This window comes from Halococcus thailandensis JCM 13552, assembly GCF_000336715.1.
Lineage (GTDB): Archaea > Halobacteriota > Halobacteria > Halobacteriales > Halococcaceae > Halococcus > Halococcus thailandensis.
In genome coordinates this window covers 161,299-215,058 of the sequence record NZ_AOMF01000171.1, presented here as the reverse complement: position 1 = coordinate 215,058, position 53,760 = coordinate 161,299, and the positions used below count along the sequence as shown (strand labels likewise).

The window sequence follows — 53,760 nt, the reverse complement described above, 5'->3', positions numbered from 1 at the left end:
AAGACGGCGGCGAAGACGACGAACAGCGCGACCGCGATGAGCCCGGGGAGGAGATGGCTGCCGAGCCGCAGGCGCGGACGGGTAGTCACGACACTGCCTCCTTCGGATCGTCAACCCGTGTCAGCATGACGGCGAAGGTGATGAGGATGAGCACCCCGCCGACGTAGACGAGTATCTGCATCGCGGCGAGGAACTCGGCGCTCATCATCACGTAGTGGATGGCGACGCTCAACAGCGTCACCCCGAGCATGAGCGCTGAGTGCCAGACGTCCTCCATCAGGACGACGCCGAAAGCACCCGCGATGGTGACGAGCGCGAACAGCGCAAACGCGGCCGTCTCGTACGGTAATGCTGCCATTGTGCCACCTCATATGGGATAGTGTTTGAAGGTTTCGAGACCCGCCCGTTAGCGGACGACGCCCGTACCGGCTGCAGCCGCTGGCTCCGGACCAAACAGGCCCAAACGCTCGGCAACGAACATGATCGTTACTCGGACGCCGATCGATCGCGAATCCGAACGCTCTCGGCGTGGGCCTCAAGCCCCTCGGCCTCGGCGAGCGTCGTCACCGTGTCGCCGAGCGCGTCGAGCGCGTCCGACGAGAGTCGCTGGACCGTCGTCGATCGCAGGAACGTCTCGACCGACAGCCCGCCCGTGGTGCGCGCGTGGCCACCGGTCGGCAGTACGTGGTTCGGCCCGGCGGCGTAATCACCCGCTGCCACCGGACTGTACGGGCCGAGGAAGACGCTGCCCGCATTGCTGATCCGGTCGAGCAGCGCCTCGTCGTCTTCGGCCTGGATCGAGAGGTGCTCGGCGGCGTACTCCTCACAGAAGAGGACCGCCTCGGGCATCGAGCGGGCGACGAACACGCCGCTGGCGTCGTTGTCGAGCGCCTCGCGGATGGTTGCCTCGCGTTCGCGCTCCTCGATCTGTCGGTCGACGGCCGCGACGATCTCGTCGGCGAGCTCCTCGTCGTCGGTGACGGCGACGACCGACGCCGCGGGGTCGTGTTCGGCCTGCGCGACGAGGTCGGCCGCGACGAATTGCGGATCGGCCGAGTCGTCGGCGAGCACGCAGACCTCGCTCGGCCCCGCGAGGAAATCGATGGCGCAGTCGTTCCTGACGGCGGCTTTGGCGGCCGTCACCCACCGGTTGCCCGGGCCGACGATCTTCTCGACCGGCGAGACCGTCTCGGTGCCGTAGGCGAGCGCGGCGATCGCCTGTGCACCGCCAACCTGATGGATCGCGTCCGCGCCGGCGACGTGCAGCGCCGCGAGCGTCGCGGGACTGAGCTCGTCGGCCGGCGGCGTCGCGACCGCCACCTGCTCGACACCGGCGACGGTGGCCGGAACGACCGTCATCAGCGCGCTGGAGGGGTAGGCCGCGCCGCCGCCGGGGACGTACGCACCGACGCGCTCGATCGGTCGGTAGCGCCGCCCGAGCTCGCGACCGTCGAAATCCTCCCGCCAATCGTCGGGCAACTGGCGCTCGTGGAACTCCTCGATGTTGACGGCAGCGGTCTCGATCGCACCCCTGAGATCGTCGTCGATCTCGTCGTAAGCGCGCTCGGCGGTGTCGGACACGTCGATGGTGCCGACGGTCGTGTCGTCGAACTCCTCGGCATACTCGCGCAGCGCGACGTCGCCCTCCTCGCGCACGCGCTCGACGATGTCGGCGACATCGCCGGCGATCGCGTCGATGCCGGCATCACGATGGAACAGCGCCCGCCGCCGGTCGGGCGGGAGATCCGCAACGGTGTTGGCGTCCATGCGAGCGACTCGGGGGCCGGTGCGAAAACGGTTTGTGGTCTCTCACTCCTCGATCTCGACGAGACGGAGTTTCGACAGCACAGCTCGCACGAGGAGATAGCAGACCAGCCCGAACCCGAGCAGGGTCGTCGGTGCGGCGAGAACGCGCGCCGTGCGGTAGGGGAGAACGAGCCGCGAGAAACCGAGGAGCAGGAAGCTCACCAGGATCAGCCCGAAGGCGAAAAGCGAGAGTTTCACGAAACCGTTGCGATCCATGTACCCGTGCTATGGGGGTTGCGAACATAAATGCGCGACAGAACCGGGCTATTCGGGTCACGGTCGTCACCCCACCGTCGTACCGACTATCCGAAGTAGCCCAACGTGTCGAGGATCAGCGCGAAGACACCGCTGAGAACGGTGATGATGAGCACCCCGCCGGTGAGGAGAAAGCCGACCGAGCTCGGCAGCGTGAACTGGAACAGTGCGATGAACACGCAGGTGACGCTCCCGACGGTGAGGAGGAACGACCCCATGTTGGGGTTCCGGCCAGTCAGTGCCTCGACGTCCTCCGAGAACCGGTTCAGATCGTCGCTCGTGTCGGCATCGGCCGACGGTTCCGACTCGCTCATTGTGAATCCGGGGTCGACGGATCGGTCCCGTTCCGGTTCGCCTCGGCGGCGCTCTGGACCACCTGCAACAGATGCGAGACCCAGAGCCCGGCGGTGAACCCGAAGAGCGTCCCGACGGTCGTGATGCGGATCGACTCCTGGAGCGGTGCGAACGCGGCGAGGATGCACAGCGTGCCGAAGACGGCCATGAGAGCGTACTGAGCGCGCGTGTCCCGGTTCGCACGCCGTATTTCGTCGAGCATTTGCAAATGAACTGTCGTGTCGGACGGGGTTAAAACCTCCGTGCACCCGATCAGTGGCGTACAGAGCACCTCTATCGTCCGATTCCTTCAATCGGCAAACAGCCCACAGATGTACCGATCAGTAGCTCGTCGATCGAGAGTTGCACGCCCGAATCCGTCGATCTGGCGGCACGGAAACGGGTTTTCAGTTGGCGTCTCACCCGTCAGCGTCACCGACTCGTTGAGGGCTGCGCTCGTTGCACGGAGCGTGGGCTCGATCGAGTGGAGTATCGCCCGGAACACTAACGGCCGGCCTCATCGCGGGCGGTGTGCCGTCTCGGCCGGGAAACCCTATGCCGGGCGGGTCGTCGGCGACCATCCTCGGCCGGCGTGTGCCGGCCTCGCGTTCGGTTGCGCGTGGCGCAACCCGTGTCGCCGGTCGACACCGGCTCCACGTTCGGTCGTATATCACACGACCTGTGTCGCACGCCGGGGTTCGCCGCGCGTCATCGCGTCCGTGTGGACGTACTCGAGCGAGGACTACGGCGTGCGATCGCGATACGGACCGCGAGTATAAACCGTCCGTGACTCAGACGGCGTACTCCGATTCACGGAGCTGGACGTAGCCGCCGTTGCGGTAGCCGAACTTCGCCTTGCCGTATCGTGCGAGCACCGAGAGCCCGGCGCGACCGGAAAACGGCATCCGGAGTGCGCTGAGACGACCGTCGTCGAGCATTCGATCGACCGATCGGAAAGCGTCGTCCCAGTCGTCGGGCTCGAAGCCGGTGACGACGTCGGCCATCGAGACGTTCCGCAGGATCTCGTCGCCGACCGCGCGCTTCCACTCGCGGTTGTAGGTGTCGAGCGCGCCCGCACCCGCCAGCGAGCCGGCGATCTTGCCGGTGCGCACGGCCACGTGGTCGCCACCCTCGTGGAAGGCCGAGGTCGCGCCCATCGCACCGCCGACGATGGCGACGTTCGCACCGGTCGGCGAGTCGATCGGGCGCGTCGAGGAGATTGGGTAGGTCTCGGTCCCGCCGCTCTTGCCCCGGTCCTCCACGAGCGGGAAGTCGTCGAGACCGTAGTCCGGATACTCGGCTGCGAGCAGCCGTTCGACGTACTCTTTCCCCGATGGGACGGTCTCGTCGTCGGGTTCGAGCAGTCGATAGCGCTCTGGGTTGCGCACTTCGTCGATATCGAGCCCGATTGGCATCGTCAGGCCGACTCGCGCCACACAGCCGTCGTTCGGGAACACCCACGGGTAGGCCGTGTGTCCGGGCATCGATCCCCACCAGAATTTGAGGAGGTCCTCGTCGAACAGTTCGGGCGGGAATTCCCGGTACTCCTGATAGGCGATGTGGTTCGCACGGTTCGAGGCAAGGTCTTCGAGCCGTCGCTCGGCGACGAACTCGCCGAGCACGCCCCGCGTGACCGTCCGCTGTGGCCCGTCGGCGAGGATCAGATAATCGGTTTCGATCTCGGTGCCGTCGCGCAGCGTGAGCGTGTGGGTTCCGCGACGGTCGATGGCGACGTCCCTGACGCTCGTCCCGACGCGATAGTCCGCGCCGGCGGCCTCGCAGCGCTCGCGCAGCCAGTCGTCGAAGCGCGCCCGATGGAAGGTGAAGCCGAAATCGGGATACGAACTACCCATCCCTGTCTCTCGGATCGTGAGACGCTCGGTGGGGCCGGCGAAGGTCGCCCCGTTCAGTTCGCGAAGGATCACGTCGTCGGGGATCGCCTCGGGCAGATCCATCAGATCGACCCAGTAGTCGAGCATCCCCGCAGCGTCGGTCGAATCCGGTCCCAGCTCCGCGCGGTCCTCGCGCGGGACGCCCTTTTCGAGCACGACTGTCTCGGCATCCTGTCGGGCCGCCGCCCGCCCGGCCGAGCTGCCTGCCGGACCGCCACCGACGACCGCCACGTCAATCCGCTCCATACGGTTCCGGCCAGCGCCGCGAATAAAGGTCTCCCGCTCGGCGGTCGCCGCCCGACAGGGCGATCGTTCGACGGGTGAAGTTAATGACGGTGGCCATCGAACAGCCGCCCATGATCCGATCGAGGGACGAGCGATGAGCGGCGACGGACCGGACGTTCTGGTGCGCCAAGAGGGAGTTCACGGCATCGCGACCAGCGAGTACGCGGCGGCGCTGCGCGAGCGCCTCCCGGAGTACGACATCCGGCTGGCACGCACGCCTGCCGAGGAGCGCGAACTCGTCACGAACGCGCGCGTCGTCGCCGGCAAGACCGTCGACGAGGAGCTGCTCGATCGCGCCGAGAACCTCGAGCTGCTCGCCTGTTCGTTCGCGGGCTACGGCCATCTCCCGATGGACGCCATCGAGAGCCACGGCGTCAGCGTGACGACCGCCTCCGGCGTCCATGGACCGAACATCGCCGAGGACGTGCTCGGCCACCTGCTCACGCTCACTCGCCGCCACCACGAGGGCTGGCGACGCCAGCAGAACCGGGAGTGGCGTGCCTACCCGACCCGCGAGTTCGCCGGCTCCACGGTCACGGTCGCGGGACTCGGTGCGCTCGGCAGCGCCGTCGTCGAACGGCTGCAGGGGTTCGACGTCGATACGATCGGGATTCGCCACTCGCCCGAGAAGGGCGGTCCGACCGACGAGGTCGTGGGCCCCGATCGCCTCCACGAGGCGCTCGCCCGCACCGACCACCTCGTGCTCACGGTGCCGCTGACCGACGAGACCGAGGGGATGATCGCCGAGGCCGAGTTCACGACGCTACCGCCCGACGCGACGATCGTCAACGTCGCGCGCGGGCCGGTCGTCGACACCGCAGCGCTCGTCTCGGCGGTGCGCTCCAACGACATCGGTGGGGCGGCCCTCGACGTGACCGATCCCGAACCGTTGCCCGAGGATCACCCGCTCTGGGGGTTCGAGAACGTGTTGATCACGCCGCACAACGCCGGCAACACGCCGGAATACTACGAGCGGCTCGCCGATATTCTCGCCGAAAACCTGCGACGAGTTGCCGACACCGGTGAGTACGAGGGCTTGAAAAATCAGGTATTATGAATCGGTACTGGTTGTAATCAACCAAGAGTGCGATGCTCAGCATACTATAGAGGAGTATTACCAAATATTTGTGAATTCTATATCATCTTCCAAGAATTCAGGTAGCGTCAACCCGGAGCGCTCTATATGGACGAATACGTGCTCCATCTCATTTCTAATGTCTGTACTCTCTCGTACATCAGAGAACGTTCGGACGAATTGAGCAGCCTGTCCAAAATTGAATACCAAACCGAATTCGAAAAGGTCTCGTTCTAACTTGAAATTCCATTTGTCGTCGTTTCTAGAGGTTTTTATCGAGTGGGGATGTGACCCAATATTACTGATATAATCGTAAATTTCCCCATACAATTCGTGCTGGTGTCGTAGATTGTTGATTACTGTCTCTCGGATATCCGAGAGATACTCAGTGAGCGGGAGAGTCTGGTATGACATGTACTCATTATCAGTAAGTGCTTCCCGATTCCTCTGGTATTTGGCTCCAGTACGTCCTTTTCTCCGATTTAATTGCTGAAGGATTAAATAAAGTTCCCAGAGATATCTGATTCGCCCATAGGCAGTGGTATAGCAGTGATTCTGCACTAAATGGTAGAGAGCATACGACGCGCTGATACTCTGATTGAGGAGGAGTAACTGAGTCTTGTGTCGATCTCCAGTTGAATTTCCCATCGAATTCCGCACATCACTATGAAATGTGTGTAGATTGTATGTACTAACCAAATGCGTCCGAGCTAGCTTTTGGTTTGGATGATGAACACTGTAGCTCTCACTTTTTTCTTCAAAAATCTCCTGTATGTCCTCAAAGTCATAATTGTACTTCATATCGTCTCAGCGAGCGACCGTTTTCTATATCTCGATAGATTTAGACCCAGCCCTGTTCGACGAGCAGTTCGCCGTTCAGAACGCTCGCGCCGGCCGCGCCGCGCAGGGTGTTGTGGGCGAGACAGTTGTACTGAACCCCATTGGAAGTCTCGCGGAGGCCGCCAGCCGCGACACCCATCCCGTCGCCGACCATCCGATCGAGACGGGGCTGCGGACGGTCCGGTTCCTCGAAGACCTCGATGAACTGATCGGGCGAGCTGTGTAGATTGAGCGATGGGGTCTCTCGCATGGCCGTTGCGGCGTCCTCGGCGGTGATCGACTCGCTGGTTTCGGCCCAGACGTTTTCGAGGTGGCCGTCGAGCGTCGGCACGCGATTGCAGGAGGCGGCGACGTCGGCGTCGTGGTGGTCGAGCTCCGCGCCGTCGAAGCTCCCGAGGAGCTTGCGCGATTCGGTCTCGATCTTTTCCTCCTCGCCACCGATGTGGGGCAGGACGTTGTCGATGATCTCCATCGAGGTCACGCCCGAGTAGCCACCACCGGAGACCGCCTGGAGGGTTGCGACGTGGGCGGTCTCCAGCCCGAACGTATCGAGCGCTGCGAGCGTCGGCACCGCGGTGATCGTCGAGCAGTTCGGGTTCTTCACGAGCGCGCCGTCCCAGCCGCGCTCGTCGCGCTGGACCTCGAGCAGGTCGAGGTGGTCGTGGTTGAGCTCGGGGATCGTGAGGGGGACGTCGTCTGCCATCCGCGCGTTCGACGAGTTCGACGAGACGACGTAGCCCGCCTCGCAGAGGTCTGGTTCGACGCGTTCGCCGACCGACGAGGGCAGCGACGAGAACAGCAGGTCGATGTCGTCGGGGATCGCATCGGGAGCGGTCTCGCGGACGTCGAGCTCCGCGACGTCGTCGGGGATCGGAGTTTCGATGCGCCACTTCGCGGCATCGCGGTAGGAGCGGCCCGCGCTGTCGTCGCTCGCCGTGAGACAGGCGATTTCGAACTCGGGGTGGGGGTCGAGCAGTTGGATCAGTCGCTGTCCGACGGCACCGGTCGCACCGAGAACGCCAACGTGTGTCATTGCTCGGCGTAGGACAATGCCGATGAAAACTGTTCTGGTCGACGCAATGCCCGACTCAGGCGACTGCGCCCTGCTGCTTTCGCGAGACGTAGCCCGCGATGCGATTGCGAACGCCCTTCGATTCGACGTTCGTCAGCGCGGTGACGCTCTCCTTGTTGTGTTCGAAGTCGGTCGAGAACGCTTCCGGATACTGTTCGAGCAGGAGATTGCCCGTCTTCTTGATGTAAGCCGGTTTGATCGCCATACCACCTCTTCTTCGCCCGGCGTATAAACGACGCGCTCTTGCTTTCACCCGTCCTCGGGGGTCCAGGCGGTGTGTTCGACGATCCGCTCCATCGCTGCGTGCTCGCGCGGACCACCACACGTTTCGACCACGTCGGCGAAGTAGTCGAGTCGCTCGCGGAGCTCGTCGGTGTCGTAGGCCGGGACGTCGAGTCGCGACGCCGCGACGGTGGCCTCGACGACCGCACCGTAGCCACGATTGGTCGTCGGCACGATCCGATCCTCGATAGCGGCCTCGATCGGCGTGAGTTCCCACTCTTCCCAGTTCGTCTCACCCGATTCACCCTCGTCAACCGATTCGACCGCGACGCGCGCCCACGCGTTCGCCGCGGGATGCACAGGTGAATCGCGTTCCTGGATCGCGAGCGCGCACTCGGCGAACACCAGCGGATCGTGCAGGAACTGGACGACACCCTGCCCATCCTCGTGGAAGTTCCGCCACGTCCGCGTGCGTCCCCAGGTGCGCGCCGTGACCGGTTCGACCGCGTGGAGCCCGAGTGCCGCGAGATTCCACATCCCGTTCGGGCCGAGCGTCGCCACCAGGGATTCGGTCACGCCCCGAAGCTCGACCGGCCAGTCGACCCCCTCCTGCGAATCGGTCATACGGCGAGTCCGTCTTCGAGCGCGATGAACAGTCCGGCTGCGACGAGATCGGCCGTCGTCCCGGGGTTCACCCCCGCGTCGACGAGTTCTTCGGCGAGCGCGTCGGGGTCGGCGTCGCCGCGCAGCGCCGCCTGTGCGGCCTCGGTGACCTCGCGGGCGGTCGCCTCGTCGTGACGCTTCGCGACGAACGTGTCCGGTTCGCTCGCGAGCGCTTCCAGGAAGGCCCGCGCGGCGCGATCGGGGACGTTCCCCTCACCGCTCGCGATCCGCTCGGCGATCCCGAAGCTCCGCGAGAACCGCGACACCCACTCGCGGGCCACGCCGTCGCGTTCGACGCTCGCGGCGAGTACGTCTTCGAGGGTGAACTCGCGCGCTTCGAGTTCGGGAATCGCGTCCGCACCGCGGCGCACGTCGAGCGCTTCCATCTCGTCCGGCGGGTCGCCGATCCCGACGTCGACGTGCTCGAAGGCGCGATAGAAGCCGGCGGCATCCGCGACGGTCGTCCCCTCGACGACTTCGGCCGCGTGCTCGGGCGTCAGCTCGCCGGTCACGCTCGTCCGGACGAGCGGGACGAGGAGCAGCAGCGCGCCGAACTGCGTGTTGCCACCGCGCTGGTCGGCCATTCCGTCGACCGCGCGCTCGAAGGACTCTCCAATGGGGTCGCTCGCACCGGCCATCCGAAGTCCCTCGCTCGCGCCGACCGCACCAGTCATGAAGTGCTCGAAGCGGAGGTCGGGATACTCACGGTCGCGATCGACGTTGCCGGGTTTCGGTGTGGCGGTCACTTCGAGCAGCAGCGCCAGTTGGGCGTTCTCCGCGGGGGTTCTCATCGACCCGCCCCCGCAGTCGGTTCCGTCTCCGTCTCGAACCAGTCGTCGACCGCTTCGCGCACGCGCCGGAGGATCGCAGGCCGGTCGCTCGGACGGCCGACGCTCACCGCGTCCGCACCGTATTCGAGATATTCCCGAGCAGTCTCGCCGTCGCGCACGCCGTTGTTGGCGACGACGAACAGTTCGGCCGCGTCCGCGACGTCCCGGATCACGGACTCGGAATCCATCGCGTCGACGTGGATCACGTCCGCGCCGGCCCCGTCGATCCAGCGCGCGGTGTCGGGAAGCGAGACGCCGGGCACCTCCGCACGGACCTTCACGCTCACCGTCGCCCCGGTGTCGGCGGCGGTCTCGACCTGCTCGCAGAGACGGTGAGCGTCCCGAAGGAGAGTCTCGCCACAGCCGACGGCGCAGAGTTCGTCCTGACGGCAGTGGGCGTTGAGTTCGAGCATGGCGTCGTGCTCACGACAGAGCTCGGCGACCTCGTGGATCGGTGCGCGCGAGCCGCTGCGGACGTTGACGCCGGCGCGGAGCGGGGCGTCGTCGAGCGCATCGAGTTCGTGTTCGACGAACGCCAGCGGATCGTCGGGGAGGAACTCGTCGCGATCACGCTTGGCCATCCGTCGGGCGGCCCGTCGCGACGGTTCGTCGATGGCGATGCCGCCGAGAAACGCCGCGTCGGCGTGTGTTTCGGCGCTCCGTGCCCACGCGGCATCGGACTCGCCGCTCAGGCTCGCCAGCGCGAGTCGTGGTTCGAACATCAGGCCGCCCCCACGAGAGCGAGCGCGTCGGCGACCGCTTCCACGACGCGCTCGGAGTCCTCTGCGCTGTCGATGCCGATGTCGGTCGTGATCGTCGGGCGACCCAGTTCGGTGGGATCGCGCTCGTCGACGACGAACGCATCGGCGAAGGGGTACGATTCGGCCATCCCCGCCGTGCTCGCCTCGGTGTCCATCGCTTCCATGAGCTTCGCCGCCGGTCCCGAGAAGAGATCGTCGCCGATAAAGGGAGAGACGGCGACCACGGTGGTCTCGGCGAGCGCTTCGGGCACGCCGTCGAGCGCGAGCAGCGGGCCGATGCTCGTCACGGGGTTCGACGGACCGACGATCACCGGGTCGGCGAGCGCGTCGAGCACCTCCGTGGTTGGGTCGGCGTGCTCGGCACCCCGGAACTCGACGTCCTCGATAGCTGGCTCGCCACCGTGAGCGACCCAGAACTCCTGAAAGTGCATCACTTCGTCGGGTGTGTGGATCATCGTCGCCACCGGGTCGTCGCTCATCGGCAGAATAGATATATCGAGCGAGAAGGCGTCGGCGAGCCGGTTCGTGGTCTCGGTGAGTGTGTGGCCCTCGGAGAGGAGACTCGTCCGCAGGAGGTGCACAGCTCTATCGCGATCGCCGATGGTCATGAACTCGCCCACACCCGAAAAGCGTCGCCAGCGCGTGAATCGCGGGCCGTCGGTCTGGCGTTCGTCGGTGAGATATCGGGGACCGGTCTCGAAACCCGCTCGCTCGGAGAGATCGCGGAGTTCCTCGTGGGTAGTGGTACTGTCGCCGTCGATGCCCCACCAGCGCTCGCGGTCGAGGACGCCACCGCGCTCGAACAGGACGGTGTCGAGATCCGGACAGATCAACAGCCCGCCGAGTTCGATGTCGTCGCCGGTGTTGGCGACTACCGTGAGATCGGCAGGATCGAAGACCTCCCTGGCCCCGGCCAGCAGTTTCGGCGTGCCGGTGCCCCCGGAGAGAAACGTCACCATACGCCGACTCCACGACGGGCGGAGTAAACGTTTGTGCTCACCGCAGCCGACGGAATCGTTGAAAAACAAACCAGCAGCGGTCGGCGCGCGCTTGCGCTCGCGTGCGAACGGAGTGAGCACCGAGCGCAAACACTGCGCGAGGTCTGCACGAGCACGGCGAGTGCAGGCTCGTCAGAACTCCGTTCTGACGGTGGATGAGCGAGTGAGTGAAACGAACGAGCGAATCGGTTGGGGAGGTATGTGGGCTGTGCGGGGCGTTGCGGTTTCTCACTGTCATCAGCAGTCGTCGTGTGAACATCGAGTCAATAGCAATGGAAAATCCATGCCGTGAGAACTGCCAAACACGAGCAGGGCCGAAGTTTTTCACCGAACACGTCGAAGACGGGACCAATGAAGACGATCAAGGACAGCGTCCACGACCACATCGAGATTTCGGGCGTCGCGCAGGCCCTGCTCGACACCCCGGCCGTGCAGCGCCTGCGCCACGTCCGCCAGCTCGGCACCGTCGATCTCGTCTATCCCTCGGCCAATCACACCCGATTCGAGCACAGTCTGGGAGTCTATCACCTCGCCGATCGCGCCCTCTCGCAGCTCGGTATCGAGGGTGTACGGGCCGAGCGCGTCCGCGCGGCCGCGATCCTCCACGACGTCGGGCACGGGCCGTACAGCCACAACCTCGAAGCGCTGATCCAGCGTCGGACGGGCAACTACCACGACGACGTGGACGAACTCCTCGCCACTGGTGAGGTCGCCGACGTTCTCGCCGACCACGATCTCGATCCGGAACGCATCGCGAACCTGGTGGCCGGCGAGGGCCGACTCGGCCAGCTCGTCTCGGGCGAACTCGACGTCGATCGGATGGACTATCTAGTGCGCGACGCCCTCCACACGGGCGTGCCCTACGGAACGATCGACCACGGTCGGCTCGTCCGCGAACTCCGCTTTCTCGACGGCGAGCTCGTCCTCGCCGAGGGGAACGTCCAGACGGCCGAGGCGCTGTTGCTCGCCCGCGCGCTGATGAACCCCGTCGTCTACAGCCATCCCGTCGCGCGCATCGGCAAGGCGATGCTCCGGCGGGCGACCGAGCGCCTGCTCGACGACGAGTTGAGCGGGGCGGACCTCCGCCGGATGGACGACCACGACCTGCTGGTGACGCTGCGAAACGACGAGCGCACGGCGAGGGATGCAGAGCGTCTCGGTCGACGCGATCTCTACAAACGGGCGGTGTGGGCCGAGCTCCGCGACACGCCGGACGAACTCGTCGACGCCGATCACACGACGATCCGCGAGTACGAACGCGAGATCGCCGATCGTGCCTCGGTCGCCGCCGAGAGCGTGATCCTCGACGTGCCGGCGCGCCCGCGCATGACCGAGTCCTCCTCGCGGGTCGTCGTGAGCGGCGAGATCCGTCCACTCGGCCGACAGTCGACGCTCGTCGAGGCACTCAAAACCACTCAGCGCGACCAGTGGCGTTTCGGGATCTACGCACCGGCCGACGCCACCGAGCAGGTCGGGACGGCGGCCGTCTCGGTGCTCGGGCTCGATATCGATGGCGCGCTCGTCTCGGACGTTCGGGCCGGCGTCAACACGACGCTCGACGAGTTCGGCGACGAGTGAGCTAAGATGCAATCGCTATCGATGAAAGATATCTCAGGAGAGGGCGGAGCCGGCTCTCGTTGATCAGTTCTCGTGAGCGAGGAACGCTTTTTGCTGGCGCGTGTGCACCCGGAGATATGCCACCACGCCCGAGCACGTTTTCCATCGTCGCGCGCGACCCGGAGCAGGACGCGATCGGCGTCGCCGTTCAGTCGAAGTTCGTCAGCGTCGGTTCGGTGGTTCCCTTCGCCAGCGCCGACGCGGGCGCGATCGCCACCCAGAGCTTCGCGAACGTCGCCTACGGCCCCGATGGTCTAGATCTGCTCCGCGAGGGGAGGTCGGCGAGCGAGGTCGTCGAGACGCTCACCGACGCCGACGATCAGGCCCCCGAGCGACAGGTCGGCATCGTCGGGCAGGACGGCTCGATCGCGGCGTTCACCGGCGCGGACTGCTTCGAGTTCGCCGGCGACATCCAGGGCGAGAACTACACTGTGCAGGGCAACATCCTCGAGAACCGCGCGACGATCGAGGCGATGGCCGACACGTACGAATCGACCGGCGGCGGCCTGCCCGAGCGACTCATCGCCGCGCTACAGGCGGGCAACGAGGCCGGTGGGGATGCCCGTGGCGAGCAGTCGGCGGCGCTCTACGTCGTGAAACCCGACGGTGGTTACGACGGGGCCAACGATCGCTGGATCGACGTCCGCGTCGACGATCACGAGAGCCCGATCGACGAGCTCGAACGGGTCTTCCGCGTCTACGACGTGACGCTGCTCGAACGCGAGCCGCCCGACACGTTTCGAGAACTGGACGGGGAGACTGCCGAGGCAGTCACGGAAGCGCTCGTCGAGGCAGGATTTGCTGAGGAAGCATCGGGCGAGTTCGGCGAGGACGAACGCACGGCGCTCGCCGATTTTCGGGACGCGAACAACTTCGAGAACCACGATCTCGATACGCTGGAGGACGCGCTCGCTCGCGGATGGGACGATGCGGAAGGTAGCGGCGAGACGCGATTGGTCAACGCGATCTGGCACGGGATCGCCGGTCGCGAGCGTGCCTGACGGGTGAAGGTTCATGGGGGAGCATCCCGTCGAGCCGGTATGCGTGACGAGGAGGAGATCCGCGAGCAGTACGAGTTCCTCATGGACGAACTGGACGACGAGGAGATGAACCACGAGGGCGTCAGGCAGATGTTCACCTACTACCGGCGCGCGCTCGGCTGGGCGCTCGAAGAGGAGCACATGTGACGATCGGCCGATAAGGTTAAGTGTCACAGTCCACAGGATACGAGTGACGCTTCGTTTGGAGGGCCGAAGCGTCAGCGGGGACCAATTCAGGGCGGCGAGCGCCCGGCGCGGGCTTTTCTCCCGCGTCGGGCGCTTTCCTTGATTCACGATCGACAGCTGTGGCACCGGCTCGTCCGGTAGGTTCGAACGCATATTTTCAGAGTTATAGCGGTGCGAAAATCACCCATAGTTTCCCGGTACAACCGTTTCGGCGAGCAGACAATTTCGATATACTTATACGAATCATCCACTTACCAGTACACGAGTACGATGCACGACCTGACAGGATTCCAGCGCGATCTGCTGTACGCCATTGCCGGCAAGGAAGAGCCACACGGGCTGGCGATCAAGGACGAACTCGAAGAGTATTACGAGACCGAAATCCATCACGGACGGCTGTATCCGAACCTCGACACGCTGGTCGACAAGGGGCTCGTCGAGAAAGGTCAGATAGATAGACGGACGAACTACTACAAGATCACTCGCCGCGGCCAGCGCGAGATCGACGCCCGTCGTGAGTGGGAAGACCAGTACGTCGACGTCTGAAAATATTGCACTGACCGAAACGAATTAGTTAAGACGCCGGCCCGACGGTGTGGACCATGGACCGGGATACCGCAGCACCCCGTGTCAGCGAGCTACCGGGACCGCGCGCCCGTGAATGGGTCGAGCGCCAACAGGACGTCGCTGCTCCGAGCACCTACGTCTACGAGTTCGTCTGGGATCCGACCGAACCGGCCGAGGGACCGTTCTGTACCGATCCCGACGGCAACGTCTTCCTGGATTTCACCTGCCACGTCGGGGCCGCCCCGCTGGGCTACAACAACCCGAAAATCACCGAGCCGATGGCCGAGTTCGATCTCGTCGATCCGCTGAAGACCGCGGGTCACGACTTCTACGTGGGGGCTGGCTCGCCCGACGATCCCGATTTCCCCGGCCCGGCAGGGCTGATGGAGCGACTCACCGACCTGACGAGCGCGTACGACATGGACAAAGTGTTCCTCTCGAACTCGGGAGCCGAAGCGATCGAGAACGCCATCAAGATCTGCTACGACGGCGGTGGCTCCTACGGCATCACCTTCCAGGGCGCGTTCCACGGTCGGACGCTCGGCGCACTCTCGCTCAACCGCTCGAAGTCGGTCTATCGCCGTGACTACCCCGAGATTTCGGGGATCCACGACGTGCCGTTCTGCAGTGATCGAACCTGTGGTGATGGAGACTGTTCGTGTGGGTTCTTCACCGGCGAGGGCTCGCAGCTCCGTCGAATGCTGAGCGACGAGGGATCGGTCGCGCCCGAGGAGGTCGCCTATCTCGTGATGGAGCCGATCCAGGGCGAGGGCGGCTACCGATTCCCGAGCGACGCCTTCATGCAGGAGATCGCCGACGTCTGCGAGCAGTACGACATCACGCTGATCGCCGACGAGATCCAGGCTGGGATGGGGCGCACGGGCGAATGGTGGGGTGCAGATCACTACCCGATCGAGCCCGACGTCATCACGGCCGCGAAGGGGCTGCGCGTCGGCGCGACGATCTCGCGCTCGGACGTCTTCCCCGAAGAGAAGGGTCGGATCTCCTCGACGTGGGGCGCCGGCGACATCGTCGCCTCGATGCAGGGCGCGCTCACGATCGACGCGATCCAGGAGTACGATCTGATGGACAACGCCGTCGCGCGTGGCCGGCAGTTCACACAGCATCTGCACGACGCCGCCCCCGAATCGGTCGTCGACGTGCGCGGGAAGGGACTGATGCTCGCCATCGAGTTCGACACTTCGGACACCCGCGACGCAGTTCTCGAAAACGCCTTCCAGAGTGGGCTGCTCACGCTCGCCTGCGGAAACAAGACGCTCAGGATCCTCCCGCCGCTCGACGTCACCGAGCGCGAGATCGACCTCGGTGCGCGCATGCTTCTCGACGCCATGGAGTGACGCCGCCGCGCGGCAGTGCGGCCGCTGTGCGGGTGCGGTCCCTGGCGTCGCGGTCGCAAAGCGACCGCAGGCTCAGGAGAGCCGTGCTCTCCTGGCGGATGAAGGGCGAGCGACTGAACGAATGTGAGGGAGCGAGGGCTTCTGCGGTGCTGTGCGGTCAGCGGTCGGCTGTTGCGGTGCTCTGTTGAAGATCGTCCGCGCGAACGCAGTGAGCGCGGTTCACCGCGAGCGCCTGCGGCGCTCGCGGGAGTTTTTAGTCCAGGTTTTTGGTCGGGGTTCGACCGAGCGCCGCAGGCGCGAGGGAGGACCCCGTCTAAAAAAGTGGGTGTTTAGTGATCGTCCTCGCGCCAGCGGTGTTCGCACTCCGTACAGACGAAGAATCGGGTTTCGGATTCGTCGGCCGAACGAATCTGTTGCATATACCAGTAGGCTTCGTCGTTGCCACATTCGGGGCAGTGGACCTCGGTCGTGGGGAGGCCACGGTTCTCGGCGTCGCTGACGTCGATGATTTCGGACTCCTCTTGACCTTGTGTCGTCGTCATCGCCGCCTCCTTCGCATCGTCGCGCGGTTTGGTGTAGCCACAGTTGTCGCAGACCCACACGCCGTCGTCGGTCTTCATCATCGAGCCGCACTCGTCGCAGAACTCCATACCCGGTAGGTAGGCGTGCGGTCGAAGTTAAACGTCGGGATCGACCGCTGTCGACCCGATCGGTTACGCGAAATCGGGCTCGCGGTCCTCGACGAACGCGTCCATCCCCTCACGCTGATCGTGCGTCCCGAAGAGACCGCTCCAGAGGCGGCGTTCGTAGGTCAGTCCCGCCGAGAGGTGGGATTCGTGGGCCTGGTTCAGCGATTCTTTGGCCGCCTTGAGGGCGTGTGCTGGCTTCGCCGCGAGGTCGGCGGCCATGTCGGCGACGTGATCGTCGAGGTCGGTGTCGGCGACGACCTCGCCGACGAGACCGATCTCGTGGGCCTCCGCTGCACCGATGCGCTCGCCGAAGAAGATCAGCCGGCGGGCGCGTTCGTCGCCGACGAGTCGCGAGAGGCGCTGCGTGCCGCCCCACCCGGGGACGATGCCGAGGTCGATCTCGGTCTGGCCGAGGACGGCGCTCTCGGCGGCGACCCGGAGATCGGCCGCGAGCGCGAGTTCGCAGCCGCCGCCGAAGGCGTAGCCGTTGATAGCGGCGATCACCGGTGCGGGAAACGTCTCGATCGTGTCGGTGACGCGATGGCCGAGTTCGGCGTAGGCCTGTGCTTCGGCCACCGAGAGCTCCGCCATGTAGCCGATGTCCGCGCCCGCGACGAACGCGTCGTCGCCGGCCCCGGTGAGCACGAGCGCGCGGGCGTCGCGTGCTTCGTCGAGCGCCTCTTCGAGCGCGTCGAGTGTCTCGACGTTCATCGCGTTGAGCCGGTCCGGACGGTCGACGGTGATGGTCGCCACGCCCTCGGTTCGGTCGAGATCGACGGTCTCCCACGTCATACCGCGACGACGGGCAGCGAGAGTATAATAGCTCGCCTCCCGGTGGCGAGGGAGTTATGCGCGCGGACCGAGACGGATGGTCATGGCGAGCGAGCCCGCGGACGGCGACGTGCACGTCTTCGAGCGTACCTTCACGCACGCGGACGTCGAACAGTTCGGCGAGGTATCTGGCGACCAGCAGGCGATCCACACCGAGCCCGATTCGGAAGGCCGGCTGGTCGTCCAGGGGTTGCTCACGGCGACGCTCCCGACCAAGATCGGCGGCGATCTCGGCGTGCTCGCGCGCTCGATGGAGTTCGAGTTCCTCGAACCGGTCTACACCGGCGAATCGATCACCTGCGAAGTGACGACCGAGAGCGTCGACGAGCGAGAAGACAGATACGAGATCGCCTGTGCGGTCGTCTGCCGTCGTGCGGGTGAGACGGTGCTGAACGGACGGTTCGAGGGACTCGTCTGGAAGGCGGGTCAGTAGGCACAAGTACCCTCGCCAGCAACGGAACGGTATGGCAAACGTCGTCTTCGAACTGCTCGGCAATCTCGCCGAGCTGACGAACATCGTGACCGACGTCGCGCTCGGCGACCCGCTCTCGGCAGCACTGATCCTGTCGAGCACCCTCATCTGGATCGTCGCGTTCGGGCTGTTCGCCTATCTCGCCATCGGCGGACTGCTCTCGGGGCTCACTCCCGACGGGTTCGGTCGCACACCGCCCCAGCAAGGTCGATAGCCTCCTCGACGTCGGGCCCGAGCGGCGAGCCGATCACGATGCTGTCTGCGTGTTCCAACACCGCCGACAGCCGTTTCTCGACCGTTTCGGGCGTGCCGGCCATACAGAATGCGTCGATCATCGCGTCGCTCACACGATCGAACGCAGTATCGAACTCGCCGGCCGAGATCGCCTCGCCGATCGCGTCCGCGCGCTCGCCATCGAGCCCGTGGCGCTCGATGACCGGCGGTGGCGCGCCGGCGGCGATGAACGCCACCGGCGGGCGGGCGGCCTCACGTGCCTCGTCGCCGTCTTCGGCGATACTCACGCTCGCGTACGCCGTGAAGTCGAATTTTCCATACCCGTCGGGTCGCTCGTCGAGACCCTGCTCGACCCGGTCGGCCGCCCACGCGACGTCGTCGGGATGCGAGCCGTTGAACAGCAGCCCGTCGGCGTGTTTGGCCGCCATCCGGCACATGTGTGGCCCCTCGCCGCCGACGTAGACCGGGATCTCGCCGACCTCGTAGTTCAGGCCGGCGTCGTGTGCGCCGAACGTGCCGTCGTGATCGACGCGCTCGCCGGCCCAGAGCTCCTGTGCGATTTTGAACGATTCGAGGACGGAGCGGAGCCCGCGGCGCTCGCCGAGATCGAGGTTTTCGAGCGTCGATGGGTCGCCCGGTCCGACGCCGAAGACCGCCCGGCCGTCCGAGAGCTCGTCGAGCGTCGCCACGCGCGAGGCGAGCGTCACCGGATGGGTCTCGTAGGGGTTCGTCACGCCCGGGCCGAGTCGGACGTCGTCGGTGCGATCGGCGAGCAGCGAGAGCGCTGTGAACGGGTCGCGGTTGTTGTAGTGATGGCTCGCGAAGATCGTGTCGAACCCTGCCTGAGCGGCTCGTTCGCCGAGATCGACGGTGCGCCGCGTGGGTCGCTCGGGCGTGAGTTCAATGCCCTGCATACGACCACCCCCGGAGCGCCTGCCGGACGAAATCACCCTCGACGGCGCGAAAGAGGTTGTCGCTGCCGTCGAACCCGTCCATGTCGAACCCATCCACGACGGCGACCGGGTTCCCGCCCGCACCCTCGCCGAGCACGAGGTTCGCCGCTGCCGCGAGTTCGTCCACCACGGACTCGACGGTGACGCCGAGTTCGCGACCGTCGCGGTCGTGTTCGCCGCGCCAGTCGCGGCTGGCGGACAGGCCCGCCCAGCCGATGGCCACGCCGCGCTGGCCGTGCCGGAACGGTCGCCCGCAGGTGTCGGTGACGATCACCGGAACGCCGAGTTCGTCGCTGAGTCGGCGCGCGCTCTCACTCGGGCGTTTCGGCAGAAGGAGGATATCGTTCTCGGGGACGTTCGAGCGGTCGATGCCGGCGTTCACCGAGACGTGGCCGAACCGTGTCTCGGTGAGCAAGAACGGTTCGTCCATCAGGAGTTCGGTGCTCTCCTCCAGGACGGCCTGTGCGAACCGAGGATCCTTCTCGTCGCCGGAGAGTTCGGCCAGTCGGTCGGCGATCTCGTGTGCGCGCGGGCCGGCCGGGAAGTCGGCGAGATCGCGCGCCCGGCCCTCGGCCTTCGAGACGACGGTACTCGCCACGCAGACCACGTCGACATCGCCGTCGGCCCGCTCGGCGATCAGTGCGGCGAGATCATCGCCAGCACTGATTTCGGGGAGATCCGTGACGGGTGAGACGTTCATACACGGCAATCGCCGGGTAGCCACTTCCGTACTTCGGGTCGTGCCAACACTGGCGAGCGATCGAATCCGATTGTCTCCCCCCCCTTCCCTTTCTTCAGCCCTCTCCACACTATCTTGAAACGCCGCGAGTAGCTACGACTGGTATGGGTGAACCTCGTGTCGCCTGTTTCCTCCGCAATCGTGGCGAGATACTGCTGGTTAGGGGTGGTGACGGGATCGACTCGAACGCCGATCGGTGGAGCGCTCTCATCGACGACGCTAACGGCAATCCCGACGGGGCCGCACACGCGGCGATTCGTGAACGGACGGTAGACGATGCGACCACACTCGTCCGTGCTGGCAAGCCATTCATGGTCGAAGTGAAGCAGGAAACACGCTGGCAGGTCCATCCATATCTGTTCGACTGTGACTCGCAAGCTGTCGAAACGGATGACGAGATCATCACCGAGTTCGCGTGGGTCTCGCCGACCGAAATTCATCGTCGCGAGACGATCCCCGATCTCTGGAAATCCTACGAACGTGTCGCGCCGACAATCGAGACGATTCAGGAAGACACCGACCACGGCTCGGCGTGGCTCTCGGTGCGCGCACTGGAGGTGCTCCGGGACCGTGCCGGTGCGCTCGCAACGACGGACGGAGTCGAGGCGGATGGCTGGGACGACCTCGCGGCGCTCGCACGCGATCTCCGGACGGCACGGCCGAGCATGACCGCCATCGGGAATCGTATCAATCGAGCGATGGCAGAGGCGAGTGCACGGACGCCGACAGCGGTCGAAGAGTCGTCACGTCAGGGAATCCAGCGGGCGCTCGATGCCGATTCGCGGGCCGCCAGCGAAGCGACAGCCCGGCTCTCGGGCACCGTCCTGACGCTCTCGCGATCGGGGACGGTGCTGGAGGCGCTTCGTGAGGCGACCGTCGAGCGGGTGATCGTCGCCGAGTCGCGGCCCGCGCGCGAGGGTGTCGGCGTCGCCGAAGCGCTCGCGAGCGACGATGATTGCCGGGTGACGCTCGCGGTGGATGCGGCCGCTGCGCACGTTCTCGCCGAGCACGCCGTCGATAGCGTGCTCGTCGGGGCCGACACGATCCGCCCGGACGGGAGCGTCACGAACAAGGTCGGCACGCGTGCGGTCGCCATCGCCGCCGCCCGCGAGGGGGTTCCCGTCCACGCCGTCGCCGCGAGCGACAAGATCGCCACCGACGCCGACGCACGCTTCGAGCCGGGCGATCCCGCGGCCGTCTACGACGGTGACGCCGAGATCGAGGTGCTGAACCCGACGTTCGACCGTACGCCGGCCGACGCGATCACGGTCGTCACGGAGGACGGAGCGCTCGGTCCGACGACGATCGGTGAGTACGCAGAGCGGTTGGCCGGGCTGGCTGCGTGGGACGACTGACGGAAAATCACAGTACGGATCGAGGCGCGGATCAGTCGTCTTCGAGATACTGATCGAACCAGACGTCGAGCAGGCCGACGAGCACCGTCGCGAAGCCCGTATGGGCGCTCCAGATGGCCGCCTCGTGATCGACGGCCGGCAGGCCATCGCCGCCGGTGACGCTGATGAGCACCGTGTCGGCATCGACGACGAGCACGCGCCCGCTCCGCTCGTCGTTCGGCGCATCGGTCGTTGCACGGAACGAGACGTCGTCGCCGAAGCGCTCGCGTGTTCGGTCGCCGTTGACGACCGTCACCGCGACGCCGCGCTCGCTCGCCGCCGTCAGCGCGTCGGCGACGGCGTCGTCGAACGTCCCCTCCTCGCGCGCGCCGAAGACGACCCGGTCGTCGGCGTCCTCGATGAGTGTGACGACCCGACCGTCGATCGTATCGGTTCCTTGAACCGTCCAGATATCTTCCTGCGCCTCGTTCTCGTCGGCGCGCTCACGACGAGCCGATTCGAGGTAGTCGAACGCGCGATCCTCCTCTCTGTCGAGGCGCTCGCGGAGGCGCGTGCGTGCCTCGTCGAGATCGACCGCGCGATACTGGATCGGGGTCGACTGTTGAATGTCGACCAGGCCGCGCTCGGCGAGATCCTCGGCCGCGCCGTAGATCTGCGAGCGCGGCACCTCGGTCGTCCGATCGACCTCGCGGACGGTGGCGGTGTCGAGGCGCTGGAGCGCGATGAACACCTGCGCCTCGTAGCTCGACAGTCCGAGTCGCTTGAGCGCCGCGACCGCCTCGTCGTGGTCGCTCACGTGAGCGCCTCCCACGCGACGAACACCGACGGTGTGACGAGCATCGCCGTGAGATAGGCGAAGAAGATCGAGAGCGCGACGACCAGCCCGAACTGGCCGAGGATCGGCGTGATCGCGAGCGCGAGCACACCGATGCCGGTCGTCGTCGTGAGCATGCTCCCGGTGAGCGCGCCACCGGTCCCTCGCACGGTCTCCTCCAGGGCGGGGAACAGCTGCTCGTCGAACTCGTGGTACTCGTCGATGAACCGATGGACGAAGTGCGCCGAGTAGTCGACGCCGAGCCCGATGGCGATCGAGAGGATCGTCGCCGTGAGTGCGTTGAACGGGATGCCGAGCAGTCGCATCGAGCCCGCGAGCAGCGCGACTGAGACGACGATCGGCGCGAGATTCACCAGGCCGAGCGAGGGCCGTCCCTCGATGACGTAGTAGACCGCGACGAGGAAGACCGCCGTGACGATCAGCGCGGCGACGAGACTCCGGATCGCCGAGGTCAGGATGGTGCCCGAAACGGCTTCGAGCACGAGCGTCTGGCCCGTGGCGGTCGCCGGGAACCGATATCGATCGGCGAGCGTCCGTGCATCGCGCGTGATCTCGTCGTTCGAGGCGTCGCTCTCGGTCGAATACACCACCTGAGCGCTGCGGTAGTCCTCGGTGATGTACTGGAGCGCCTGTGCACGGAACGGCGAGTCGAGCAGCGCGTCGTAGATCTCGCCGAGGTTGTCGTCGGGCACGCCGTCGGCGTCGGCGTCGTTGCGCGCGACCAGCTGGGCGAACTCGGGCGACTGTGCGGCGTAGTCGCCGATGACGTCGACGATGCTGTCGGTGTCGGCCGACCGGTTGCTCGCGACGAACGCGTCCGGCGGGTCGTCGTTCGCCCGTTGGATGGATTCGAGCGCGTAGTCGTCACGCAACGGCCCCTCGACGTAGATCGTCACCGAACTCCCCTGTGTCGTCGAGAAGCGATCCTCCAGGAAGTTCGTCGTGTCGGTGACGGTGTAGGTACCGGGCGCGAACGGTTCGGGCAGATCTTCGACGTAGCCCGGCAGCTCCTCGGGCGGCAGGAAGTCGTCCTGTGAGAACGAGGTGTCGACACCGGTCGCGTACGCCCCAGAGACGACCGTCAGAACGACCGTGAGCGCGAGGATCACGTAGGGCGCACGCCGTGCCGCGCCGACACCCACCATCAGTATCCGACCGAGGATCGAGCCCTCCTCGCCGAGCGGCGAGAGGCCGAACTCCGGGATCCCGTACTCGATGCGGAGCTGGTCGCCCCAGACCTTCGCCGCCGGCAGGAAGATCCCGAAGATCAGGAACGTGAAGACGATGCCGACGGCGGCGATGAGACCGAACTGCCGGATCGGCCCGAGACCGCTGATGCCGTTGGCGGCAAAGCCCACGACCGTGGTACCGGTGACGATGAAGAACGCCACCAGCAGCTGGTCGGTCGCGGTCCGCATCGACTGGCTGATGCCGACGTCCTGGACACGCTCCTCGCGATAGCGGTTGATCGCGTGGATGCCGAAGTCGATGCCGACAGCGAGCAACAGCGGCGGCACGGCGATGAGCAGCTGCGAGAACGGCAGTCCCGCGAGTCCGGTGAACCCGAACGTCCAGATGATCGCCATCACGAGCGCGAGCACGCCGAGCAACAGATCGATCGGATCGCGATAGGCGAAGACCAGGAAGACGAGGATCAACAGCGACGCCGCGGGAACGACGATGACGAGCGAGTCGAAGATGATGTTCGTGAACTCGTCGGAGATGATGCCGCTCCCGAACACACGGATGTCGCTATCGACGGAGCCGACGATCTCCTGTCCACGCGTCTGGATGTCGAGCAGCGGGCTCGATCCACCCGTCCCGGCCGACGACGTCGACACTCCGCCCAGAACGTCGTGCTGGACGGTGCCGATCGTCGCCGAGGCCGATACCGACTGTCGGTCGAAGTCGTTGCTCACCAACCCGGTGAAGCCGGGCCCGGCAGCGGCCGTCCGGATCGCACTCTCGATCTCGGACTGTGTCGCGCCGTCGAGCGTCCGGATCTGTGCGTCGACGGTCGTCGCGTTCGGATCGATCGTCTGGGCGACGATGCCCGCAGCGCTCGACGCCGACACTACCCGCTGGCTCTCGTGCTCTTCGAGGCGCTGTTGGGCTTCGAGCATCGCCAGCAGTTCGTCCTTCGCGAGCACGTTCGATCCCGACTGGATGAGCTGCGTGCTCCCGTTACCCTCCGAAAAGGACGGCGAGAACTCCTGATCGATATCGTCGAGGGCGGCCTGTGCGGGGCTGTCCTCGGTGAACTGGCTCGTCCCGGCGTCCGTCGAGATGTTCGCCAGCCCGCCGGCGAAGACGAGCGTGAGCAGGACGAACGCGATCACCACCGTCCGCGGCCGCTCGGTGATCCACTCGTCGATCCAGTCGATGTAGCGCTGATAGTCGACCATCTACGACCGTCGTGACCAGACCCAGCCGATGCCGAACACGACGAGCAGCGCGCCGAGCGCCCACATGATCGACAGCGACGAGAGGATGCCGCCGTCCTCGACTTCGACGAGTTCGACCGGCACTTCGTAGGTGTTCGAGAGCTTCGACTCGCCACCCGAATCGTACTGGAAGTCGACCGACAGCGGATACTCGCCGGCGCTCGCGTCGCCACCGGCGCTCGCGTCGAAGGCGATCTGCTGGGTTTCGTTCGGTTCCAGCCGAGAGATGTACGCCTCGTCGCTCGATATCGACAGCGGGTCGTCGACGAACGCCTTCGCGTTGACGTTGCTGACCGTGCTCTCACGGTTGTTGGTCACGTTGAGCGTCACCGTGTCGGAGCCGCCGACGTCGAGGCTCGCGTTCGCCCGCTCGACGACGAACGCGTCACGCTGTGGCCCGATGTCGACCTGCGTGTCGAGCGTGCCGCTCCGGCGCGTGTCGCCGTTTCGGTTGTCGTACTCGACGACGAACGAGAACTGCTGCCCGCCGGGTTCGGCGCTGTCGGTCACCTCGACGGGGACCGAGAACGCCGTCGATCCGTTCGCCGGCAGGCTGCCGAGCGCGACCTCCGTCGACTGTGGTTTGACGTTCTGACTCTGCGAGATCAGCTTGATGACCGCGTTCTCCGCATCCTGCGGACCACGGTTCGTGATGGTGCCCGTGACGTTGCCCTCGTCACCGACGTTGAGCGTGCTGGACGTGTTTCCGAGCGCGAACGACTGCTCGGACTGTGGCGTGATCCCGACCGTGAACGGTCCCGACCGTCCCGGATCGTCGTCGCTGTCCTTGTACGAGATCGACGTCTGCAGCGGGTAGCTTCGAGTTTCGGACTGATTGCTCGCGGTCGCGTTGACCGTGACCGTGCGCTGGGCACCGGCGGGCCACTCGCCGATGAACTGCGTGGCGTTGGCCGTCCGCCCGAACAGGATATCGCCGGTCAGCGACTGCAGCGAGACGGTCGCCTCGGAGACGTTCTCGCCCTGGTTTTCGAGCGTGACGCTCACGGGCCCCTCGTCGCCGACCTGCACGTCGGACGAGGAGGAGACCACCGCGAAGTCATCGCTTTCGGCATCGATGTCGACCCGTGCGTTGAGCGGCTTGCTCTGGAGCGGGTTGCCGTCCGCGTCGTAATACTGGACGACGAACGAGACCTGGCGCGCGCCGGGTTCGGCGGTGCTGTTGACGAGCACGGGGTACTCGAACGCCTCCGATTCGTCGGGATCGAGCTCGCCGAGGACGTACTGCGACTGCCGGGGGACGATGGCGCGGCTCCCGTTCGGCGAGAGCGTGATCACCGCGTCGGTGGCCTGTTCGGGTCCATCGTTGGTGATCGTTCCCGAGATCGTCCCCTCCGATCCGGCCGCGAGATCGCCGTCGACGCTACTCAGGGTGAACCCCTGTTCGCTGGCGGGGCTGACGCCGAAGGTCAGCGGCGCGGACTGCGAAGCGTTGCCGTCGTCATCGTCGTACGAGACCGTCGCCTGGACGGGGTAGTCGTCCGTGTCGGCACCCTGCATCGCGCGCGCCGTCACCTCGATCGTCCGCGATTCGCCCTCGTCCCAGTCGCCGACGAACCGACTCGTCTTCGCCGACTGACCGAAGACCAGATCGCTCGACTGCGACTGGAGGCTGACGACCGCGTCGGTCGCGTCCTCGCCGGTGTTCTCGATCGTCACCGAGACGTTGCCCGTCCCGCCGACCGACACGTCGGAGGAGACCCCGGTGACGTTGAACTCGGCGTCGGGCGAGGCACCCGTGGCGCTGCCCGCAGCACCGCCGGCCGCTGCACCGCCTGGCGCACCGCTCGCGCCCGCCGCGCTCGGGGCACCTGCTGCCCCGGCCGCCCCGCTTGGCGCGCTACCAGCGACCCCACTGGGTGCGCCACTCGGGACACCCCCGGCTGCTGCACCGCTCGGTGCACCACCCGCACCACCGGCCGCCGCACCGGGCGCACCACCAGCGGCCCCGTTCGGCGCGCCACCGGACGGCGCTGCACCCGCTCCGGGCGGTACTGCACCGGCTGCGCCACCCGGACGGGCCGCGGCCCCACCCGAGCCACCGGAGGGCTGTCCGGCACCGGCCGACGGGGCGCTCGCTCCACCGCTCCTCGACGGCCCGCCGGCACCACCGGATCCGCTGGCTGGCGGCGTGGCGCTTCCGGCATCACCCTGCGGTGCGCTGCCCTCGCCAGCACCGCTGGACGGGGGCGTCCCCTCACTCGGCGCTTTGCCGCCGTTGTCTCCCGACGGAGCCTCTCCATCGGTTGGTGTTGGAGATTGAGGCGGTGATTCAGGTTCTGAGGAAGTTTCCTCATCCGATCCGCCCGATTCATCCGTCTTATCCGAAGTTTCGTTGTCGTTCGTGCTCTCGGGATTTTCGGGAGTTGTCGTGTCGGTTTCAGTCGTCGTTTCTGATTCGGTCGTCGTTTCTGATTCGGTACTGGTCGGCGTCGTCGTTTCTTCCGTGGTAGTCGGCGTCGTCGACGTTTCCGAAGAGTCCGTCGTGGTTGCCGACGTCTCGTGGGAGTCCTCGTTGTTGGCCGCCATCACCGAGGTCGAACCCGTCCCCGGCGATCCAGCGGTCGTGAGTTCCGTCGACTGTTCGACGGTCGTGTTGGGACTGTCGTTCGTGCTCTCGTTCGGCAAGACGTCGCCCGTGAGGACGCCGACGACGCTTCCCTGGATCGTGAGAAGAACGACGAGAACGGCGGCGAGCGCGGCCCGGTTCATTCACCACTCCTCCGCAGCGACCGCCTGCTCGTCGATTGCGGCCCATCGAGACGGCCCGCACCCCCTGTGTGTATTCTCCTACTGACGGCACTCATACTACGTCGATACACACAGCTAACAGTTATACGGCTTTCGGAATCCGCAACCCAGCGAGAGAAACCGTCGTCAGAACGTCGAGATGTCGCCCTCGATGACACGCTCGGTCAGCCCGGTGATGTCGGCGAGTTCGCGGTCGACGATCGTGCGGATCTCGTCCTCGACGTCGCCGACGGCGATGCCCGCCTCGGTGCTCACGTGGATGTCGGCGACGTGTGGCTGATCGACGGGGCGACCGATCTGGCTCAGCAGTCGGACCCGAAGATCGCGGATGCCGGCCACGTCGTCGACGACGCGCTCGGCGATCTCCGTCGAGAGGAGGTTGTAGATCTTGCCGATATGGTTGACCGGGTTCTTACCCGAGGTGGCCTCCATGCTCATCGAGCGGTTCGGCGTGATGAGTCCGTTCGCGCGGTTGCCCCGCCCGACGGAGCCGTCGTCGCCCTGCTCGGCGGAGGTGCCGGTGGTGGTGAGGTAGATCGAGCCCGCATCGTAGTCGTCGGCGGTGTTCACGTCGATCGAGACCGCCCGATCGGTGTACTCGCCGGCGATCTCGGCAACGTACTCGCGAACCTCCTCGACCGCTTCGGCATAGGCATCGACGTCCCCGATATACGCATCCACCATCGCGGCCGCCACAGTAATATCGATCTCGTCGCCCTCGCGCTTGCCCATCACCTTCACGTCGGGCCCGAGCTCGGGATGCTCGGCGGCGTACTCGCCCGTGAGTCGCCGCTCGGCGTTCAAGACGATCTCCTCGGTCTCGGAGAGCGGCGCGTGACCCACGCCGTAGCTCGTATCGTTGGCCATCGCCACGCCACCCTCGCCGAAGACGTCCCGGAGGTCGCCGCTGCCCTCACCGAGTTTGACGTCGATCACGATGTCGGTGCCGACGTCGAGTTCCGGCACGTGCGCTTCGAGATACTGGCGGGCCGCCCGGAGCGCGATCGGTTCGGTGGGGATCGTCGTCCCCTCGTACTCGCTGGTCGCGCGCCCGACGATGAGCAGGTAGATCGGTTCGACGACCTCACCGCCGCCGAAGGCGGGGGCGGCGCTACCGGCGACCAGCTGGGTTTCGTCGGTGTTGTAGTGAAGGATCCGTCCGACGCGATCGAGATAGGCCGCCGCGAGCGCCCGCGAGACGCTCTCGGCGATGCCGTCACACAGCGAGTCGGGATGGCCGATCCCCTTTCGCTCGACGATCTCGACCGGCTCGTCCTCGGCGGCCGGCCGATCGAGCGCCGCCACGCGGATGTTGCGTTCGGTCATGCCGTGGGTTCGCCGCCGCCTGGCCTATAACTTGCGGAAACCTTCGCGCGCCCGGAGATAACCAGTAGTTATTCGTTCGGCGGTCGTTCGTCCGTTTCGGCCGCGGACAGCAGTTCGAGATAGGAGGTCCGGATCTGTTCGTCCGGATCACAGTCGAGCGCCGCCAAGAGATCGCGCGCGCCATCGCGCACGCGTTCGATCTCGTCTTCGGTTTCGGCCTCACCCTCGACCTCGACGAACGTGCCGAGCCCCGCCACCGAATCGAGCGCGACGGTATAGCCCCGGCAGCGAAATTCCTCTCGGGTCTTCTCGACTGTCGCGGCGGGGACGAACCCGAGCGCGTCGAGGACGTTCGCCATCGCCTCGGCGCTCCCGATCGCCGTCTCGTGTTCGGCACGGGTCTTCGATCGTGCATCGACGAGCGGTCCCTTGTAGGTGAGTCGTACCGCATCGTCCTCGCGGCGGATCCTGAGCGCCTCGTCGGTCTCCGGAAAGCTCCGATGTGGCGCATCGTAGTACGTATCGACCTGCTCGACGGTGCCCACGACGTCGGCATCGAGCGCCGACAGCCGCTCGCGGACCGGTTCGTGGGGGCTGGCGACCTTACACTCGACTTCGTACACGAGGGTCGTTCGTCCGGGACGGAAACTACTCTTCGGCTTTCCAGTTGAGGTCGATGCTGATCGATTCGCGTTTGTCGCCGAGCATCGGCTCGCGCTCGCTCACCTCGATCTCGTAATCGAGGGTGTCGCGCGGCGTGAGTGCGACCGACTTGTTGCCGGCGAGGACCGTCATCTCGGCGTCCCCGCGCAGCTCGTTCGCGAGCGATTCGAGCGCTTCGGCGGCCTCGTCGCGCGAGAGGGACTGACTCGCTTCGGTCGTGTCTACCATACTCCACAGAGGACGTTCCGGTTCCTAAACCTGTCCCCTGCACGAACGGCGACGACGTCGCTCGCTTGCAGTACGTGAGCAGCGCGATTCGTCGTCCGCAGGCGAACGTGAAGCAACGTTCTTAAACGTCGAACGGGAGTTGAGAGGGTATGAGCGACGAAGCAAGCGAACAGTCCGCATCGGACGCCGACGAGGAAGCCGCAAGCGGGATTCAGGAGGGGGATTTCGTCCGTCTCGCCTACACCGCCCGCACGGTCGAGAACGACCAGCTCGTCGATACGACCGACGAGGAGGTTGCCGAAGAGGAAGGCGTCGACGACCAACAGCAGAGCTTCGAACCGCGCGTCATCGCGGTCGGTGCCGGCCACCTCTTCGACACCGTCGAGGAGGACTTCACCGGCGGCGAGGCCGGCGATTCGGGCACCGTGACGGTGCCCGCCGACGAGGCCTTCGGCGAGTACGACGAGGACGAGGTTCGGACCGTGAGCGCCGACCGCATCCCCGAGGACGACCGCTACCCCGGTGGCCACGTCGACATCGACGGCGAGCACGGCCACGTCGAGACGATCATCGGTGGCCGCGCACGCGTGGACTTCAACCACCCGCTCGCCGGCCAGGACGTCGAGTACGACTACGAGGTGCTCGACACGGTCGACGACCGCCTCGAACAGGCAGAGGGGATGCTCGGCATGTACTTCGACGCCGATTTCGATATGCGCATCGAAACGGACGAGGTCGAAGAAGAGCAGATGGTCGAGCCCGACGAGGACGAAGACGACGAGGAAGAGAGCGAACCCGAGTTCGAGACCGAAGTCGTCGAGAAGGAGACGCTCTACATCGAGCAGTCGCCTCAGCTCCAGTTCGACCAGCAGTGGATGATGGGCAAACAGCAGATCCTGGGCGATCTCATCGACCGGCTCGACCTCGATCGCGTGGTCGTCGAGGAGGTCATCGACGGCACCGGCGGGATGATGGGCGGCATGGGTGGCATGATGGGCGGTATGGGCGGTGGCGGTGGCGAGGCCGACCTCGACGCCATCGAAGAGGAGCTCGAGGACGCCGACGTGGACGTCGACGACATCACCGAGGAACTCGACGAGGAGTAACGACCCCGCGTCGAACCGTTAGGCGCGCTCGTACTGCCGATAGCCCCAATCGCCGAGGTAGACGAGCCCGCCGAGAACGAGCAGCGCGACGACGAACCCGAACCCGTTGATCAGGATCCCGCCGACACCCGCGAGAACGATGACGACGCCGAACGCGACCGGGTAGAGCGGATGTTCGCGGATCGTATCGACCGCCGCCAGCACGAGCAACAGCCCGCTGAGGAAGCCGACGACGGCGAAGACGGGGTTGCCGAAGTCGCTGAGCGCGACCGTGACGACCAGCCCGACGAGCACGATCTGGGCGGCGAGGCGTCGGAGGTCGAACGTCGACTCTGCGGTTGCCATTGCGGGCGCTGTCGGCCGGCCGTCGCATAAACGCTCCGCCGGTGACAGCCGCCGTCTCATTACGCGATATCGCGACTGGTATCCACGGCGACTCGATCGGTGAGGGTGAGTTTGAGCGTCTCGGTGAGCGCGCGCCCGCCGCGGAACTTCGGCACCGCGAGACGGTTCTCGATCGTCGCGCCAGTCGTATCGGTCGTGAGCCGGAAGATCACGTCCGCCAGATGTTCGGTGCTGTCGCGCAGCGGCGAGACGTCACGCCCGTCGAGGCAGTGCAACACGGCGATACTCCCCGTGTCGTCGACGCGTCGGCGCAGGCCGGTCATGAACTCCAGAAACGCCGGGCGCTTGGCGCGCTCGATCACCGACTGTGGATCGACGACGACGGTCGAGCGCTCGGGGAGGTCGTCGAGGACGGCGAGCGCTTCGTCGATTGGATCATCGGCGTCGATCGTCCGGACCGTCGGGTCGCCGGTATCGACGTCCGTTCGTTCGATGTTCGCCGAGACGACCGCCGCGGGTCGGTCGAGCGCGAGATAGAGCGTATCGCGCGGCACCACGAACTCGGCGAGCAGGAGTTCAGCCTGGCTCGCTGGCGGGGCCGAAAGGGCGACGATGCTTCCCGCAGGAACCCCACCCCCGAGTCGATTGTCGAGAACGTCGATGCCGGTCGGCAGGCGCGTTGGCATTGGATTATCTTGCTGGTGAGGCTGGATAAAGCTTGCCGGCGGACGGGGCGTGTCGGGGGATTCAAGACGAGTCGGTGCCCGGCTGTATGCAGTGAGCCACGACCACGTCATCAGCGCCAAGAGCCTCTCACGGGCGGACATCGAGACGGTACTCGACCGCGCGGCCGAGATCGATCGAACGCCGCCGGACCGGGATCGCCACGCCGACGACCTGCTCGCGCTCTGTTTTTTCGAGCCGAGTACGCGCACACACATGAGTTTCGAGACGGCGATCAAGCGCCTTGGCGGCGACGCGCTCGACATGGGGCCGGTCGAGTCCTCCAGCGCGACCAAGGGTGAGAGCCTCGCCGACACCGTGCGCGTCGTCGAGGGGTACGCCGACGCGCTCGTGCTGCGCCACCCCAGTGAAGGCGCGGCGCAGATGGCGAGCGAGTTCGTCGACATCCCACTGATCAACGCGGGTGACGGGGCCGGCCAGCATCCGACCCAGACGCTGCTCGATCTCTACACGATGCGCGAGGCGGCCGGCAGCCTCTCGGATCTGACGGTGGGGATCATGGGCGATCTGAAATACGGGCGGACGGTTCACTCGCTGGCCTACGCGCTCACGAAGTTCGACGCCCGCCAGCATTTCGTCAGTCCCGAGAGCCTCAGCCTCCCCCGGAGCGTGCGCTACGATCTCCACGAGTCGGGCGCACGGCTCAAGGAACACACCGATCTCGACGCCGTCATAGAGGAACTCGACGTCCTCTACGTCACCCGTATCCAGCGCGAGCGCTTCCCCGACGAGAACGAGTACCGCCAGATCGCCGGCGAGTACCGCATCGACGCCGCGACGCTCGAGGACGCGCGCGAGGAGTGCGTGGTGATGCATCCGCTGCCCCGAGTGGACGAGATCGCTCCCGATGTCGACGCGACCCAGCACGCACACTACTTCGAGCAGGCGCACAACGCGGTTCCCGTACGGATGGCGCTGCTCGATCTGCTGCTTGCGGAGGACGACCGATGAACGAGTACGACGGGAGTGAGGACGATGCCGACGAGGGGGAGGGTGGCGAGGAGTCGGCGCACGAACTCCGGATCAGCAAGATCCACAACGGCACCGTCATCGATCACATCGCGGGCGGGCACGCGCCGGACGTGCTCGCCATCCTGGGCATCGACAGCGCCACCGACGAGGTCGTCAGCATCGGGATGAACGTCCCCTCGGACAGGCTCGGCCACAAGGACGTGGTGAAGATCGAGGGACGCGAGCTCAGTCAGGACGAAGTCGAGGTCATCTCGCTCGTCGCGCCCGCGGCCTCGATCAACATCATCCGCGAGTACGACGTGATCGAGAAAAATCGCGTCGAGCGGCCGTCGACCGTCGAAGGCGTGCTCTCGTGTCCGAACCGCAACTGCATCACCACCGAAGACGAACCGGTCGCCACCCGCTTCGAGGTGCTCGACGACGGCGTGCGCTGTCTGTACTGCGGGACGATCATCCGCCGACGCCTGACCGACCACATCGACGTCTGAGGAGTGACTTTTCGACTGCGGCTGGGCGTACGCTTGCAGCCGCCGGCCGAAGGCCGAAACCCGTCCGTAACCGGTGGACGATATGGCCGATCCGGGCGCACGCTTCGGGTTCGACTTCGTGACGACGCTCGTCGGCTCCGGGCTCACCCTGCTGGTGTCCGCGGGCATCCTGCGCTACGGGAGCCGATTCCAGTGGACGACGACCGAGCTCTACGCCATCGGCGGCGGTGGGCTCTTGGTGGTCGGTCTCCTGTTCGGTATCGTCTTCGCTGCCGCCGGCTGGAAGTGAATCAATCGGCTGCGCGGAGCGAACCGCTTACCCGCGCCCACACCCCACTCCCGGTATGTTCGGGGTCGTCACGCGCAACGAGAAGGAGCTCGACTGGCCGGAGTTCGACCGCGCGTTCTTCGAGGTGAAATCCGTGAGCGGCCGGACGAACGAACCGGTCGAGGACGCGGTGAGCATGATCTCCTGTCACGCCGACAACGCAATCGCCGACGCCGATCCCGAGATCGTGCCGGTCAACGAGGCTGGCGAGCGGGCGACTCGCGAGCGCCGCTACTTCGACTGGGCGTACGTCTGTCCGACCCATCCCGGCTACCGCGAGGGGCTGCTCGAAACGATCGCCGACGCCGCCGCGATCAGTGGGGACGTCCGCCTCGACGACGTGGGCTTTCCCCGCCCGGAATACTGTTTCTGTGACCGCTGCATGGAGCGGTTCGAGGAAAGCGCGTTCGACGACCGGTTCGAATGGCGTCGCCAGACCATCACCGATTTCGTCGCCGATGCCGCCGAGCGCGTGCCGGGGCGACTGTATCTCACGCTCCATCCCGACCCGTATCCCGGCCATCTCGTCGAACGCTCTGGCATCGACTTCGACGAACTCTCCGAGTACGTCGACGAGTTCGTCGTCCCGCTGTACGACATGGCCTACTCGACGACCTACTGGATCGAGATCATCGCCAAGGGCTTTCTCGATGCGCTCAGCACACCGTTCTCGATCGAGCTCTACGCGCCCGACATCGATCTCGACGAGCTGATCCACGCCAGCGAGGTCGCCGACGCCTACGCCAAGGACGTCCTGTTCGGCTACGACGCGAGCACGGCCTGCGGGGCGATTCGGCGGATGAACGCCGAGCGCAACGAGGGCCACTCCTACGGCTGAATCGGCTCTCGTCGATCCCTCGCGCGATGGACTTTTATTTTTGGCCGACTGTGTGTTCATATGTCACGGTCCGATTCGGTCATCGCGGCGATCGCGGGCGAATCACAGAGCGAGGCCGAAAACGACGTCGTCGCCGTGGTCAAGGGCGGCGTCATCGGTGCGATCGCCGGCGGGGTCGGCCTGCTCGCGATGGCACCGATCCTCTGGGCCGGGATCGCCCTCGGTGTCATCGACAGCGCGGCCTTCTCGGAACTCGCCTATCTCGGCCTCGGACGGCCGGACAACGCGCTGCTCGGCTACGTCATCTTCGCCGGCGGTGGCATGACGACGTGGCCGCTGCTGTTCGCCGTACTCAACGACTATCTCCCCGGTCGGACGATGGTCCAGAGCGGGTTCGTCTTCGCCACCATCATGTGGACCGGGTTCCTCGTCGCCTTCTACAGCTCACAGGCCGGGCTGGCGCTCGTGCTCTACCTCCTGTTGACGCTACTCGCCCACTGGGCCTATGGGGTCCTGCTCGGACTCGTGTTCGCAGTCGTCGCCCAGCGGACGGAGGTGCTGTTCGTCACGACGGACACGATGAGCGTGAGCAAGGAAACCTGATCGGGACCGCGGCGCACGGCCGTTCACGGCGAAACACGGCGCTTTTATCCACCCGTCCGATAACGCGATCCATGAGCTTCGAGGAAGACGACGAGGTCGTTCTACACGACGAGCACAGCGAGTACGACGGCGAGACGGGGACGGTGACGCAGGTGATGGAGACGATGTTCGGCGACGCGACCTACACCGTGACTTTCGAGGAGGGTCAGGAGGCGGGCGTGCCCGAGGACTCGCTCGAAGCCGAGGAGTAAGGCGTTTGTCGCCCGAGAACTGAACGAGGGTATGAGCGGCGTTCCGTTCCACTACATCGACCTGCGGACTTTCTGCTATGCGACCGAGGACGAGGCGCGCGTCCAGGGCGCGCTCCGGCAGTTCCTCCCCGACGAGGTCGCGATCAACCGTATCGAGAACGAGGGGTTCAACGGCGATCGCATCGTCGTGCTGTCGGCTCGCGTCGAGAACGCCGACGAGATTCGCCACGTGCTCGACGAACTCGCCGCGATCGATCTCGACGCGATCCGCACCGAACTCGAAGAGCGTGTCGACGAGAACTGTTCGCTGTTCCTGCGCCTCGACAAACAGGCAGCCTACGGCGGACGAGTCGAGCGCGGCCCGGGGATCGAACTCCGCGCGAAGGTCGAGGCCTACCCCGCGAAGAAGGCGGCGGCCATCGAGAACGCCGCCGACGCGCTCGAATCGCGGGCGTAAGATGGACGCATACGAAGCCGTCCGTGCGTATCCCGACGGCGAGAGCACCGCCGCACGGCTCGCGCTGACGGCTGCAGAGTGCGATTTCTCGGGTATCGTCGTTCGCAACGGTCCCGCTGCGTTCGAGGGTGGGCCGAGCAGAAGCGAGGTCGCCGGCGAGTACGACATCGACGTGGTGGACGCGGTCGAGATCGGTGGCGAGAGCCGATCGGCGGCGAGCGCGCGGGTCAAAGAGCACCGCGAGGAGCACACGCTGGTCGTGGTCGAGGGCTCCGACGCGCTGAACCGCTTCGCCTGCGAGGAGCCCCGAGTCGACGTCCTCGCCCGGCCGATGGCCGACGGCGACGTCAATCACGTGCTCGCACGGGCAGCGAAGCGAAACGGTGTGCGCTTCGAGTTCGACTTCGGGCGCGTGCTCCGGACGAGCGGCGGCCAGCGCGTCCAGGCGCTCGGCGATCTCCGCAAACTCCGCGAGATCGTCACCTACTACGACGCACCGTACGTGGTGAGCGCGAGCCCGGAGAGCCACCTCGAACTGCGCGCACCCCGGGAGCTGCTCGCGCTCGGCGACGTCGTCGGCTTCGATCGCGAGGCGGTCGCGCAGGGGCTCGCCGAGTGGGGTCGTCTCGCCGCTCGCAATCGCGAGCGCCTAAGCGAGTCGTTCATTGGGCCGGGCGTCCGGAGAGGGAGACATGAAGAAGACGATTGAGGAACACGCCGCGCGCTTCGACGAGCATTCCGGGAACTACGACGAGGAGCAGGACGGCGCCGAGTACCGCGCCTGCTCGTCGCTGGTCGTCGAACACGCCGCGCCCGACGCCGACGACACCGTGCTCGATCTCGGCACCGGGACGGGAGCCATCGCCCTCGCGCTCGCGGGCGACGCCGAACGGGTCGTCGGCCGTGACATCTCGGACGGGATGATGGACGAAGCCCGCTCGAAAGCCACGGACGCGGGCATCGAGAACGTCGCGTTCGGCGAGGGGAGCTTCCGCGAGCCGGCGGTCGACGAGTCGGTCGATATCGTGGTCTCGAACTTCGCGATGCACCATCTGGACGACGAGGAAAAGCACGAGGCGATCGAGGCCATCGCGGCTCTCGGTCCTCGAAAATTCGTGCTCGGCGACGTGATGTTCTTCGACGAGCCCGATCCCGACGAGCCCTTCTACTCGCCCGAAGTCGACGATCCTGCCACGGTCGGCACGCTCGCGGACGCGCTGACGGATGCTGGCTTCTCGCTCACCGCGGTCGAGCGCGTTCACGATCAGGTCGGCGTGCTGGTCGCCGAACGCGCCGACGGAAGTGACGCATCGACGGCAGACGAGTAAGCGTGAAACACCTGCCGAAACATCTCCGTCCGCGCCGGCGCTATCTCGCGGTCGGGATCGAATCGTGGCCCGACGACGACTTCGGCACCCGCGACTTCCAGCGCGAGTGCTGGTACGCCGCCCAGAACCTCCTCGGCGATCCGGGGAGCGCCGATGCCGACCTCAGGGTCATCGACTTCGAGGTGGAGGACGGATCGGGGATGGCGATCGTCCGGGTGCGCCACGGTGAGGTCGAGCGAGCACGGGCGGCGATCGCCTGTATCGACACCGTCGGCGACGCGCCGGTCGGCATCCGGCTGCTCGGCGTGAGCGGAACGATACGCGCCTGTGAGGAAAGGTATAAAAGTCGCGCGGCCCGAGAATCCGCCGAGAGAAACGTCGCGTTCGCGGATGCACGACGGCTCGCGACCGTGCGGGGCGATCGGGTCGAGATAGACTCGGGGAGTGGGTTCGTGGGAGCGACAACACTCGATATCTAAAACTATGCAGGGACAATCCCAACAGCAGGCCTACGACCGCGGGATAACGATCTTCTCGCCGGACGGGCGACTCTACCAGGTCGAGTACGCCCGCGAGGCCGTCAAGCGCGGCACCGCGAGCATCGGCGTCAAGACCGACGACGGCGTCGTCTTCGCCGTCGACAAGCGCTTCCGCTCGCCGCTGATGGAGCGCGAGAGCGTCGAGAAGATGCACAAGGCCGACGATCACATCGGCATCGCCAGCGCGGGCCACGTCGCCGACGCCCGCCAACTCATCGACTTCGCACGCCGCCAGGCCCAGGTCGAACAGCTCCGCTACGGCGAGCCGATCGGCGTCGAAACGATCACCAAGGAAGTCACCGACCACATCCAGCAGTACACACAGGTCGGCGGCGCACGCCCGTTCGGCGTGGCGCTCATCATCGGCGGCATCGAGGACGGCGAGCCGCGACTGTTCGAGACGGATCCGTCGGGCACGTCGTCGGAGTGGCAGGCGCTCGCGATCGGCTCCGGCCGCAGCGAGATGATCGAATATCTCGAGGAGAACTATCAGGAGTCGATGGATCTCCAGGGCGGCATCGGTCTCGCCCTCGAAACGCTCGCCGAATCCGTCGACGGCGGCCTCACGCCGGAGGGCATCGGCGTCGCCACGATCGACGTCGAGACCGAGCGCTTCGCGGAGCTCCCCGACGACGAGGTCGACTCCTATCTCGACGAGTACGGGCTCTTCGAGAGCGACGACGAGGACACCGACGAGTAATCACGACGCCAAGCGGGCCGCGCTTTTTCGCGATGGGAAACGACTTGTAGCTTCGCCCCCCAGAGGGTGGCATGATATCGCTCGACGAGGCGGTGACGGCACGCCTCGAATCCCACGGGGCACGCTTCGAGGTGCTCGTCGATCCCGATGCGGCGCTCTCCATCGACCGCAACGAGTTCGAGGGCGATCTCGAGGACGTGATCGCCGCCGAGGACGTCTTCGAGGACGCCTCCCGCGGGGATCGCCCCGCCGAGGCCGACGTCGAGGAGGTGTTCGGGACGACCGAGCCGCTGGAGATCATCCCTGAGGTGATCCGCGAGGGCGAGATCCAGATCACGGCCGAGCAGCGCCGCGAGATGCAGGCCCAGAAGCGCAAACAGCTCATCAACACGATCGCGCGCAACGCCGTCAACCCACAGATGGACGGCGCGCCCCATCCGCCCGACCGGATCGAGTCGGCGCTCGAAGAGACCGACTTCCGGATCGATCCGATGGAACCCGTCGAGAGCCAGATCGACGACGCGCTCGACGCCTTGCGACCCGTGATCCCAATCCGCTTCGAGGAAGTGACGATGGCCGCCCAGATCCCCGCCGACCACGCCGGTAGCGCACAGGCACAGATCCGTCAGTTCGGCGATCTCGTCAGGGAGGAGTGGCAGAACGACGGCTCCTGGATCGGCGTCGTCGAGTTCCCGGCCGGCCTGCAGAACGACTTCTACGAACTCGTCAGCGAACAGTCGGCGGGCGAGGGCGAGACCAAGAAAGTGCGCGACGAGGAAGATATCCGCACCCGGTGAGCCGGCCACCGAAGGCAGTACGCTCTTATCGGTGCCGCGTGAGGGAGATTCATGACGAACAAATCGGGAGTGACGTACAGCGCTGAACCGTCGGTACGGTGCCGAACCGTCGGCTAATGGAGCGAGACGTACGGATTCGTTTGCTGGCCGTCGTCGCCCTCGGCGCACTGCTCGTGACCAGCGGCTGTCTCACGACCGATCCGGCCGTCGAACTGAACACGACTGAATCGGCGGTGTTCGCGGAGGCATCCACCGACGGGTCGGTGGCGATCGGGCAGGTGAACGCAAAGCTGAGTCTCGTCCCGAACGCGACGACCGACGAGGGCGTCGATCGGCTGCTCGTCGTCGCTCCGAACGGCGAGACGTTCCACCGGACCTCGCTCGATAGCGGCCAGTCGAGCGTGACCGTCCTCCTGCCGCCAGACGGATCCGCGACCATCGTTGCCGCAAACACCGTCAACGGCACCGTCGTCGAAACGCGCAACGCGACGATCACCGGCGATTCGCTACGCTGACTGGAGACGCTCATCATGAACAAACTCTCGAAGTGGATCCTCATCGACGGCAACCGACTGCTCGTTTCCGTTCTGCTCGCCGCCGCGGCGTTCCTGATCACGTTCGGTGCGACGCAGATCGAACTCATCACGTTCCAGCCGGCGAGTGCCGTCTCGTCGATGTTCGGCAGCGGCGTCGTCTCCGGGCTGTTCTCGGTCATCACGATCACGCTCACCGTGAACCAGCTGGTGCTCTCGCGGGTGTTCGGGACGGTCGAAGATCTCACCGACCGGCTCGACGGTACGCGCGAGTTTCGGCAGTCGGTCGCGGAGCTCACGGGGCGGGCCACGAGCCCGAACGACCCGGCGGCGTTCCTCGCGCTCATCGGCGAGACGCTCGACGAGCGGGTGGAAGCGTTCGCGACGGAGCACGACGGTGAGACGACCGACGAGATCGAGGAGTACCGCTCGGCGATGCACTCCTACGCCGAGCGCCTCGAAGGGGTCGCGGGCACCGGGGACACGATGGCGATCGTCTCGACCCTGCTCGGGCCGGCCTACGCACAGCGACTGACGGAAACGGAGACCATCCGCCAGTCGTACGACGACCGCTCGACCGAGGAGCTCGACGCGGTGACGGAGCTGCTGGAAGCGGTCGCGGTCGCCCGACAGTTCTTCAAGACGATCGCGATCCAGCAGGATCTCGCACAGCTCTCGCGACGGCTGGCCACCCTCGGCATCCCCATCCTGCTCGTCGCGTTTTACGCCACGACCGTCTACACGTCCGTCCCGAGCACGACGGTCGCCCAGCCGTTGCTGCCGATCGTCGTCAGCGCCGCCATCGCCATCGTGTTGCTGCCGCTCGCGATCCTCCTCAGCTACATGCTCAGGCTCGCCACGATCGCGCGCTATACGGTCTCGGTCGGCCCGTTCGTCCCGCCCGAAGAACAGACCTGACGACGCATCGATCGGTTCGGTCGGCAGCGAGCGACGGACGACGAATCGGACCCGGGATTGAAAGGGGATGGAGCCGTATTTCCGACCGATCGACGCCACGCGTCGAGCCACCACATGAAGGTCATCATCGCAAAGCGGGTCGATTCGGGCAGCGCCGACACGGGTGAGATCGCCGATCTCGCGGCGGCGGCCGGTCACGAGGTCGTCGGCACGCTCACCCAGACCAGAACCGAGGACGCCGCGCTCCATCTCGGCGAGGGGAAGGCCGACGAGCTCGCGGCGCTCGTCCGCGATCGGGACGCGGCGGCGGTGATCTTCGACAACCGGCTCGGCCCGTACCAGATCTACAACCTCGGCCAGCATCTGCCGGGCGACACCGAAGTGCTCGATCGGTTCCGACTGATCCTCGAGATCTTCGGTCAGCGCGCGGAGACGAAGAAGGCCCAGCTCCAGGTCGAACTCGCCGAACTCAGATACGAACTCCCGCGCGCGGAGGCGAAGACGAGCCTCGCCAAGCGCGACGAACGCCCGGGGTTCATGGGGCTCGGCGAGTACGACGAATCGCGTGAGCAGGACATCAAGGCCCAGATCAGCGCGATCCGCGAGGAGCTCGACGGGATCGAGGAGACCGAAGCCCATCGACGCGAACAGCGCCGTGAGTCCGGCTTCGATCTCGTGGCGCTGGCCGGCTACACGAACGCCGGCAAGTCGACGCTGTTGCGCCGGCTCGCCGCCGACGTCGACATCGACGAGAACGAGGGGCTCCATCCGGATCTCGATTCGACCGCCGAATCCGAAAATCGACTGTTCACGACGCTCGGGACGACCACGCGCCGGGCGGCGATGGATCGCCCAGTGCTCGTGACCGATACGGTCGGATTCATCTCCGATCTCCCGCACTGGCTAGTCGAATCGTTCAAGTCGACGCTCGATTCGGTCTACCGCGCCGACCTCGTGCTCCTGATCGTGGACGCGAGCGAGCCGACCGAGACGATGCGCGAGAAGCTCGTCACCGCCCACGACACGCTCTACGAGCGCAACGAGGCCCCGATCGTCACCGTTCTGAACAAGACCGACCGGGTCGACGCGGACGAGCTGGCCGAAAAGCGCGAGGCGCTGTCGGCGCTCGCACCCAATCCCGTGTCGATCAGCGCCGCCGAGGGCGACGACGTCGAGCTACTGCTCGAACGCGTCGAAGACGAACTTCCCGATTACGAACGCGAACGGCTCGTGTTGCCGATGGGCGACGGGACGATGAGCCTCGTCTCCTGGATCCACGATCACGCCCGCGTCGAGGACGTCTCCTACGGCGAGCAGGTGACGGTCACGTTCGCCGCGCGCCCGACGGTCGTCGAGCAGAGCCGGGATCGCGCCGCGAACCTCACCGTGCCGGCCGAGTCGGCCTGAGCGTTCGGTCGGTAGCGGAATCGTCGTCGACCGTCATCGTTCCCGGGGTCGCGTAGCCGGTTCGAATCCGGGGACAGCGGGCGACCGAACGGACGACGATCCCGGTAGTTTCTTGTCATCGACGAAACGTTCGCCGAACGTCACAGATCATGGCGACGGAGACGAGTTACAACCCCGCGTACGACGACTACACGAGCAACGAGTATCCGCCGGATTGGGACGGCCGACGGAAGGCGGTGCTCACCCGCGACGGCTACACGTGTCAGAGCTGTGGCGTCAAGAGCACGCGCGTCGACGACGTTTACTTCGACGTCGACCACATCGTGGCGAAATCCGACGGTGGTGGCCACGAGCTGTCGAACCTCCAGACGCTCTGTCCGACCTGCCACGCCGACAAACACGCCGGCAACGGGAAACTCGAACGGCGAGCACGGGACTGGGAGCGCCGGAACACGCGGTCGTTGACGTGGCGCGTGCTCCGCGTGCTGCTCGTCGTTCCCGTACTGTTCAACTTGCTCACCAGCAGCCCGGAGAGCGTCACCGACGAGTACGGCCGCGAGATCGAACTCACCCCGGTCGGTTCGCTGCCCACACTTCCGACCGATCACGGCGTCAGCACCGACGTACGGGTCGCGACGCTGTGGAACAGTTCCTCGTCGTCGGTTCAACAGGTCGGCCTGTTCGCGCCGGTCGACAGCGATCGTGACGACGATGTGACGCTGATCCGGTTCGTCGTCTGGGCGGACAACGGACTTCGCCGACTGCACGAAAACGAACGCTATCGCCTGATCGGCGGGCGTACGAACGAGTACGACGGCGACGCACAGCTCGTGCTCGACGGCCAGAGCGAGATCCGACCGCTCGACGGTAACTGATCGGAAATTCAGCTTTCCTCGGCCGTTTTCTCCTTTTCGAGCACTCGCACGTCCTCGATCGCTGTCGTGGGATACTGGCCGTCTTCGTCCTTCTCGGCGGCTTTCGTCATGTCCCAGACGGTGTCGAGCCCCGTCGTCACGCCCTGAAGGGCCTCCATCTCGCAGCCCGTCTTGCCGGTGGTCTCGACGGCGACGGTGAGCGTCACGCGATCGTCGGCGAGGGTGAACTCGGTCTCGACGTTCGTGATGGGGATCTGGTGGCAGAGCGGGATCGTCTCCCAGGTGTGCTTGACGGCACGAATCGCGGCGATGCGCGCGGTCGCGAGGACGTCGCCCTTCTCGATCCCGTCGTCGGCGATCGCCGCGACCGTCGATTCCTGGAGATGGATCGTCCCGCGGGCGACCGCTCGGCGCGCGCTGTCGGGTTTCGCGCCCACGTCGACCATCTGTGCGTTGCCCTCGGCCGTGGTGTGGGTCAGGTCGCTCGCGTCGCCCGGGTCGTCGCTCATCGGTCCGCCTCCATCGCGTGCGGGATCCCGTCGAGCAGTTCGGAGGCGAGCAGCCCGCTCTTGGAGAACCGCTCGGCCGCCCGGCCGTTGACGTATGGTGCGACGCTGGCCGCCTCGAACGGCTCCCGCGTCGCGAGCAGCGCGGCCGTGATCCCGGCGAGCACGTCGCCGGTCCCGCCGACGGTCATCCCGGCCGTTCCGGTCCGAGAGATCCGCGTCCGCTCGCCATCGGTGATCACGTCGTCCTTCGCCTTCGCCAGCACGACGTGGCCGAGATCGGCGGCGAAGGACTCGATCTCGTCGGCGTGCTCGCGGAGATCGTCGACGTTGGGGCCGCCCATCGCGGCGAGTTCCTTGCGGTTCGGGGTACACACGAGCGTCGCGTCCGTCTCGATCTCGGGAACGACGGCGAGTGCGTCGGCATCGACGACCGCTCGCCCGTCGAATCGCTCCAGAAACTGCTCGACGGCCGTGTGGGTCTCGTCGGCGCTGCCGAGGCCCGGCCCGAGCACCACGATATCGTCGTGGTCGGTCGCCGTCTCGACCAGTTCGTCGACGTGATCGGGTCCGAGTCGGTCGGCGTCGTAGGGCTGGACGATGAGGTCCTCGGCGTAGCCCGCGATCGGATCGAACACCCGCTCGGGGGCGGCGACGAAGGCGAGATCGGCACCCGCCCGGAGCGCGGCCTGCCCTGCGAGCGCTGGCGCGCCGGTGTAGGGACCACCGCCGACGACGAACACGCGCCCCGAATCGCCCTTCTCGCCGTGCGGGTCGCGCTCGACGGCGAGATCACCCGGCCCGACGAACCGCTCGGCAGCCCGCGGGATGCCGATGTCGGCGACCCGTACGTCCGCGTCGAGCGCGTCGAGTCCGGGTTTCGTGTCGTGGAACGTGACGACGTGGTCGGCGTCGACGGCTCCCGCACCCCCCTCGCCGGTGTCGGCGTCGACACCCGATGGAACGTCGACCGAGAGGACGGTCGCGTCGGAATCGTTCATCGCGCGCGCAGCCGTGGCCTCGGGCTCGCGGAGTTCGCCGGTGATGCCCGTGCCGAGCATCGCGTCCACGACGACGTCCGGGTTTTCGAGATCGAGATTTCGTGAGTCGCGTACCTCGTCGATCTCGTAGCCACCCTGTCCGAGCGCTGCCCAGTTCTCGCGGGCAATCTCGGTCGTGATCGTTTCGGCGCGTCCGAGCAGCAGCGTGCGCGTGTCGTACGTGTCGAGAAAACGCGCGGCAACGAACGCGTCACCACCGTTGTTGCCCCGGCCGGCGACGATCGTCACGCGCGCGTCCGGGTCCGCAATGTCGCGGACCGCACCGGCGACGGCGTTGCCGCTCGATTCCATCAACTGTTTCCTGGGGACGCCGAGCGCCGCCGCGTTCTCGTCGACGGCGGCCATCCGGTCGGTGTCGATCATGACGAGTCCATCGACCGCCGGCGAATTAAGCGTGCGGACTACCGGCGAACCTCGAACCCGGACAGTCCCTCGGGATCGTCGTACTCGACATCGACGTTCTCGACCGTGGCGGCTGGACTGCCGTCGTAGCACCACTCGACCATGCGCTCGACACTCTCCTCTCCACCCTCGAAAACCGCCTCGACGCGGCCGTCGTCCAGGTTCGGCACCCAGCCGTCGACGCCGATCTCGCGGGCGGTGTCGCGGGTGTTCGCACGGTAGGCGACGCCCTGGACGCGACCGGAGACGAACACGTGGGCACGGGTCTCGCTCATGGGACGGGTTGCTCGGCGACGAGCAAAAGCAGTCTGGCTCCAGGAACGGATCGCCGACGATCACTCGACCCCGCCGCGCAGGTAGTGAAACACGTACGTCTGGACGTAACCCGCGAATTCGCCGCCGAAGCGCTCGCGGATCGCCCGCGAGGTCTCGGCGTAGGAGTCGCGATCGCAGTCGGGGTAGTGTTCGGAAATCGCTTCCTGGATCCAGGTGTCGAGCGGGACGGCTTCGAGGTAGTCGAGCGCGAAGAGGAGCACGCAGTCGGCGACCTTGTCACCGACGCCGACGAACTGCTTGAGATACTCGTGGGCCTCCTCGAAGGCCATCCCACGGGCCGATTCGGGGTGTGCTTCGCCGCTCGCGACGAGTTCGGCCGTCCGCTCGACGTAAGGCGCTCGATAGCCGAGCGAGCACTCGCGCAGTTCCGCCTCGCTGGCGGCAGCCAACTGTGTGGGTGTCGGGAAGGCGTGGTAGGTTTCACCGTCGAACTCGATCGTCGAGCCGAACTCGCGGGCGAGCGTGCGCTGCATCCCGTGGATGCGGGATACGCGCATCTGTGCCGAACAGATGAACGAGACGAGCGAGACGAACGGCGGGTCGCGAACCACTCGCAGCCCCTCGTAGGCGTCGAACGCCCGCTCGATCAGCGGCTCGGCCGGCGTCGCCGCGCGGATGGCGTCGAGATCGTCGTCGAGTCGTAGTCGGTGGGTGAGCGGCGCCGTCGCGTCGGTCGTCGCCTCCCAGTCGAGTCGACCGTCGGTCTGGCGAGTGCGGATCACCTCGCGCTCGCCGGTGACGGTCGCCGGGAGCACCGTCTCGTACCACGCCGATCCGCCGACGGCCGACGGCTGGTCGTACATCCGGCCGTCCGCACGCTGCCACGCGTAGCTCTGACCGCTTTCGAGCGTGGCCTGCAGATCGAAGTCGCCCGCCACCTCGTCGAGATCCAGGCTGCCGGTCTCCATCACGATGGTGGACGAACGGGTGGTCGTTGGCCCTTTCGACTTCGGCGACCCAACGTTGATACTATCAGCCGATGAACGGCCGACATGGACTGTCGAGTCGTCGTCGAGGCCGCCGTGCCCGTCTACGATGTCGAGACGCCCGACGAGGCCGTCCGCATCGCCATCTCGAAGACCGGCGGAATGCTCAACCCCGATCTGAGCTACGTCGAGATCGAGATGGGCTCGCGCAGCTCGCCGGCCGGCGAGGAGCTGGAACCCGCCTTCATCGTTGCCGACGAAGCGCTCGTCGCGCTCGAACTCGAAATGACCGTCTTCAACGTCGAGCGCGAGGAACACGCCGCCCGCATCGCGCGCAAGGAGATCGGCCAACGACTCGAAAACATCCCGCTCGACGTCCTCGAAATCGAGGTCCTCGAAAGCGGCGACGAAGCCGAAGATGACGATGACGTCGCCACTGACGAGGATACCAGAGATGAGAATGCCAGTAGCGGAGACGATTCCAGTGGCGGAAACGACGGCGACGACGATCTGCTGCCGGAGTTCGACGAGCTGCTCGAAGAGTGAGCCGCGGCGCTACGGAACGTTGCTGACCGGAGAACGCGGTTGTCTGCCGTTCGCTCGTCTCAGTCGGCGGCCGCCGGAACCGTCTCCTCGTTTTCGGTTCGTCGCATATCGGTTGTAATACCGTCGGCGAGCGCGAAAACGGCGGCTTTGTGGTCTGTCTTCGACTGATGAATCGATGTCGGACGAACGCCGAGCGATTCGTACGAGTCGTAGTCGGCCGATTTCCCCGTCCGTGCTTCGTGATGCTTACGTACCTCTGCAAGCAGGCCGTGGAGGTGGATAAGCTCCTGCTTTTTCATGGGCACTTGCCCCTAGTGACTGGAGGATATTAGTAGTATCCTGACTCTCGTTAACATACGGGGGCGAAAAACGCCGCGAAACGGCCGTTCGCGGCAGTAAGTGTCATTGACGATAATGTATATTACAGACGGCTCGGCCGACTACTGGAACTGTTTGAACGCGCTGAGATCGCGGTCGGTTCGCATGAACTCACTGATACGATAGCTCGCGTGACAGTTCGGACAGTGGAACGTCGACCCGTCCGCCGGAAGCTCGCGCGGCGTCTCGCGCCAATGTTTCGCACACTCCGGACACAACAGTTGGACGGCTGCTTCGTCCATGTCACCGTTCAACACGCGACGAGTACAAAAAAGTTCGCGTCGATCAGGCGGCCATCACGTCGCCTTCGGCTTCGAGCAGCTCCTTGTACCGGTTACGGATAGTGACTTCGGAGATGTCGGCAACCTCGCTGACCGCGCCCTGCGTCACCTTCTCGTTGGTGAGCAGCGCGGCGGCGTAGACCGCGGCGGCGGCGAGCCCGACGGGGCTCTTGCCGCTGATGATCCCCTCGTCCTTGGCGGTCTCGAGGAGCTGTCGTGCGCGCCGTTCGGCCTCCTCCGAGAGTTCGAGATCGGAGGCGAACCGCGGCACGTAGCTCGCGGGGTCGGCCGGCTGGATCTCCAGGCCGAGCTCGCGGACCACGTAGCGGTAGGTTCGGGTGAGCTCCATCTTCCCCACTCTGGAGACGGTGGCGATCTCGTCGAGGCTCCGGGGCGTGCCAGCCTGGCGGGCCGCCGCGTAGAGCGCCGATGTCGAGACACCCTCGATCGAGCGCCCGGGCAGGAGATCCTCGTCGAGTGCACGGCGGTAGATGACCGACGCGGTCTCGCGGACGCTGTCGGGCAGGCCGAGTGCGCTCGCCATACGATCGATCTCGCCGAGCGCCTGCTTCAGGTTGCGCTCCTTCGAGTCGCGGGTGCGGAAGCGCTCGTTCCAGGTGCGCAGGCGCTGCATCTTCTGGCGCTGGCGCGAGGAGAGCGCGTTGCCGTAGGCGTCCTTGTTCTGCCAGCCGATGTTCGTCGACAGCCCCTTGTCGTGCATCATGTTCGTCGTCGGGGCACCGACCCGCGACTTCTGGTCGCGTTCTGCACTATCGAACGCCCGCCACTCGGGACCACGGTCGATCTCGTCGGCCTCGACGACGAGCCCACAGTTCGTACAGACGGTCTCGCCGTGCTCGCTGTCGGCGGCCAGCCGGCCACCACACTCGGGACAGACGAGCTCGTCTTCGTCGACCTCCTCTTGCTCGACCTCGCTCTCGTCGGTTCGTTCTCGCTCGTTGACTCGTGTTGTTGAATCGCTCATGGGTTTGTGACTCGGATGCGGTTGGCTGCTGGGGATCGGTCGCGCCCACTCCCAGAACTCGGTATCTGACAATACGTTAGCTCGTAAACTACTTAAAGCTACCGATTACACCCCGCCGAAATCGGACGTGTCACGCCCTCTCGACGCCGTCTGTGCGGAGGGGGTTAAACTGCCGCTTATCGCGGCGCTTTTCCGGGTAGACGTATCCACGACGCTGCTCACGACGGAGGGTCGTGCGCGAGTAAGGAGAGTGATAGGCCTGCAGTTTCCTGCACGTTTTCCGATCGAACGCCCTCGACGGCTCCGTGCCACGTTCAGTCCCACGTGACCCACGTGAGGAAGGCGACGCCACCGAACTCGAACAGTCGGAGCGCGAGCATCGCCTTCTGAGCGGGTGGTGGAACGAGCTCGGGGTTCGTCACCCAGAGCGTGAGCGTCTCGTGGAAGACGAAGAAGTAGATCGCCAGCGCGTTCTCCGCGAGCAGCAGGACTGCGAAGACCAGCAGGCCGAGGGTGTGCTTCGAGCGGAACTGGAGGAAGTTCCGCCCCCAGACGTAGCCCAGTCCGAGGAGCAGGAGCACGTTCAGCGCGCTGAACACGCGCATCGCGTCGATCAGAGCCGCCATCTATCCCTACATACCTCGTTTGCGTGCATATACTCTTTCCCAAATCGGACCATACTCAGTTCACCTCGTCGATGATTTCCTCTATCGTCTCCCAGTGATGGCGCGCCTGATCGGTCGGGAGATAGACCGCACCGTAGTCGTCACCGCTGTTTTCGAGAACGTTGTTCTCCTCCAGCACGTCGAGATGATGACGGACGGTTTTGTAGTCGAGATCCAGCTCCTCGGCGAGACGGTTGGCGTTGCGCGGCCGTTCGTCGAGCGCCTGGAGGATACGCACGCGGTTCGTGCCGCCGCGTGTCCCGGTCAGCACGTACCACAGAACGGCCTCCATCGACGGAAACTGACACACCCACCCCTTGTAAGCGCACCGACCGAATCTGTTCTCAGACGGTGAAGAGGTCGCCCTCGTCCGGTACCGAAAACAGTCCGATGCGCGCGCCGGCGTCGAGCCAGGCGTGACCGTACGAAAACGCCGCGAGCGCGTTCACCGGGTCGTCGCTGGCACGGAAATGTCGCCCGTCCTCCAGATACGAGCGCGCCATCTCCTCGTAGTCGGCCGCGGAATCGGCCAGCGGCGTCCCCGTCGGCGGCGCGATCGTCGCCGCATCGAGCGCGTCGGCGAGCAGCCGTTCGTACCGGTCGGTCTTCTCCGCGAGATCTGCAGGCATGGCCCGACCGAGGGGGACAGCCCCCTAAACTCCCGCGACAGCACAAGGTAGTTATTCGCGGACCGTCAATCGAGTGTATGAACGAGGACGCGGAGCCGGTCCATCGTCGGCTCGTCATCACGGGGTCGGGCATCGCGGGACTGACGGCGGCCATCTACGCTGCGCGCGCGAACAACGACCCGCTGGTGCTGGAGGGTGACGAACCGGGCGGCCAGCTCACGCTCACGACCGACGTCGCCAACTATCCGGGCTTTCCCGAGGGGATCGGCGGGACGGAGCTCATCAACGAGATGAAAGAGCAGGCGAAGCGCTTCGGCACGGAGATCGAGCACGGTGTCGTCGAATCCATCGACGATGCCGAACGGCCGTACGAGCTCACGCTCGCGAGCGGCGAACGCTACACGGCCGACGCCGTCATCGTCGCCAGCGGCGCGAGCGCGCGTACGCTCGGCGTCCCCGGCGAGGACGAACTCATGGGTTACGGCGTCTCGACCTGTGCGACCTGTGATGGGGCCTTCTTCCGCGGCGAGGAGATGCTCGTCGTCGGCGGCGGCGACGCCGCGATGGAGGAAGCGACCTTCCTGACGAAGTTCGCCTCGAAAGTCCACCTCGTCCACCGCCGCGAGGAGTTCCGTGCCGAGGACTACTGGGTCGAACGCCTCGAAGAACACGTCGAGGAGGGCGACATCGAAGTGATGCGGAACACCGAACTCGCCGAGATCCGCGGCTCGCCCGAAGAAGGCGTCGAGGACGTCTCGCTACTCACCAATCCCGAAGGCCATCCGAGCGAGAAGCGCGACGATCCCCAGACCGACGAGTTCGATTTCGACGTCGGGGCCGTCTTCCTCGCCATCGGTCACACGCCGAACACCGACTATCTCCGCGACACGGGCGTCGAGATGGACGACGCCGGCTATCTCACCACCGCGGGCGGTACGGGCGGCGGCCAGACCCACACGGACGTCCCCGGTATCTTCGGCGCTGGCGACGTGGTCGACCACCACTACCAGCAGGCCGTGACCGCCGCCGGGATGGGGAGCAAGGCCGCGCTCGACGCCGACACGTATCTCGAAACTCACACCGACGAAGCGCAGACGGCACCGCTGGCCGAATCCGACGACTGATCACTCGACGGCGTAGCGACAGAGCACGCCGTCGTCGACGCGCTCGACGTCTTTGAGGTCGAGCTCCGGAAATTCGTCGACGAACCCCGTACCGTCGGCGAGCGTCGGCGCATCGCGACCACCGATCAGGAGCGAGCCGACGAAGAGCGACAGTTCGTCGACGAGTCCCGCCTCGAACGCCGAAAAGAGGATCTCACCACCACCCTCGACGAGCAGTCGGTCGATCCCCTCGTCTTCGAGCGCGGCGACCCCCGCCGCGAGATCGACCCGCTCGTCGCCGGCGACGAGCAGTTCCGCACCCGCGTCCCGAAGAGCGGTGCGTCGATCCTCGGGTGCCGATGCACCGATCAGGACGTAGCTCACGGCGGCGTCGTCGAGCACGCGGCTGGACGGCGGTGTACGAGCACGTGTGTCGACGACCACACGCGCGGGGTGAGCTGGTTTGCCAGCCTCACGACGCTCCGCGCGCAGCTCGGGATCCTCGACGGTGAGATGGGGATCGTCGGCGCGTACCGTCCCGCCGCCGACGAGCACCGCGTCACAGGACGCACGGAGCGCGTCGACGCGCGCGAAATCGTCGGGCCCGCTGATGACGATCTGCTCGCGCCGCCGCGAGGAGAGTTTGCCGTCGGCGCTCATCGCCGCGTTGGCCACGACGTGCATGGGGACGGTAGCCGACGACCTCGAAAGCCGCTTTCGATGCCGTGGAACCGGGGCGAAATCGGACCGTGGACGCCGTGATCGTCGAAATCGGTGTCTGTTGCGCTGATGAACGAACGGGAGGAGATAAGTGCGCGCGTGGCGTTCGATTCTACCGAACAGCATGGCAGGGACGTCTCGTCGAGCAGTGCTCAAGGCTCTCGGGGTGGTCGGTATCGGTTCCGGTGTGGCCTACGGTGCGCTCCAGATGGAACCGAGCGAGAGCGCCGTCAACGGCTCGAACGAAACCCGAACGACCACGACCGCCGAGCGGACACGGACGAACGCAGCCACGACGCCGACACCATCGACGTGGCGACTCGGAGCGGCGGGCCAGTCACAGCTCTCCTCGTCGGTCGGCGGGTTCGCCGAAGGCTCCATCCGTCCGGACGGGCGCTACGCGGCCGTCGGAACGCGGTTTTCGGGCACCGGGAGCTATCTCGTCGATCTGACGGATCCGAGTGCGCCCGAGCTCGTCCATCACTTCCCGGCCGACGACGGCGTGCGCTGTCTCGACGTCAAGTTCGGCCCAAAGAAGGGGTTGTACTGTCGGAGCAACCACCCGGCCGGCGACTCCGGCGTCCAGATCGTCGATTACGGGTTCGCCGAAGGGACGCCGAAATCGCCGCAGATCATCGGCGAACTCAACGCCAGCGGGACGCACAATCTGTTCGTTCGCTCGAACGAATCGGTCGTCTACACGGTCAACTACAGCGACGATCCGGACACCGGCGGGATCGACGTCTGGGACGTCTCCGACCCGCGCTCGCCACAGCAGCACGGTGTCGCTGGCCCGCCCGGCTTGGCACACGACGTCGTCTACGACCCGAAACGCGGGCTGCTCCACTGTGCGTACATGGGCGAGATGGTCGATGGCTACGTGCTGCTCGACGCGACCGACCCGCTGAACCCGCGTCGGGTGGGTCACTTCGACTACGACAAGCAGCGCTCCTACGCTGACAGCGAGGTCGGCGAGGAGGCGTTCGGGAACTGCCACTACGCGCTGCCCGATCCGCGCCGCGACCTCGTGGTCGTCGGCGACGAGCGCTCCTACGGGACGCCGGGCGGCAAACACGTCTTCGACATCGGCTGGCGCGACGGCTCGCCGGAGAACCCGATCCCTATCGGGTTCACCGTCTCGCCGAACGCCGAGCGCATGGAGTCGGGCGACGACGGGACGGACGACCAGACCGAGCGCTTCGACTGGACCGGCCACCAGTTCGACATCGTTCCCCGGGGGGACGCCACGCTGGTGGTGAGCGGCGACTGGCACGAGGGCACGGTGCTCTACGACATTACCGATCCGACGAACCCACACCCGATCGACCGCCACCGCACCGACGCGCCCGCGGTGCCGAATCCGGCCGATGATCTCCAGGTGTTCGGCGATCCGCCGATGGCCTACAGCGCCATGTACAACGAAAAGCGCGGGTTCGCGCTGACGAGCGATCTCTTCACCGGGATCTACACCTACCGCATCGACGGCGTCGCCGACACCGAGACGGCGGCGAGTACGACCGAGAGCGACTGACTGCGGGCGCGAACGCTTTAGTTCGTTCCGCTCCGAAGACAGGTGATGACACTCGACGATCATGCCGAGGAGCTCGCCTCCGCCCTCGGCGTCGACAAAGAGGAGGTCAAAGCGGATCTGCAGAACCTGGTGGAGTACAGCGTGCCGATCGAGGAGGCCAAGAGCAGCCTCCGGCGGAAGTACGGCGACGACACGAGTGACGGAGCTCCGACGAGCAAGGCCATCGCCGACGTCGCGACGGGCGACGGCTCGGTGACGGTTCGCGGGCGAGTGCTCACGGTCGGCAAACGCTCGATCCGCTATCAGGGCGACGAGCTCGTGATCTTCGAGGGTGAGCTTGCCGACGAATCGGGCACGATCTCCTACACGGCCTGGGAGGATTTCGAGCTCGCGCCGGGCGACACGATCGAGGCACACGGGGCCGGCGTCCGCGAGTGGGAAGGCGATCCCGAGCTCAACCTCGGCTCGGAGACGACCGTCGCGTTCGCCGACGAACCCCTCGACGTCTCCTACGAGATCGGTGGCGAGAGCACGCTCGCGGAGCTCGTGCCGGGCGATCGCGGGCGCACGCTCGCGGTCCGCGTCGCCGAGGTCGAGGAGAAGGTCATCGACGGGCGCGACGGCGAGACGCAGATCCTGAGCGGCGTGGTCGCCGACGAGTCGGGACGACTCCCGTTCACCGACTGGAACCCCCACGACGGGATCGACGAGGACGCGTCGATTCGTATCGAGAACGCCTACGTCCGCGAGTTTCGCGGGGTGCCCTCGGTGAACGTCGCCGAATTCTCGACGATCGAGCCGCTCGACGAGACGATCGAGGGTGGCGAGAACGCCCCGCGGATGAGCGTCCACGAGGCGATCGCCACCGGGGGGCTGTTCGACGTGACAGTCACCGGGAGCCTGCTTGCGGTCCGGGACGGCTCCGGACTCATCCAGCGCTGTCCGGAGTGCGGGCGCGTCATCCAGCGGGGCGAGTGCCGCGCTCACGGCGACGTCGACGGCGAGGACGACCTGCGTGTGAAGGCCATCGTCGACGACGGGACGGCGTCGCTCACGGCCGTGCTCGACGCCGATCTCACCGAGGAAGTCTACGGCGGCGACGTCGAGGACGCGCGCGAGGCCGC

Annotated in this window: 66 protein-coding genes (2 of these 66 cut by a window edge); 30 read left to right on the top strand and 36 right to left on the bottom strand. The window is 66.0% G+C overall.

The window, feature by feature from the left end; genetic code table 11:
• From C451_RS17450 to C451_RS17415, 7 genes are all read right to left on the bottom strand, one after another.
• Positions 1–89 carry the 5' portion of a hypothetical protein gene (locus C451_RS17450; RefSeq protein ID WP_007742610.1) on the bottom strand. It extends 322 nt beyond the left edge of the window, so 89 of the gene's 411 nt are visible here — the first part of the coding sequence; its start codon is at positions 87–89; the stop codon falls past the left edge of the window.
• A complete protein-coding gene (locus C451_RS17445; RefSeq protein ID WP_004054773.1) occupies positions 86–358 on the bottom strand; it encodes an NADH-quinone oxidoreductase subunit J in 273 nt (90 codons plus the stop codon). The genes C451_RS17450 and C451_RS17445 overlap by 4 nt, the downstream gene beginning before the upstream one ends.
• A 128-nt stretch (positions 359–486) precedes the next feature.
• Positions 487–1,767, bottom strand: coding sequence for a histidinol dehydrogenase (gene hisD / locus C451_RS17440; protein WP_007742608.1), 1,281 nt, complete (start codon positions 1,765–1,767; stop codon positions 487–489).
• Between the two features lie 42 nt (positions 1,768–1,809).
• Entirely contained in the window at positions 1,810–2,022 is a 213-nt protein-coding gene (locus C451_RS17435) for a hypothetical protein (RefSeq protein WP_007742607.1), read from the bottom strand.
• Between the two features lie 86 nt (positions 2,023–2,108).
• Positions 2,109–2,375 (bottom strand): hypothetical protein, encoded by a 267-nt coding sequence (locus C451_RS17430; protein ID WP_007742606.1) that lies wholly within the window; start codon positions 2,373–2,375, stop codon positions 2,109–2,111.
• Positions 2,372–2,617 (bottom strand): hypothetical protein, encoded by a 246-nt coding sequence (locus C451_RS17425; protein ID WP_007742605.1) that lies wholly within the window; start codon positions 2,615–2,617, stop codon positions 2,372–2,374. Before C451_RS17425 ends, C451_RS17430 begins: the two co-directional genes overlap by 4 nt.
• Before the next feature lie 568 nt (positions 2,618–3,185).
• Positions 3,186–4,532, bottom strand: coding sequence for an NAD(P)/FAD-dependent oxidoreductase (locus tag C451_RS17415; RefSeq protein WP_007742603.1), 1,347 nt, complete (start codon positions 4,530–4,532; stop codon positions 3,186–3,188).
• A gap of 133 nt (positions 4,533–4,665) precedes the next feature.
• Here C451_RS17415 and C451_RS17410 point away from each other — a divergent pair, with 133 nt between their 5' ends.
• Positions 4,666–5,628, top strand: coding sequence for a D-2-hydroxyacid dehydrogenase (locus C451_RS17410; RefSeq protein ID WP_007742602.1), 963 nt, complete (start codon positions 4,666–4,668; stop codon positions 5,626–5,628).
• 859 nt (positions 5,629–6,487) lie between these two features.
• Here C451_RS17410 and asd read toward each other — a convergent pair.
• Genes asd through cofD form a run of 6 tightly spaced genes read right to left on the bottom strand, consistent with a single transcriptional unit; the run spans position 6,488 to position 10,993 of the window.
• Complete coding sequence (gene asd, locus C451_RS17400; RefSeq protein ID WP_007742597.1) at positions 6,488–7,519, bottom strand: aspartate-semialdehyde dehydrogenase; 1,032 nt, start codon at positions 7,517–7,519, stop codon at positions 6,488–6,490.
• 55 nt (positions 7,520–7,574) lie between these two features.
• On the bottom strand, positions 7,575–7,763 hold the full coding sequence (locus tag C451_RS17395; RefSeq protein ID WP_007742596.1) for a 30S ribosomal protein S17e: 189 nt from the start codon (positions 7,761–7,763) through the stop codon (positions 7,575–7,577).
• Between the two features lie 44 nt (positions 7,764–7,807).
• Positions 7,808–8,404 carry a DUF447 domain-containing protein gene (locus C451_RS17390; RefSeq protein ID WP_007742595.1) on the bottom strand — a complete coding sequence of 199 codons (597 nt, stop codon included), beginning with the start codon at positions 8,402–8,404 and terminating at the stop codon, positions 7,808–7,810.
• Positions 8,401–9,234 (bottom strand): triphosphoribosyl-dephospho-CoA synthase, encoded by an 834-nt coding sequence (locus C451_RS17385; protein ID WP_007742594.1) that lies wholly within the window; start codon positions 9,232–9,234, stop codon positions 8,401–8,403. The genes C451_RS17390 and C451_RS17385 overlap by 4 nt, the downstream gene beginning before the upstream one ends.
• Positions 9,231–9,995 carry a tRNA-dihydrouridine synthase gene (locus C451_RS17380; RefSeq protein WP_007742590.1) on the bottom strand — a complete coding sequence of 255 codons (765 nt, stop codon included), beginning with the start codon at positions 9,993–9,995 and terminating at the stop codon, positions 9,231–9,233. The genes C451_RS17385 and C451_RS17380 overlap by 4 nt, the downstream gene beginning before the upstream one ends.
• Positions 9,995–10,993 carry a 2-phospho-L-lactate transferase gene (cofD, locus tag C451_RS17375; protein WP_007742589.1) on the bottom strand — a complete coding sequence of 333 codons (999 nt, stop codon included), beginning with the start codon at positions 10,991–10,993 and terminating at the stop codon, positions 9,995–9,997. Before cofD ends, C451_RS17380 begins: the two co-directional genes overlap by 1 nt.
• Positions 10,994–11,383: 390 nt before the next feature.
• Here cofD and C451_RS17370 point away from each other — a divergent pair, with 390 nt between their 5' ends.
• The 5 genes from C451_RS17370 to C451_RS17355 all read left to right on the top strand — a co-directional run bounded on the left by C451_RS17370 (position 11,384) and on the right by C451_RS17355 (position 15,800).
• On the top strand, positions 11,384–12,610 hold the full coding sequence (locus C451_RS17370) for an HD domain-containing protein (RefSeq protein ID WP_007742588.1): 1,227 nt from the start codon (positions 11,384–11,386) through the stop codon (positions 12,608–12,610).
• 116 nt (positions 12,611–12,726) lie between these two features.
• Complete coding sequence (locus tag C451_RS17365) at positions 12,727–13,650, top strand: DUF1028 domain-containing protein (protein ID WP_007742587.1); 924 nt, start codon at positions 12,727–12,729, stop codon at positions 13,648–13,650.
• A gap of 39 nt (positions 13,651–13,689) precedes the next feature.
• Positions 13,690–13,836: a hypothetical protein gene (locus C451_RS23005; protein WP_007742586.1), complete on the top strand. Its 147-nt coding sequence runs from the start codon at positions 13,690–13,692 to the stop codon at positions 13,834–13,836.
• 309 nt (positions 13,837–14,145) lie between these two features.
• On the top strand, positions 14,146–14,421 hold the full coding sequence (locus C451_RS17360) for a PadR family transcriptional regulator (RefSeq protein WP_007742585.1): 276 nt from the start codon (positions 14,146–14,148) through the stop codon (positions 14,419–14,421).
• A 56-nt stretch (positions 14,422–14,477) separates the two neighbouring features.
• The gene (locus C451_RS17355; RefSeq protein ID WP_007742583.1) at positions 14,478–15,800 is read left to right on the top strand and encodes an aminotransferase class III-fold pyridoxal phosphate-dependent enzyme; all 1,323 of its coding nucleotides are present in this window, start codon (positions 14,478–14,480) and stop codon (positions 15,798–15,800) included.
• Between the two features lie 329 nt (positions 15,801–16,129).
• Here the strand turns inward: C451_RS17355 and C451_RS17350 are convergent, their stop codons facing one another.
• Both C451_RS17350 and C451_RS17345 read right to left on the bottom strand, forming a co-directional pair.
• The gene (locus tag C451_RS17350) at positions 16,130–16,450 is read right to left on the bottom strand and encodes a transcription factor S (RefSeq protein WP_007742581.1); all 321 of its coding nucleotides are present in this window, start codon (positions 16,448–16,450) and stop codon (positions 16,130–16,132) included.
• 63 nt (positions 16,451–16,513) lie between these two features.
• Entirely contained in the window at positions 16,514–17,281 is a 768-nt protein-coding gene (locus C451_RS17345) for an enoyl-CoA hydratase/isomerase family protein (RefSeq protein WP_007742580.1), read from the bottom strand.
• Positions 17,282–17,357: 76 nt separating this feature from the next.
• Between C451_RS17345 and C451_RS17340 the strand changes: the two genes are divergently transcribed.
• Entirely contained in the window at positions 17,358–17,753 is a 396-nt protein-coding gene (locus C451_RS17340) for a MaoC/PaaZ C-terminal domain-containing protein (protein ID WP_007742579.1), read from the top strand.
• A 31-nt stretch (positions 17,754–17,784) separates the two neighbouring features.
• Positions 17,785–18,006: a hypothetical protein gene (locus C451_RS17335; protein WP_004054811.1), complete on the top strand. Its 222-nt coding sequence runs from the start codon at positions 17,785–17,787 to the stop codon at positions 18,004–18,006.
• Here the strand turns inward: C451_RS17335 and C451_RS17330 are convergent.
• Both C451_RS17330 and C451_RS17325 read right to left on the bottom strand, forming a co-directional pair.
• Positions 17,960–18,940, bottom strand: coding sequence for a 5,10-methylenetetrahydromethanopterin reductase (locus tag C451_RS17330; RefSeq protein ID WP_007742578.1), 981 nt, complete (start codon positions 18,938–18,940; stop codon positions 17,960–17,962). The two genes, C451_RS17335 and C451_RS17330, sit on opposite strands and share 47 nt — an antisense overlap.
• Positions 18,927–19,679, bottom strand: a complete 753-nt coding sequence (locus C451_RS17325; protein ID WP_007742574.1) for a coenzyme F420-0:L-glutamate ligase — start codon at positions 19,677–19,679, stop codon at positions 18,927–18,929. Before C451_RS17325 ends, C451_RS17330 begins: the two co-directional genes overlap by 14 nt.
• 143 nt (positions 19,680–19,822) lie before the next feature.
• On the opposite strand from C451_RS17325, the gene C451_RS17320 reads away from it, so the two are divergent.
• A complete protein-coding gene (locus tag C451_RS17320; protein WP_007742567.1) occupies positions 19,823–21,073 on the top strand; it encodes an initiation factor 2B related protein in 1,251 nt (416 codons plus the stop codon).
• 31 nt (positions 21,074–21,104) lie between these two features.
• Here C451_RS17320 and C451_RS17315 read toward each other — a convergent pair whose 3' ends face one another.
• From C451_RS17315 to C451_RS17290, 6 genes are all read right to left on the bottom strand, one after another.
• The gene (locus C451_RS17315; RefSeq protein WP_007742565.1) at positions 21,105–21,869 is read right to left on the bottom strand and encodes a TrmB family transcriptional regulator; all 765 of its coding nucleotides are present in this window, start codon (positions 21,867–21,869) and stop codon (positions 21,105–21,107) included.
• On the bottom strand, positions 21,866–24,313 hold the full coding sequence (locus tag C451_RS17310) for an efflux RND transporter permease subunit (RefSeq protein WP_007742563.1): 2,448 nt from the start codon (positions 24,311–24,313) through the stop codon (positions 21,866–21,868). Before C451_RS17310 ends, C451_RS17315 begins: the two co-directional genes overlap by 4 nt.
• Positions 24,314–27,082, bottom strand: coding sequence for a COG1361 S-layer family protein (locus C451_RS17305; RefSeq protein WP_007742561.1), 2,769 nt, complete (start codon positions 27,080–27,082; stop codon positions 24,314–24,316).
• Positions 27,083–27,247: 165 nt separating this feature from the next.
• On the bottom strand, positions 27,248–28,447 hold the full coding sequence (locus C451_RS17300; protein ID WP_007742559.1) for a methionine adenosyltransferase: 1,200 nt from the start codon (positions 28,445–28,447) through the stop codon (positions 27,248–27,250).
• A 68-nt stretch (positions 28,448–28,515) separates the two neighbouring features.
• Complete coding sequence (gene cyaB, locus C451_RS17295) at positions 28,516–29,070, bottom strand: class IV adenylate cyclase (protein WP_007742558.1); 555 nt, start codon at positions 29,068–29,070, stop codon at positions 28,516–28,518.
• Positions 29,071–29,095: 25 nt separating this feature from the next.
• The gene (locus tag C451_RS17290) at positions 29,096–29,338 is read right to left on the bottom strand and encodes an amphi-Trp domain-containing protein (RefSeq protein ID WP_007742557.1); all 243 of its coding nucleotides are present in this window, start codon (positions 29,336–29,338) and stop codon (positions 29,096–29,098) included.
• A 149-nt stretch (positions 29,339–29,487) separates the two neighbouring features.
• Between C451_RS17290 and C451_RS17285 the strand changes: the two genes are divergently transcribed.
• Entirely contained in the window at positions 29,488–30,444 is a 957-nt protein-coding gene (locus C451_RS17285) for an FKBP-type peptidyl-prolyl cis-trans isomerase (RefSeq protein WP_007742556.1), read from the top strand.
• 18 nt (positions 30,445–30,462) lie between these two features.
• Here the strand turns inward: C451_RS17285 and C451_RS17280 are convergent, their stop codons facing one another.
• Both C451_RS17280 and C451_RS17275 read right to left on the bottom strand, forming a co-directional pair.
• A complete protein-coding gene (locus C451_RS17280) occupies positions 30,463–30,789 on the bottom strand; it encodes a hypothetical protein (RefSeq protein ID WP_007742555.1) in 327 nt (108 codons plus the stop codon).
• A gap of 59 nt (positions 30,790–30,848) precedes the next feature.
• A complete protein-coding gene (locus C451_RS17275) occupies positions 30,849–31,475 on the bottom strand; it encodes an RAD55 family ATPase (RefSeq protein WP_007742554.1) in 627 nt (208 codons plus the stop codon).
• 91 nt (positions 31,476–31,566) lie between these two features.
• Here C451_RS17275 and pyrB point away from each other — a divergent pair, with 91 nt between their 5' ends.
• From pyrB to C451_RS17195, 16 genes are all read left to right on the top strand, one after another.
• Positions 31,567–32,484, top strand: coding sequence for an aspartate carbamoyltransferase (pyrB, locus tag C451_RS17270; protein ID WP_007742553.1), 918 nt, complete (start codon positions 31,567–31,569; stop codon positions 32,482–32,484).
• Positions 32,481–32,993 carry an aspartate carbamoyltransferase regulatory subunit gene (gene pyrI, locus C451_RS17265; protein WP_007742550.1) on the top strand — a complete coding sequence of 171 codons (513 nt, stop codon included), beginning with the start codon at positions 32,481–32,483 and terminating at the stop codon, positions 32,991–32,993. Before pyrB ends, pyrI begins: the two co-directional genes overlap by 4 nt.
• An 82-nt stretch (positions 32,994–33,075) precedes the next feature.
• Complete coding sequence (locus C451_RS17260; protein ID WP_049913186.1) at positions 33,076–33,282, top strand: hypothetical protein; 207 nt, start codon at positions 33,076–33,078, stop codon at positions 33,280–33,282.
• 55 nt (positions 33,283–33,337) lie between these two features.
• Positions 33,338–34,159: a hypothetical protein gene (locus tag C451_RS17255; RefSeq protein WP_007742548.1), complete on the top strand. Its 822-nt coding sequence runs from the start codon at positions 33,338–33,340 to the stop codon at positions 34,157–34,159.
• Positions 34,160–34,219: 60 nt separating this feature from the next.
• The gene (locus C451_RS17250; RefSeq protein ID WP_007742547.1) at positions 34,220–34,762 is read left to right on the top strand and encodes a DUF6789 family protein; all 543 of its coding nucleotides are present in this window, start codon (positions 34,220–34,222) and stop codon (positions 34,760–34,762) included.
• Between the two features lie 71 nt (positions 34,763–34,833).
• Positions 34,834–35,013, top strand: a complete 180-nt coding sequence (locus C451_RS17245; protein ID WP_007742545.1) for a hypothetical protein — start codon at positions 34,834–34,836, stop codon at positions 35,011–35,013.
• A 31-nt stretch (positions 35,014–35,044) separates the two neighbouring features.
• On the top strand, positions 35,045–35,470 hold the full coding sequence (locus C451_RS17240) for an RNA-binding protein (RefSeq protein ID WP_007742544.1): 426 nt from the start codon (positions 35,045–35,047) through the stop codon (positions 35,468–35,470).
• A 1-nt stretch (position 35,471) separates the two neighbouring features.
• On the top strand, positions 35,472–36,179 hold the full coding sequence (locus tag C451_RS17235) for an RNase P subunit p30 family protein (RefSeq protein ID WP_007742543.1): 708 nt from the start codon (positions 35,472–35,474) through the stop codon (positions 36,177–36,179).
• Entirely contained in the window at positions 36,163–36,798 is a 636-nt protein-coding gene (locus tag C451_RS17230) for a class I SAM-dependent methyltransferase (RefSeq protein ID WP_007742542.1), read from the top strand. The genes C451_RS17235 and C451_RS17230 overlap by 17 nt, the downstream gene beginning before the upstream one ends.
• Positions 36,799–36,800: 2 nt before the next feature.
• Complete coding sequence (locus C451_RS17225; protein ID WP_007742541.1) at positions 36,801–37,277, top strand: Rpp14/Pop5 family protein; 477 nt, start codon at positions 36,801–36,803, stop codon at positions 37,275–37,277.
• Between the two features lie 4 nt (positions 37,278–37,281).
• On the top strand, positions 37,282–38,037 hold the full coding sequence (gene psmA, locus C451_RS17220; RefSeq protein ID WP_007742540.1) for an archaeal proteasome endopeptidase complex subunit alpha: 756 nt from the start codon (positions 37,282–37,284) through the stop codon (positions 38,035–38,037).
• 71 nt (positions 38,038–38,108) lie between these two features.
• Complete coding sequence (locus tag C451_RS17215) at positions 38,109–38,834, top strand: ribosome assembly factor SBDS (RefSeq protein WP_007742538.1); 726 nt, start codon at positions 38,109–38,111, stop codon at positions 38,832–38,834.
• Between the two features lie 116 nt (positions 38,835–38,950).
• Positions 38,951–39,349 (top strand): hypothetical protein, encoded by a 399-nt coding sequence (locus C451_RS17210; RefSeq protein ID WP_007742536.1) that lies wholly within the window; start codon positions 38,951–38,953, stop codon positions 39,347–39,349.
• 15 nt (positions 39,350–39,364) lie between these two features.
• The gene (locus tag C451_RS17205) at positions 39,365–40,285 is read left to right on the top strand and encodes a hypothetical protein (protein ID WP_007742535.1); all 921 of its coding nucleotides are present in this window, start codon (positions 39,365–39,367) and stop codon (positions 40,283–40,285) included.
• 114 nt (positions 40,286–40,399) lie between these two features.
• A complete protein-coding gene (hflX, locus tag C451_RS17200; protein ID WP_007742534.1) occupies positions 40,400–41,692 on the top strand; it encodes a GTPase HflX in 1,293 nt (430 codons plus the stop codon).
• A gap of 149 nt (positions 41,693–41,841) precedes the next feature.
• Positions 41,842–42,567 carry an HNH endonuclease gene (locus C451_RS17195; RefSeq protein WP_007742533.1) on the top strand — a complete coding sequence of 242 codons (726 nt, stop codon included), beginning with the start codon at positions 41,842–41,844 and terminating at the stop codon, positions 42,565–42,567.
• Between the two features lie 8 nt (positions 42,568–42,575).
• Here C451_RS17195 and moaC read toward each other — a convergent pair whose 3' ends face one another.
• The 4 genes from moaC to C451_RS17175 are packed head-to-tail and all read right to left on the bottom strand — an operon-like array spanning position 42,576 to position 45,780.
• Positions 42,576–43,076 carry a cyclic pyranopterin monophosphate synthase MoaC gene (gene moaC, locus C451_RS17190; protein WP_007742532.1) on the bottom strand — a complete coding sequence of 167 codons (501 nt, stop codon included), beginning with the start codon at positions 43,074–43,076 and terminating at the stop codon, positions 42,576–42,578.
• Positions 43,073–44,497 (bottom strand): bifunctional ADP-dependent NAD(P)H-hydrate dehydratase/NAD(P)H-hydrate epimerase, encoded by a 1,425-nt coding sequence (locus C451_RS17185; RefSeq protein WP_007742531.1) that lies wholly within the window; start codon positions 44,495–44,497, stop codon positions 43,073–43,075. The genes moaC and C451_RS17185 overlap by 4 nt, the downstream gene beginning before the upstream one ends.
• Positions 44,498–44,535: 38 nt before the next feature.
• A complete protein-coding gene (locus tag C451_RS17180) occupies positions 44,536–44,811 on the bottom strand; it encodes an acylphosphatase (protein WP_007742530.1) in 276 nt (91 codons plus the stop codon).
• A gap of 60 nt (positions 44,812–44,871) precedes the next feature.
• Positions 44,872–45,780, bottom strand: coding sequence for a DNA-3-methyladenine glycosylase family protein (locus tag C451_RS17175; protein WP_007742529.1), 909 nt, complete (start codon positions 45,778–45,780; stop codon positions 44,872–44,874).
• Between the two features lie 84 nt (positions 45,781–45,864).
• On the opposite strand from C451_RS17175, the gene C451_RS17170 reads away from it, so the two are divergent.
• Positions 45,865–46,344, top strand: a complete 480-nt coding sequence (locus C451_RS17170; RefSeq protein ID WP_007742528.1) for a DUF555 domain-containing protein — start codon at positions 45,865–45,867, stop codon at positions 46,342–46,344.
• A gap of 59 nt (positions 46,345–46,403) precedes the next feature.
• Here C451_RS17170 and C451_RS17165 read toward each other — a convergent pair whose 3' ends face one another.
• The 6 genes from C451_RS17165 to C451_RS17140 all read right to left on the bottom strand — a co-directional run bounded on the left by C451_RS17165 (position 46,404) and on the right by C451_RS17140 (position 49,282).
• Positions 46,404–46,643: a UPF0058 family protein gene (locus C451_RS17165; RefSeq protein WP_007742527.1), complete on the bottom strand. Its 240-nt coding sequence runs from the start codon at positions 46,641–46,643 to the stop codon at positions 46,404–46,406.
• A gap of 141 nt (positions 46,644–46,784) precedes the next feature.
• Positions 46,785–46,964 carry a DUF7836 family putative zinc-binding protein gene (locus tag C451_RS17160; protein ID WP_007742526.1) on the bottom strand — a complete coding sequence of 60 codons (180 nt, stop codon included), beginning with the start codon at positions 46,962–46,964 and terminating at the stop codon, positions 46,785–46,787.
• 43 nt (positions 46,965–47,007) lie between these two features.
• Positions 47,008–47,988 carry a transcription initiation factor IIB gene (locus tag C451_RS17155; protein WP_007742525.1) on the bottom strand — a complete coding sequence of 327 codons (981 nt, stop codon included), beginning with the start codon at positions 47,986–47,988 and terminating at the stop codon, positions 47,008–47,010.
• A 314-nt stretch (positions 47,989–48,302) separates the two neighbouring features.
• Entirely contained in the window at positions 48,303–48,614 is a 312-nt protein-coding gene (locus C451_RS17150) for a hypothetical protein (protein ID WP_007742524.1), read from the bottom strand.
• A gap of 55 nt (positions 48,615–48,669) precedes the next feature.
• Positions 48,670–48,945: an ArsR/SmtB family transcription factor gene (locus C451_RS17145; protein ID WP_007742523.1), complete on the bottom strand. Its 276-nt coding sequence runs from the start codon at positions 48,943–48,945 to the stop codon at positions 48,670–48,672.
• A 52-nt stretch (positions 48,946–48,997) separates the two neighbouring features.
• A complete protein-coding gene (locus C451_RS17140; RefSeq protein WP_007742522.1) occupies positions 48,998–49,282 on the bottom strand; it encodes a DUF357 domain-containing protein in 285 nt (94 codons plus the stop codon).
• Positions 49,283–49,359: 77 nt separating this feature from the next.
• Between C451_RS17140 and C451_RS17135 the strand changes: the two genes are divergently transcribed.
• A complete protein-coding gene (locus C451_RS17135) occupies positions 49,360–50,406 on the top strand; it encodes an NAD(P)/FAD-dependent oxidoreductase (RefSeq protein ID WP_007742520.1) in 1,047 nt (348 codons plus the stop codon).
• Here the strand turns inward: C451_RS17135 and C451_RS17130 are convergent, their stop codons facing one another.
• Positions 50,407–51,069, bottom strand: a complete 663-nt coding sequence (locus C451_RS17130) for a 2,5-diamino-6-(ribosylamino)-4(3H)-pyrimidinone 5'-phosphate reductase (protein ID WP_007742519.1) — start codon at positions 51,067–51,069, stop codon at positions 50,407–50,409. It lies immediately after the preceding gene.
• Between the two features lie 160 nt (positions 51,070–51,229).
• Between C451_RS17130 and C451_RS17125 the strand changes: the two genes are divergently transcribed.
• Positions 51,230–52,636 carry an LVIVD repeat-containing protein gene (locus C451_RS17125; RefSeq protein ID WP_080503559.1) on the top strand — a complete coding sequence of 469 codons (1,407 nt, stop codon included), beginning with the start codon at positions 51,230–51,232 and terminating at the stop codon, positions 52,634–52,636.
• Positions 52,637–52,681: 45 nt separating this feature from the next.
• Positions 52,682–53,760, top strand: the 5' portion of a protein-coding gene (locus C451_RS17120; RefSeq protein WP_007742516.1) for a Single-stranded DNA binding protein. The gene runs 214 nt beyond the window's last position; 1,079 of the gene's 1,293 nt are visible here — the first part of the coding sequence; it begins with the start codon at positions 52,682–52,684; its stop codon lies beyond the right edge, outside the window.

Bases quoted from the DNA above. Each gene is read 5' to 3' on its own strand.
- C451_RS17445 (WP_004054773.1), bottom strand. From the start codon at position 358: ATGGCAGCATTACCGTACGAGACGGCCGCGTTTGCGCTGTTCGCGCTC.
- hisD (WP_007742608.1), bottom strand. From the start codon at position 1,767: ATGGACGCCAACACCGTTGCGGATCTCCCGCCCGACCGGCGGCGGGCG.
- C451_RS17435 (WP_007742607.1), bottom strand. From the start codon at position 2,022: ATGGATCGCAACGGTTTCGTGAAACTCTCGCTTTTCGCCTTCGGGCTG.
- C451_RS17430 (WP_007742606.1), bottom strand. From the start codon at position 2,375: ATGAGCGAGTCGGAACCGTCGGCCGATGCCGACACGAGCGACGATCTG.
- C451_RS17425 (WP_007742605.1), bottom strand. From the start codon at position 2,617: ATGCTCGACGAAATACGGCGTGCGAACCGGGACACGCGCGCTCAGTAC.
- C451_RS17415 (WP_007742603.1), bottom strand. From the start codon at position 4,532: ATGGAGCGGATTGACGTGGCGGTCGTCGGTGGCGGTCCGGCAGGCAGC.
- C451_RS17410 (WP_007742602.1), top strand. From the start codon at position 4,666: ATGAGCGGCGACGGACCGGACGTTCTGGTGCGCCAAGAGGGAGTTCAC.
- asd (WP_007742597.1), bottom strand. From the start codon at position 7,519: ATGACACACGTTGGCGTTCTCGGTGCGACCGGTGCCGTCGGACAGCGA.
- C451_RS17395 (WP_007742596.1), bottom strand. From the start codon at position 7,763: ATGGCGATCAAACCGGCTTACATCAAGAAGACGGGCAATCTCCTGCTC.
- C451_RS17390 (WP_007742595.1), bottom strand. From the start codon at position 8,404: ATGACCGATTCGCAGGAGGGGGTCGACTGGCCGGTCGAGCTTCGGGGC.
- C451_RS17385 (WP_007742594.1), bottom strand. From the start codon at position 9,234: ATGAGAACCCCCGCGGAGAACGCCCAACTGGCGCTGCTGCTCGAAGTG.
- C451_RS17380 (WP_007742590.1), bottom strand. From the start codon at position 9,995: ATGTTCGAACCACGACTCGCGCTGGCGAGCCTGAGCGGCGAGTCCGAT.
- cofD (WP_007742589.1), bottom strand. From the start codon at position 10,993: ATGGTGACGTTTCTCTCCGGGGGCACCGGCACGCCGAAACTGCTGGCC.
- C451_RS17370 (WP_007742588.1), top strand. From the start codon at position 11,384: ATGAAGACGATCAAGGACAGCGTCCACGACCACATCGAGATTTCGGGC.
- C451_RS17365 (WP_007742587.1), top strand. From the start codon at position 12,727: ATGCCACCACGCCCGAGCACGTTTTCCATCGTCGCGCGCGACCCGGAG.
- C451_RS23005 (WP_007742586.1), top strand. From the start codon at position 13,690: ATGCGTGACGAGGAGGAGATCCGCGAGCAGTACGAGTTCCTCATGGAC.
- C451_RS17360 (WP_007742585.1), top strand. From the start codon at position 14,146: ATGCACGACCTGACAGGATTCCAGCGCGATCTGCTGTACGCCATTGCC.
- C451_RS17355 (WP_007742583.1), top strand. From the start codon at position 14,478: ATGGACCGGGATACCGCAGCACCCCGTGTCAGCGAGCTACCGGGACCG.
- C451_RS17350 (WP_007742581.1), bottom strand. From the start codon at position 16,450: ATGGAGTTCTGCGACGAGTGCGGCTCGATGATGAAGACCGACGACGGC.
- C451_RS17345 (WP_007742580.1), bottom strand. From the start codon at position 17,281: ATGACGTGGGAGACCGTCGATCTCGACCGAACCGAGGGCGTGGCGACC.
- C451_RS17340 (WP_007742579.1), top strand. From the start codon at position 17,358: ATGGTCATGGCGAGCGAGCCCGCGGACGGCGACGTGCACGTCTTCGAG.
- C451_RS17335 (WP_004054811.1), top strand. From the start codon at position 17,785: ATGGCAAACGTCGTCTTCGAACTGCTCGGCAATCTCGCCGAGCTGACG.
- C451_RS17330 (WP_007742578.1), bottom strand. From the start codon at position 18,940: ATGCAGGGCATTGAACTCACGCCCGAGCGACCCACGCGGCGCACCGTC.
- C451_RS17325 (WP_007742574.1), bottom strand. From the start codon at position 19,679: ATGAACGTCTCACCCGTCACGGATCTCCCCGAAATCAGTGCTGGCGAT.
- C451_RS17320 (WP_007742567.1), top strand. From the start codon at position 19,823: ATGGGTGAACCTCGTGTCGCCTGTTTCCTCCGCAATCGTGGCGAGATA.
- C451_RS17310 (WP_007742563.1), bottom strand. From the start codon at position 24,313: ATGGTCGACTATCAGCGCTACATCGACTGGATCGACGAGTGGATCACC.
- C451_RS17305 (WP_007742561.1), bottom strand. From the start codon at position 27,082: ATGAACCGGGCCGCGCTCGCCGCCGTTCTCGTCGTTCTTCTCACGATC.
- C451_RS17300 (WP_007742559.1), bottom strand. From the start codon at position 28,447: ATGACCGAACGCAACATCCGCGTGGCGGCGCTCGATCGGCCGGCCGCC.
- C451_RS17290 (WP_007742557.1), bottom strand. From the start codon at position 29,338: ATGGTAGACACGACCGAAGCGAGTCAGTCCCTCTCGCGCGACGAGGCC.
- C451_RS17285 (WP_007742556.1), top strand. From the start codon at position 29,488: ATGAGCGACGAAGCAAGCGAACAGTCCGCATCGGACGCCGACGAGGAA.
- C451_RS17280 (WP_007742555.1), bottom strand. From the start codon at position 30,789: ATGGCAACCGCAGAGTCGACGTTCGACCTCCGACGCCTCGCCGCCCAG.
- C451_RS17275 (WP_007742554.1), bottom strand. From the start codon at position 31,475: ATGCCAACGCGCCTGCCGACCGGCATCGACGTTCTCGACAATCGACTC.
- pyrI (WP_007742550.1), top strand. From the start codon at position 32,481: ATGAACGAGTACGACGGGAGTGAGGACGATGCCGACGAGGGGGAGGGT.
- C451_RS17260 (WP_049913186.1), top strand. From the start codon at position 33,076: ATGGCCGATCCGGGCGCACGCTTCGGGTTCGACTTCGTGACGACGCTC.
- C451_RS17255 (WP_007742548.1), top strand. From the start codon at position 33,338: ATGTTCGGGGTCGTCACGCGCAACGAGAAGGAGCTCGACTGGCCGGAG.
- C451_RS17250 (WP_007742547.1), top strand. From the start codon at position 34,220: ATGTCACGGTCCGATTCGGTCATCGCGGCGATCGCGGGCGAATCACAG.
- C451_RS17245 (WP_007742545.1), top strand. From the start codon at position 34,834: ATGAGCTTCGAGGAAGACGACGAGGTCGTTCTACACGACGAGCACAGC.
- C451_RS17240 (WP_007742544.1), top strand. From the start codon at position 35,045: ATGAGCGGCGTTCCGTTCCACTACATCGACCTGCGGACTTTCTGCTAT.
- C451_RS17235 (WP_007742543.1), top strand. From the start codon at position 35,472: ATGGACGCATACGAAGCCGTCCGTGCGTATCCCGACGGCGAGAGCACC.
- C451_RS17230 (WP_007742542.1), top strand. From the start codon at position 36,163: ATGAAGAAGACGATTGAGGAACACGCCGCGCGCTTCGACGAGCATTCC.
- psmA (WP_007742540.1), top strand. From the start codon at position 37,282: ATGCAGGGACAATCCCAACAGCAGGCCTACGACCGCGGGATAACGATC.
- C451_RS17215 (WP_007742538.1), top strand. From the start codon at position 38,109: ATGATATCGCTCGACGAGGCGGTGACGGCACGCCTCGAATCCCACGGG.
- C451_RS17210 (WP_007742536.1), top strand. From the start codon at position 38,951: ATGGAGCGAGACGTACGGATTCGTTTGCTGGCCGTCGTCGCCCTCGGC.
- C451_RS17205 (WP_007742535.1), top strand. From the start codon at position 39,365: ATGAACAAACTCTCGAAGTGGATCCTCATCGACGGCAACCGACTGCTC.
- hflX (WP_007742534.1), top strand. From the start codon at position 40,400: ATGAAGGTCATCATCGCAAAGCGGGTCGATTCGGGCAGCGCCGACACG.
- C451_RS17195 (WP_007742533.1), top strand. From the start codon at position 41,842: ATGGCGACGGAGACGAGTTACAACCCCGCGTACGACGACTACACGAGC.
- moaC (WP_007742532.1), bottom strand. From the start codon at position 43,076: ATGAGCGACGACCCGGGCGACGCGAGCGACCTGACCCACACCACGGCC.
- C451_RS17185 (WP_007742531.1), bottom strand. From the start codon at position 44,497: ATGATCGACACCGACCGGATGGCCGCCGTCGACGAGAACGCGGCGGCG.
- C451_RS17180 (WP_007742530.1), bottom strand. From the start codon at position 44,811: ATGAGCGAGACCCGTGCCCACGTGTTCGTCTCCGGTCGCGTCCAGGGC.
- C451_RS17175 (WP_007742529.1), bottom strand. From the start codon at position 45,780: ATGGAGACCGGCAGCCTGGATCTCGACGAGGTGGCGGGCGACTTCGAT.
- C451_RS17170 (WP_007742528.1), top strand. From the start codon at position 45,865: ATGGACTGTCGAGTCGTCGTCGAGGCCGCCGTGCCCGTCTACGATGTC.
- C451_RS17165 (WP_007742527.1), bottom strand. From the start codon at position 46,643: ATGAAAAAGCAGGAGCTTATCCACCTCCACGGCCTGCTTGCAGAGGTA.
- C451_RS17160 (WP_007742526.1), bottom strand. From the start codon at position 46,964: ATGGACGAAGCAGCCGTCCAACTGTTGTGTCCGGAGTGTGCGAAACAT.
- C451_RS17155 (WP_007742525.1), bottom strand. From the start codon at position 47,988: ATGAGCGATTCAACAACACGAGTCAACGAGCGAGAACGAACCGACGAG.
- C451_RS17150 (WP_007742524.1), bottom strand. From the start codon at position 48,614: ATGGCGGCTCTGATCGACGCGATGCGCGTGTTCAGCGCGCTGAACGTG.
- C451_RS17145 (WP_007742523.1), bottom strand. From the start codon at position 48,945: ATGGAGGCCGTTCTGTGGTACGTGCTGACCGGGACACGCGGCGGCACG.
- C451_RS17140 (WP_007742522.1), bottom strand. From the start codon at position 49,282: ATGCCTGCAGATCTCGCGGAGAAGACCGACCGGTACGAACGGCTGCTC.
- C451_RS17135 (WP_007742520.1), top strand. From the start codon at position 49,360: ATGAACGAGGACGCGGAGCCGGTCCATCGTCGGCTCGTCATCACGGGG.
- C451_RS17130 (WP_007742519.1), bottom strand. From the start codon at position 51,069: ATGCACGTCGTGGCCAACGCGGCGATGAGCGCCGACGGCAAACTCTCC.
- C451_RS17125 (WP_080503559.1), top strand. From the start codon at position 51,230: ATGGCAGGGACGTCTCGTCGAGCAGTGCTCAAGGCTCTCGGGGTGGTC.